Raw genomic sequence first — 54,803 nt, forward strand, 5'->3', positions numbered from 1 at the left:
GGCCCCGATCCCAGTTCGGAGTGCGCGACGGGGCCGCGCTGCAGCAGCCGGACGGCGAGCGCCGCCGTGGCCCGGACGGCCTCGGTGTCGGTCCGCAGCGTGTGCCGCGCGGGCAGCTCGTACAGGGCCCAGCCGGTGGACGCCGCCTCTTCGAGCGCGCGGTCGTAGGTGGTGCCCATGCCGCGCGTCGCGTACTCCAGGCGCCGGTCGCCCGGCCCCGTCCCGGCGCGGAAGCCCGTGAACGGGTAGAACGCCTCGGACACGACGGGCGCCGCGGACGCGGGCAGCCGCCACGACACCGGCAGCCGGTGCACGGGCAGGTCCGGGTTGTGCGCGAGCAGGACGGAGACGGCGCTGCGCAGCGGGTCCCAGGTCAGCCCCGCCCAGCGCTCGACCTCCACCGTGGAGAACGGGTCGAGCTGGCCGGGGTCGCCGACGAAGAGGGCCCGCTCGAAGCGCCCGGCGATGCGCAGCAGCATGTCCGAGCGCATCTGGTACGCCTCGTCGACGATCGCCCACGGCCACGACCCGTCCGAGAGGGTCGCCCACTTCGCGGCGGTCGCGATCACGACGGTGTGCTCGGCGAGGTCGTCGGCCTTCTGCGCGATCCGCACCGCCGGATGCGCCAGCACCCGCTCGGACGGGACGTACCCCGACGCCGACAGCCGCCCCAGCGTGATGCCGGGATGCTTCCCGGCGATCCGCTCGATGAGGTCGTCCACCTGCTCGTTCGTCTGCGCGACGATCATGAGCCGCTCGCCGGCCTCGGCCAGGTGCGCGGCGGCCCGCACCACCAGCGTCGACTTGCCCGCGCCCGGCGGGGAGTCGACCACCACGCCGCGGTGCCCGCCGCCGAGATCGGCCAGGACCGCGTCGACGACTCGTGCGGCCGCCTCCCCGGGAGCGAGCGGCGAAAGGTCCGGTTCGGCCGCCACCGGCGTCAGGTGGCGGCCCGCGTGTTCGGTCACGACCATTCCTCTTCGGCGTCCTCGTCGGTCGGCACGTAGTCGGCGGGCGGCCCGCCGTGCGTCCACGGTGTGTCGTCCCGGTCGGGGAACTTCGCCGCGCCGAACGAGCCCTCTGTGAGCGACGTGAAGCACACCCGGTCGCCCACCTCCGGCACGGCGCCCGCCTCCGGGGTGAGCTTGCGCCCCATCCCGCCGGTCAGCTCCAGCACGACGCCGCCGTCGTCCAGCTCCACGATCCTCCCCTTGAGCGCGGGCCGGGCCGCGTTGCACACGGTCGTCCCCGGGTCCAGGCGCACCGGGTCCAGGGTCTGCACCCGCAGCAGCGGGCGGAGCTTCGGCCGTTTCCCGGTCTCGTCCAGCCGGGTCGGGTCGCATTCGGTGACCGTTCCGCCGAACGCCTGGCCGGCCAGCCGGTGCTCGGCCATCACCAGCGGGTCGTCGAACGCCCGCTGCGCGTCGTAGGCGTCCTGCGCGCGTTCGAGGTCGTGCAGCCGCCGCGCCGCGCGGACGGGCGGGTCGCGGCGCGCCTGGGGATACGCCTCGCCGAACGTCTGGTGGTAGTAGGTGAAGGCGTCCCGGTCGCGCTCCCACCGGCGCGGCACGCTCGCCCCCTCCGGCAGCGCGCGCAGCAGCTCGACGGCCCGCCACATCAGGCCCCACGTCGGGGTGAGCTGGCCCTCGATCGTGCTGCGCAGCCGCTCCTCGGCGCGCGAGCCGGTGCCCGCCCGGTCGTAGGCGGCGATCGCCGGCGCGAGGACCTCGTTGTCGAACGTCGGGTCGGTCGTCGGCCCCGCCGGCGGCCAGAGCACCGGGTCCTCGGCGCGGGCCGCGGCGGCCGGGCCGTCGAGGCCGTCCGGCGGGTCGATCCAGCCCATCAGCGCGGCGAGGTTGCCGTCCTCCAGCGAGCTCTGGCCCGTGGCCCAGTGCAGCCGCAGCAGCTCGGTCACGGCGCCCAGCAGCGACGACCCGGGATGGTCGTGGCGGTCGGCGAACCACGTCAGCCAGCGGCCGAGCACCGGCACCGCCGGGTCCACCGCGTACGGGCCCTCGGTGCTGCGGAACCTCGTCGAGCGGCCCAGCAGCCGCAGGAACGCGACGCCGCCCCGGTTCGGGACGAGCAGCTGCGGCGCGTCCCCGTACCGGATCCTCTCATCGCCGTCCTTGCCGGGCGGCAGCTCCTCCACCGCGCCCCGGCTCGTCTCGATGTGGTTCAGGACGAGCTTGGCGAGGCTCGCCGCGAACGCGAACCGCAGGTCGCGGTTGCGCGGCTGCGGGACGACCAGCAGCGTCGGGTCGTCCGGCGCGCTGCCGGCCAGCACGGCCAGCGGCGCGGCCGCCTCCCCGGCGAGCTTCAGCGGGACGAGGACCAGCGGCGCGTCCGAGACGTGGCAGTGCCGGACGGTCGCGAGGGGCTGCGCGATGCCGGCGGCCACCGCCTGCAACCGCGCGAGCGAGGACAGCGCGCTCATGGACGGATCACGCGGCCCCGTGCAGGGCTTCCGCGCGCAGCCGGGCCGCGGCCCGCAGCTGCGCGGCCGTCTCGGCCAGGTCGTCGGACGGGTGCATCTTCCCGTCCGCCAGGGACAGCGCGGTGCCGACCGTGTCGACCCCGCCGAGGTCGTCGCGGACGGACCGGCCGAGCGCGCCCGTCGCCCCGCACGCGCGCGCCTCGTCCCGGCAGAACAGCGCCATCTCGCACCCCGACATGCATTCCGGCGAGTACCGGGCCTCCACCGCGCGGACCGACGCGTCGAGCGCCTCGCCGGGCCCGAACGTCAGGTCGCCGGGCAGCTCCACCAGGATGTCGTCGATCCGGGTGAGCCGCGCGAGCTGCCGTTCGAGGACGGCGAGCTGCGGCCGCACGTCCAGTGGCGTCGCGGTCGGGCGGTTGGAGAAGTTCTCCGGGCAGACGAGGAAGACGTCGTGCGAGACGCGCGCCGGGTCGTGCCCCAGCTCGGCGACCAGCCGGCGCAGCGCGAGCACGTACACCGCCGACTGCCTCGCCGCCGCGGCGACCTGCTCCGGCTCGGCCTGCCCGTCCACCACGGCGAACGACTTGATCTCGATGACGTGCAGCCGGCCCGCGAACTGGAACGCGATCACGTCCGGCTCCAGGTAGGCCGGGTGCCCGGCGATCTCCAGCCGCAGCAGCGGATGGTCGAACAGCGTCCCCTCGCCGCCCTCCAGCGCGCGGGCGAGCAGCCGCCGGGTGCGCGAGTGCCGCAGCTCCCGGCCCTCGTTGCCCGCGACGACCTCCAGGTCGTCGTAGGAGACCTCGGGGACGTCGAGGCCGAGCCGCTCGCGCAGCAGCGTCAGCAGCTCCGCGCACCCGTCCGCCTTCACCTGCGCCTCGAACACGTTCCCGCGCGTGATCGCGAACTGCGACTGGCCGAACGGCGCGGGGAAGCCCAGCTCCCGCGCCACCGCGTCCTTGTCGACCCCCGCCGCGTCCATCACGCCGCGGCGGGCGCAGCCGGGGTTGGCGGTCAGCGCGGCGATGGTGCGGGCGTCGTGATTGCGCGGGGGTGTTCCGCCGCGCAGCCGGTCCAGGTCCGGCGCGGTCTCGGTCATCGGTCCGTCTCTCCATTGATGGCGGGGTGTCGGCCGCGGCCACGCAGGGACCGCAGCCGGCTGCCGAACAGCCGTTCCGCGTCGTCGAGCCGCTCCCGGGCGCGGGCGGCGGCGGCCTCGCGGCGCCGCCGGTCCGGTTCCCGGTGCACGTCCAGCTCGGCCCGGGCGGCCTCGGCCAGCGCGGACGGCTCGACCGTACCGACCGTACCGGTGACCGCACCGGGAATGTTGGACGCGAAACGCCACAGCAGCCGCTGTACTCCGGGCGGCGGCGTCCCGCGCCCGGCGTGCTCGGCGAGGCGCACCGCCGACGTGAGGAAGTCGGTGCGCGGGCTCAGCGGGCCGACGATCCGCTGCTCCAGCGGCCACGTGCTCACGGTGAGCAGCCCGCGGGCCGGTGCGAGGAGGTCGGCGGTCAGCGCGGCGCACAGGTAGTACGGCCGGGCGTAGGGGGAGGTGCGGAACGAGCGCTCCTCGTCGCGCCGCAGGCTCGTCAGCCGGCTCCCGGGGATCTCGCCGGGGAAGAACGCCGCGTACACCGAGCCGATCAGCTTGGGCGCGGCCGGCACGCCGAGCAGCGTGAGCGCCTGGTGGACCTGCTCCCGGACGGGCAGCAGCCCGCGCTCGCCGCTTTCCGGACGCTCCGCCGCCGGGCCGCCAGAGCCGAGGACCGCGTCGTCCCACGCGCTCTCGGCCCGGCGCAGCTCGGCGCGCAGCGCGCGTGCCCGGTCCCGGTCGCCGGACGCCATGGCCCGGCGCACGTCGGCGCGCAGCTCGGCGATGCGCGCCTCCAGCTCGTCGGGGGTCGGGACGCCGGGGGACCGGGGCATGGCGCAGACAGTACAGGTGCTTCCCGACACTTCCAGTGTTTTCCAGCTTTGGCGTGGCGCGGCCCGGTTCAGCGGGGCTTCCGCCACACGAGCGAGTACCGCCACAGCAGATGCCTGCGGAAGACGGCCCCCGGCAGCACCCGCTGCGCCTCGTCGCGCACCTCGGCCCAGGTCATGGCGGGATCGGCGACCGGGGCGCCCGGCCCGCCGCGGGAGCGGCGCAGGTTCCGGAGGCGGAGGACGTGGTGCGCCGGGAGGCCCACCGCCGAGAACGCCCGGTCCCGCGGCCCCTTGTTGCTGGCGAGGCTGATGACCACGAGCGCGCCGCCCGGCCGCAGCGCGGCGCGCATCGCGGACAGCCCCTTGGTGAAGTCCATGTGGTGGATGGCCGCGATGCTGCAGACGAAGTCGTAGTGCTCCTCGGGCAGGTCGTGCTCCAGCAGGCCGGCCTCCACGATCGACGTTGCGGACGCCCTCGCTCAGCCTCCTGGCCTTGGCGACCATCTCCGCCGACCGGTCGAGCCCGGTGACGTGCGCCGCCCGCGGTGCGAGGCGGCGCGCGAGCAGGCCGTCGCCGCAGCCCACGTCCAGCGCCTCGCCGCAGCCGCGCGGCACGTTGCGCAGGACGACGTCGTGGTAGTGGATGTTGTGGTTCCAGTACTCGTCGGTCATCGGCACCGCCGCCGGGGTTCAGGATCGCTGGTCGCGGCGCAGGGGGTGCGCCTCCGGAACCTCCACGATAACGATCTTGACGCCGTCGGGGTCCTCGATCCACATCTCGACCAGCCCCCACGGCTCCTCGCGCGGTTCCCGCGTGACGCGCGCTCCGGCCGCCGCGAGCCGCTCGTGCTCCGCCCGGACGTCCCGGACCTGCAGCCAGATCATCGGGGACGAACCCGCAGATCCCGCCCCATGCCCTGACACCTCCAGGAACCCCGGGCCGAGGAAGAACACCACGCCAGGGGAGGAGGCCGAACCGAACTCCCGGTAGACGGCGAGGCCCAGCACGTCGCGGTAGAAGCGCTGCGTGCGCGCCGGGTCACCCGGGCGAAGCAGGATGCGGCTGCTCAGAACGTCCATGCCACCATCCTCGCCCGGGTGCCGCTCCGAACGCGGGAGCCGGGACGCCGGTGTCAGCCGGTGAAGCTCGCCCGGTAGGTGGCGGCCATGTCCTCGTCGCCGTGGCCCTGCTCGATCACGCGCCGGAACCGCGCGCCCGCCGCGTCGTTCACATCGACCCGGATGCCCGCGCTCGCGGCGGACTCGTGGATCAGCCGGGTGTTCTTCTCGGCGTTGCGCACGGCGAAGCTCGGCTCGAAGTCGCCGGCGAGCATCGCCTTCATCTTCATCTGCAGGTAGACGCTGTCGAGCGGGCCGCCGGTGAGGACCTCGCCGAGCAGGGCCGGGTCGAGCCCGAGCCCCTCGGCCAGGGCGACGGACTCGGCGACGACCGAGGTCAGCGAGATGGCGTAGCTCACCGCGGCCAGCTTGAGCCGGGTGCCCGCGCCGCTCGCGCCGTCCTCGTCCAGCCACAGGGTCCGGGCGCCGACGGCGCCGAAGACGGGCTCCAGAACCCCGCGCGCCTTCTGCGGCCCGGCGGCCAGGATCACCAGCTTGCCCTGCTCGGCGGGCTGCTTCGTGCCCTGGACGGGAGCGTCCACGAACGTCAGCCCGTGCTCGGCGGCGAACCCGGCCAGGGGCGCCACGTCCGCGACGCCGACCGTCCCCATCTGGGCCCAGACCTGCCCGCCGCGCAGCGCCGGGACGGCGTCGCGCATCACCGACAGCGCCGTCTCGGCGTCGTTCAGCATCGTGATGACGACCCCAGCGTCCCGGACGGCCACGGCGGGGGAGTCCGCGATGGCGGCGCCGTCGGCGGCGAGCGGCTCCGCCCTGTCCCTGGTGCGGTTCCAGGCCGCGACCTGGTGGCCGTTCCGGAGGAGGTTACGGGCCATCGGGGCGCCCATGGTCCCGGTGCCGAGCACGGCGATCTGCGTCATTCTCCGGCTCCTTTTGGACTAATCAATTCAAAACGGTGGGGGCGCCAGCTTGGCACAACAGGCGCACGTCGCGCATCCCGAGGGGGTCCCTACCCCGGCCGCGCCGGAGACTCGCCACGGCCCCGCCACGGCCCCGCGCCGGGCACGACCGGCCGGTCAGCCGTAGGCGGGGCTCTCCTCGAGCACGTCGGCGGGCACCGCGGTATACGGTGCCGCGAACGCGTCGAGGGTGCGTTCGAGCTGGGCGGACCACCAGGGCACGAGGGACGCGGGGCCGCGCTCGGCCGTCCCGTCCTCGCCGAGGTACCGGTGGCGCAGCGGCGCCACGTCGCAGAGCCGCTCCCACCATTCGCGGTGCACCGCCGACTGGATCTGGCCGGCGTCCAGCGGGAACGCCGACCGGTGCCCACGGACGAACGCCTGGACGCGGTCGAGATCGAGGCCGCGCTCGTCCTCGCAGGCGAACAGCCGCGCCGCCGACCGGACGACCTCGCCCGCGACCGGGCCCGTGGTCAGCCCGTCCCAGCCGAGGACGGCGGTGACGTTGCCCGAGCCGCCGTAGCGCAGGTGCCCGGCGTGGAACGAGCCGTGCAGGTGCCCCCACGTGCTGACCTCGATGTCCGGCGGCTGGTGGCCCGCGAACTCGGCGAGCAGGTCGCGGCGTTCGCGCAGACGGCGGACGGTCAGCGCGTCGAAGTCGGTGCCGCCGTCGCCGTCCGGGACGTCCCGCAGCATCTCCTCCACGGCCGCCGCCGCGTCGGCGGCGCGCGGCGTCGGCACGAGCATGCTCTGCTGGACGGGCGCCGTCAGCTCGTCGAGCGCGGCGTGCAGGCGGCCGAGCAGCTCGCCCAGGGCCTCGCACTGGCCGAACGTCAGCTCCAGCCCGCCGCGCCCGCGGCCCCCGACCCACGGGTACAGGACGTAGCCGCGGCCGGCGGCGGTGACCAGCGTCCGGCCGCCGCGCGCCGGCACCGGTGCGAGCACCGGCAGGCCCGCCGCGTCGAGGGCCGCGGTGATGCCGTGCCGGAAAAGCACTCGGCGCCTGTCGGGCTGCTCGTATTCCTTGAGGAAGCAGGCCCCGCCTGACGCGTCGACCCGCCAGCTGCGGGTACCGCGCCCGGAGCCCAGCGCCGTGACTTCGGCGGGTGCGCCGATTCCCCAGCGGTTCAGCAGCCGCGGCGGCGGCTCGGCGCCGCCCTCGCCGACGCCGCTCCCGCGTTCACTGTCAGAGCTGTGTGACGTCGGCACGTCGGCACCTCGGCTGGGTCGGACGGACGGCGGTCGAATGGATGTTCTACGCCGACGCTACACGCCCCGGCCGCGGCGCGAAAGCGGACCGCGCCATACGCGCGGTCCGCGCGGTCCGCCGCCTCAGACGCGTTCCAGGATGACGACGGGGATGTCGCGGCTCGTCTTCTTCTGGTACTCGTCGTACTGGGGCCACGTGGCGACCATCTTCTCCCAGAGCGGCGGCTTCTCCTCGGGCGTCGCCGTGCGCGCCCGGGCCTTGAACTTGTCGCCGCGCACCTGCACCTTCACGTCGGGGTTCTCCTGAAGGTTGAGGTACCACTCCGGGTGCTCGTCCGCGCCGCCCTTGGACGCGACGACCAGGTAGGCGTCGCCCTCCGGCTGGTAGATGAGCGGAGTGGTGTACTCCTTGCCGCTGCGCCGACCCTTGGTGGTGAGAAGGAGGGTGACCGTGCCCTGCCAGTCGTGTCCCTCCTCGCCGTCCGTCGCCTGATAGCGCTCGACGTGCTCCTTGCCGAAAAGCATGCGTACTCCTCGTGTTCGGGCCGAGAGGCGATCACTGTCGTAACCGCCGGACCCGCAACGACCTTCCCGATGGACCGCTTCTCAAATATGCGCCGTCCGGTTCGGCGCGCCGATCACTACTCTGGGCTGGTGGACGACGCGGCAGAGGTGGCGCGGCGGTGCGCCGAGACGATGTACGCCCAGGACAAGGTGGCGCAGGACCTCGCCATGGAGATCGCCGAGGTGGCGCAGGGGCGGGCGCGGCTGCGGATGACGGTCGCGGACACCATGGTGAACGGCCACGGCATCGCGCACGGCGGCTACCTGTTCCTGCTCGCCGATTCCGCGTTCGCCTACGCCTGCAACACCCACGACAGGGTGACGGTCGCCGCGTCCGCCGACGTGGTGTTCGTGGCGAGCGCGCACGCCGGGGACGTCCTGGAGGCGACGGCGGTGGAACGCGTCCGGTACGGCCGGAGCGGCGTCTACGACGTGACCGTCCGCCGCGTCGCGGACGGAGCGGTCATCGCGGAGTTCCGCGGCGGAAGCCGCAGCCGTGACCAGCGCGTCACCGACGGCCCGCCGTGACCCGCACGCGGGTCGGCGGCGTCAGAGGTCGTTCAGGACGTCGGTGAGGTAACGCACGGTGTCGTCCGGGCGCTCGGCGGTGATGCACAGGTTGTTCATGGCGCGCATGTAGGTGTCGACGTCGGTCGGCTTGTCGAGGTAGAGCGCGCTGGTGAGCTGCTCCAGGTACACGACGTCGGACAGGCCGGGCTCGGCGAAGCGCAGGATGGTGAACGGGCCGCCGGCCGCGGCGTGCCCGCCCGCGCCGAACGGCACGATCTGCAGCGTGACGTTGGGCAGCTCGCACACCGCGATCAGGTGCTGGAGCTGGGCCCGCATCACGGCGCGACCGCCGAGGGGGCGGCGCACGACCGCCTCGTCCAGCACGGCCCACAGGGTCGGGGCGCCGGGCGAGGTGAACCGGTGCTGCCGGGTGGTGCGCACCTGGACGCGCCGCTCGACCTCCTCGTCGGACGCGTCCGAGAAGCCGAGGCGGACGACCGCTCGCGCGTAGTCCTCGGTCTGCAGCAGCCCGGGGACGAACTGCAGCTCGTAGGTGCGCAGCAGGGAGGCGGCCTCCTCCAGGCCGAGGTACACCTCGAACCAGCTGGGCAGGACGTCGCCGTACCGGTGCCACCAGCCGGGGGTGTTGGCCTCCTTCGCGAGCTCCAGCAGCGGGGCCCGCTCGTCCGGGTCGGAGACGCCGTACAGGGTCAGCAGGTCGGAGACGTCGCGCTCCTTGAAGCCGACGCGGCCGAGCTCCATGCGGCTGATCTTCGAATGGGAGCCGCGGATCTCGTAGCCCGCCTGCTCGGTGGAGATGCCGCGGGCCTCGCGCAGCCGCCGCAGTTGTGCGCCGAGGAGAATGCGCAGGACGGTGGGACCGCCGCGGCGCGGATAATCGATCAGCCGTCCGGCCGGATCACCCTCGGACGGAGGTGTTGGGGCAGCTGAATCCTGGGCCAAGGGGTCACCAGCCAGTCGACGGGTCTGCGCGGGGGTGGATCGGCACCGCCCCATGTTAGAGGATGCGGACGGGTTTTTGGGAAGTATGAAAAGCCGTTCCCATACGAGCGGCCGAACGGCACCTGACGTGGGAGATCGCGGCGGGCGCGGCCCGTGACCAGTGCTGTCGGTGGCGGAACGGATGCGGAACGTGGCGCCGCCGTCACATGCTCGTTAGACTGGCAGTCATTTCCCTGCCCTCCGGGTCATGGTTGGTGCACGAATTGTCCACCGTTCTCCGGTAAGGGAACCGACCAATCCTGACAGGGCATTTCGCCGGCGGTCGTATGACGCGTGATTGCCGATCGTCCTCCATTATGGTGAATATTCCGGGTCCCCGCCTCCCCGTTGGAGGCCGAGTGACGAAGCTCTCGTCCGGCCCGGGCGTGATCGTGGACGTCCCCGACGTTCGACCATTCAGAAGGGCGGACACAGCCGTCCCGTTTCCGATGGGCGACCATAACCTCGTATCTGGGGGACCACATGAACGCTACCCGTGAGAGACCGGAGATCCGGTTCCTGACCTCGGGCGATGTCTCGGCCCACGAGCGCGCGGCCGCCGAGCGGGCCGTCCGGCAGGCGCTCGCCGCCGCCCGCGGGGTCACCTCGGTTCAGGTCACGCTGAGCGTCGTCGCCGACCGGTCGCTGCCGCGCCCGGCACTGGCCCAGGCGGTCGTCGAGCTGGACGGCCGGCGCGTGCGCGCCCAGGCCGCCGCGCCCCGCATCGACGAGGCCATCGACATGCTCCGCGAGCGCCTGGCGGTCCGGGCGACCTCCCTGCAGGCCGGCTGAGCCCCGGCTTCCCTGATCGAACGGCGGCGCCCCGTGACGGGACGCCGCCGTCGGTGGTTCGAGGGCGTTCAGGCGTCCCGCCGGGCGAGCACGAAAGCGGCGGCCGCGAGCGGCACGAGCGCGTATGCCAGCAGTACCGCGGTCGCCATCCCCGGAGACAGCAGATCCCCGTATATGGAGTTCTCCGCGCTGAGCCCGGACATCTGGCGGGGGAGGGCACCGGGCATGACCGACGCGGCGCGGTCGCTCCAGGGCTGCGGCAGGTGGATGACGAGCAGCGGCAGGACGTGCCAGACGAACACCACCGAGACGAGCGACCCGGCCGTGGACCTCAGCAGCACACCGAGCGCCAGGCCGAGCAGCGCGAAGACCGGCACCACCGTCCCCGAGACGAGAAAGCTGGGCAGCTCGTGCGCGATGGACGCCTTCTGGTCGATGAACTGCCGGTCGCCGACGACGAGCCGCGTCCCGAGGAACGAGCAGACCGTCACCGCCTCGCCGGCGACCAGCGCGACCGCCCCGACGGCCGCGGCCTTGGCCACGAGCAGCGTGCGCCGGGCCGGGATCGCGGTGATGCTGGTCCGGATCATGCCCGTGCGGTACTCGGACGTCACCGACAGCACGCCGAGGATCGCCAGGCACAGCGACGCCACCCACCCGGCCAGCTCCTGGAGGGGGCGCAGCTGGAACTCCGCGCGGCGCTCCGCGGACAGGCCGTCCCAGACGTGCGCCGACTGCAGGGCCAGCAGCAGGACGATCAGGAGGAACCCGAACGTCACCGCCATGATCCAGTAGGTCGGCCGGACGGAGCGCAGCTTCCGCCACTCGGCGGCGACCGCGTTGCCCATCATGCGTCCCTCCGGACGAACGAGAACGCGCCCGCCGCCAGCGCGACCACCACGTAGACCGCCAGGAGCGCCACGGCGGCGGGCGGCGACAGGACCCCGTGGGCGCCGGACGAGCCCGGAGCCCCCGCGATCTGGTTGGACAGGTTGCCCGGCAGCGACGACCAGATCCGCTCGTCCCACGGGGACGGCAGCGGCTGGGCGAGCGCGGGCAGGATGAACAGCACCGCCATCCCCGCCGTGATCGTCCCGGCGGTGGAGCGCAACACCGCGCCGAGGCCGAACGTGATCAGCGTGATCGCCGCCGTCGTCAGCCCCAGCCAGAGGAGATGGGCGGCGACATCGGCCACCGGTCCCTGGAACGTGGCCACCGGCCGGTCGCCCACGATCGCCCTGCCCGCCGCGGCCCCGACGACCAGCGACACCACGGCAGCGGCGAACATGGCCCCCGCCACCACCCCCGCCTTGGCGGCGAACAGAGGCAGCCGGCGCGGCAGCGCGGCCAGGGTCGTCCGGTTCATTCCGGACGAGTACTCCGACGTCAGCGTCAGCGCACCCAGCACCACCGCGCACACCGGCAACGCCACGGCGAGCGGCTGCTCCGCAGGAGCCGACCTCGCCGTCGCCCTCCGCGCGGCCGACAGACCGTCCCAGTAGCTGGCGACGTAGAAGGACCACACGACGCACAGCAACATGAACACGGCGATCGTCCCGGCGATGGCCATGGTGGAGCGGACCGTCCGGAGCTTGTACCACTCCGCCGCGAGCGCGTCGATCACGAGGCCACCGCCCCGAACTCGGCGCTGCCCGCCGTCAACTCCATGTACGCCTCCTCCAGCGACGCGCTGTGCGGCGTCACCCCGTACAGCGGGATCCCGTGCGCCGCGGCCGCGTCGCCGATCGCGGCGACGTCCAGCCCGGCCACCGACAGGGAGCCGTCCGGCACCTGCTCGACCGACCCCCCGGCCCCGGCGAGCACGGCGGTCAGGTCGGCCGGGCGCGGCGAGCGGACGACCACCCCGCGCCGGAACCGGTCCGCCAGCTCCCGCACCGACGTGTCCGCGATCAGCCTGCCGCGCCCGATGATGATCAGCCGGTCGGCCGTCAGCTCCATCTCGCTCATCAGGTGGCTGGAGATCAGCACCGTCCGGCCGCCGGCGGCCAGCACCCGCATCAGCTCGCGGATCCAGCGGACGCCGTCCGGGTCCAGGCCGTTCACCGGCTCGTCGAACATCAGCACGCCCGGGTCGCCGAGCAGCGCCGCGGCGATCCCCAGCCGCTGCCGCATCCCCAGCGAGAACCCCCCGACCCTCTTGCGCGCGACCCCGGCGAGGCCCACCTGCTCCAGGACCTCCGTGACCCGCCGCATCCCGATCCCGTTGCTGCGCGCCAGCCAGCCGAGATGGTCGTACGCCCGCCGCCCCCCGTGTACGGCGCTCGCGTCCAGTAGCGCGCCCACCTCCCGCATCGGGCGGCGCAACGCCGTGTACGGGCCGCCGTTGATCAGCGCCGAACCGGACGTCGCCTTGTCGAGACCCAGGAGGATGCGCATCGTCGTCGACTTCCCCGCCCCGTTCGGGCCGAGGAACCCCGTCACGGTCCCCGGTCTCACGACGAAGGACAGGCCGTCCACCGCGGTCGTCCGGCCGTAACGCTTCGTCAGCTCACGTATTTCGATCATGCGGTCGACGGTCCTACGGAACATCCCCGTCCCACATCGGAACGTGGTCGGGAACCGCGCGTGCGACCGTGCTCCGAGACCCCCGTCCGCGCTCCGACCCTGGTATGACGTCCGCCGGCATGAGGCGTTCGCCCCGCTCTGCCCGCTACCTTCGTGCCGTGGACGAATCCGAGCTGCGCTCCCCGGTCTTCAAGCGGCTCAGCCGGCGCGGCCTCATCGGCCTGGACGCCGGGGCGGCGCTCCTCTACCTGCTGGTGATGCTGACGCTGCCAGCGGGCGGCAGCGGCTCCATGCTCATGGCCGCCGTGCTCATCCCGGCCGCGGGACTGCCGCTCGCACTGCGGCGCGTGTGGCCCGTCCCCGTCTTCGCCGTCACCCTCGCCGCCTCGACCGGCATGCTCGCCGTCGGCCTTCCCTGGGACTCCTACGCCGCCGCCGCGTACGCCCTGTACCCGGTCGCGCTCACCCGGCGCCGCCGCCGCTGGATCCCCACGTCGCTCATCGGCGTCGCCAGCGGCCTGTTCATCCTCGGCGGCGCCATGGTCGGCCCCGCCGGCCGCCACGCCGAGATGGCCGGCCGGCTCCTGCTCGGCCTCGCCGTCCTCGGCGCGTCCTGGACGCTCGGCCGCGTCGTCCGCGAACGCCGTGCCCAGGCCGCCCGCTCGGCCCGCCGCCTCGCCGACCAGGCCGTCTCCGACGAGCGGCTCCGCATCGCCCGCGAACTCCACGACGTCGTGGCGCACAGCATGAGCCTCATCGCCGTCAAGGCGGGCGTGGCCGTCCACGTCGCCGAGGCGCGGCCCGAGGAGGCGCTCGACGCGCTGCGCGTCATCGAGGCCACCAGCCGCTCCTCCCTCGCCGAGATGCGGCACCTCCTCGGAGTCCTGCGCACCGGCGCGGCCGACGCCGAGTTCACCCCCTCCCCGGGGCTCGCCGACCTGACCGGCCTCGCCGACCGCGCCGCGATGGCCGGCGTCCACGTCGACCTGGACGTCGACACCGGCGACCTCCCCGACGGCGTCGCCCTCTCCGCCTACCGCATCGTGCAGGAGGCGATCACCAACGTCGTCAAGCACGCCGCGCCCGCCCGCTGCCGCGTCCGCGTCAAGGCCGACGGCGCCCGGATGCGCATCGACGTCACCGACGACGGGCCCGGCGTCCGCGTCCTGCCGGGCGGGGACGGGCACGGCCTCATCGGCATGCGCGAACGGGTCATGATGTACGGCGGCGACTTCACCGCCGGACCCCGACCCGAAGGCGGCTTCGCCGTGTCGGCCGCCTTCCCGTACGAGAGCTAGGAACACCGTTGGATCTGAGCGTGCTCGTCGCCGACGACCAGGCCCTGCTGCGCGGCAGCTTCCGCGTCCTGATCGACACCGCGCCGGGCCTGCGCACCGTCGGCGAGGCCGGCAACGGCGCCGAGGCGGTCGCGCTGGCCGAGCGCGAACGCCCGGACGTCGTCCTCATGGACGTCCGCATGCCCGAGATGGACGGCATCGAGGCCACCCGCCGGATCTGCGCCGACCTCCCGGACGTCCGCGTCCTGATCCTCACGACCTTCGACCTGGACACCTACGTCTACGCGGCGCTCCGCGCGGGGGCGAGCGGCTTCCTGCTCAAGGACACCCCGCCCGCCGACCTGCTCTCCGCGATCCGCGTCGTCGCGTCCGGCGAGTCGCTCCTCGCCCCCACGGTCACCCGCCGCCTGATCGCCGAGTTCGTCCGCCGCCCCGGCCCCGTCCAGCCGCCCCCGGAGGGCCTGGACTCCCTCACCGACCGCGAACGCGAGGTCCTCGTCCTCATCGCCCGGGGCCTGTCCAACGCCGAACTGGCCGAACACCTGCACCTCAGCCCCGCCACGGTGAAGACGCACATCGGCCACCTGCTGGCCAAAGTCCAGGCCCGCGACCGCGCCCAACTGGTGATCACCGCCTACGAAACCGGCCTGATCCGCCCCCGCTGACCGCCCCGCCGAGAAGCGGCCCCGCACGGCCAGCCGCCAAGTCCACGAGAACGGCGAGCAGTGCCCGGCGATGAACGCGGGCCACCTGCACGCCGCCGGGCGGTATCCGGCCGGACGTGCGGTACCGGCACCCCGCAGCGCCGCCCGGATCGCGCGGTCAGAGGAGGAACGGGGCGAGGCGCTCGTACTGGGCGGCGGCGGAGGGCAGATCCGGGGCGAAGACAGTGACGCCGACATGGTCCGCACCGGCGTCCAGGTGGTCGTGAATCCGCTTGACGATTGCGGTTTCGTCGCCCCAGTTGAAGCAGGCGTCGATGACCTCGTCGGATCCGCCGTCGGCGAGCGCCGCATCCTCGTAGCCGAGGGTCTTCAGGGAGCGGAGGTAGGGCGAACCGGGCATTGCGAGCATCTGGGTGCTCCGCGCGATGCCACGGGCCTTCTCCGGGTCGGTTCCGAGAATGGCCGTCTGCATCACCACGAGCAGTTTGTCCTGGCCGAGCCGTTCCCTTGTGGCCTTGGTGTGCTCGACGGGCATCGCGGCGGGGAGGGCGCCGTCCGCACGGTCCCGGGCCAGCTCCTGCATCTTCGGGCCGAGCGCCGCCACCAGGCGGGGGAACGGTATGTCGGGCACCGGGGCGGCGCTGGCCGACGTATCCATGCCGTCCAGGTACTCGCGCATCTTCGTCAGGGGGCTCGCCCATTTCTGTCCGCTCTGTTCCACGATCGCGCCCATGCTGACGCCGACCCCCAGGGCCAGGCGGCCGGGATAGGCGTCGCCCAGCACCGCGGCCGCGCCCTGCATGGCAGCGGGGTGGCGCGCCCAGAGATTCGCGATGGCCGAACCCACCACGATCCGGTCCGTCGCTGCGAGCATCACGCTCATCTGGCTGAACACCTCACGGCCGCCGATTGCCTCGTTCAGCCAGATCGTCCCGTAACCCGCCTCCTCGACGCGCTTCGCCGCCCGCCGCCAGTCCTCGGCGGGAGCGATGGGCGTCATCAGCACCACGCCGACCTTGCCCAGCCTGCCGCGTGCCTCGTCCACCGCCGTCATCGACTCTCCTATAATCGGAACCTACAACCCGCTTAAGACGTTACCGGAACGATCGCCCCGCTTGTCAAGGAGGCTCTGCTTTGACGGAACGACCCCGGCGCGCCGACGCGCGCCGGAACCGCGAGCGCATCCTCCAGGCCGCCTACGAGGCGTTCGCCTCGGACGGGCGCCTCGTACCGCTCGACGACATCGCCCGGCGCGCCGGTGTCGGAGCGGGCACCGTCTACCGCAACTTCCCCACCAAGGAAGCCCTCTTCGAGGCCGTCGTCACCCATCGGATCGAGCAGATCATCCAGGACGCGCGGACCCTCGCCGATGCGACCGATCCAGCCGAAGCGTTCTATGGATTCCTGATGTGGGTCGTAGAGCGCGCAATGTACAACCACTCCCTCTGTGACGCCTTGGCGACGGACCTTCGGATGCTCGATGCCTGTGGCATGGACGAGCAGTTCACCGCCGCCCTCGACGCCTTGCTGCGCCGAGCGCAGGCCGTCGGCGCGGTGCGCGCTGACGTCGACGTCCGTGAGGTCCGTGCCCTGCTGGGCGGCGCGATGCTGATGGAAAGGCAGCACGACGCCAAAGGCCGCATGACGGCCCTGGCCCTCGACGCCCTCCGCCCCGTAACGAAACGAGACGAAACGCCGCGTAACGAAACTCGCTGCGAAGTCTGCGCAACCCCCCTCACCTCCGCCTCCACAGGCCGTCCCGCCCGCTACTGCAGCGCCTCCTGCCGCCAAAAGGCCCACCGCCGCAGGACAGCCGCCGCAAAACCCGGTTGAGCGACGCGGCCGCCTGTGCGCCATCCCCTCGCCTTCGCCTCTTCGGCCGTCCTGCTCGCTACTGCGGCGCGTCCTGGTGGTCAGAGAGCTCGCTGCCGCAGGATGGCCGCCGGTGTCACTTTGCGAACGGCGCTCTGGTTTCGTGTACGGCGCGCGTGGTGGTCGTGGCTGCTCCGTTGGGCGTTGTCGTGTTCGTTCGGTTGGTGTTGCGGTCCGGGTGGGTGGATGCTCTTATGGATGTCAAGCCGCGAGCTCAAGATCGCTTGGTGCGGTGATGATCTGGTAGAGCTCTCGGGCGATGTAGCGCTTGAGACAGCGGATGATCTCTTTCTTGGACATGCCTTCCTTGGTGCGTCGTTGCATGTAGGCGCGGGTGCGGGGGTCCCAGCGCAGGCGGCACGGCACGACGCGGTACAGGGCTGCGTTGGCGTGCCGGTCGCCGCCGCGGTTGAGGCGGTGCCGGGTGGTGCGCCCCGACGAGGCGGGGATCGGGGCGGCCCCGCAGAGCATCGCGAAGGCCGCCTCTGAGCGGAGTCGGGCGTGGTTGTGCCCGGCGGTGACCAGCAGTTGCCCGGCGACGTCGGTGCCGACGCCGTGGGCGGCCACCAGGTCGGGGTTGATCATGGCGACCAGCGGCTCGAGCAGTTCGTCCAGGTCGCCGATCTCGTCGGACAGCTGCTGGTGGCGGCGGGCCAGGCTACGCAGGGCGATCTTGGCGGCGGTGGCCACCGACGCGGCGTCGGCGCGGTCAGGGCGCAGGTTCGCGCCGGTGGCGATCAGTTCGGTGACGGGCAGGCCGCGCAGCCGCTCGCGCAGGGTGTGGGGGGCGGGGACGATCAGGGCCTTGATCTGCCGCTGGGCGTCGGCGCGCTGGTCGATGGCCGAGCGGCGGGCCACCCGCAGGTTGCGCAGCGCCTCGATCCGGCCGTCCCGCTGCTTGGGGACACCGGTCCGCTCACCGGCCAGCGCGGACTTGGCGGCGGCGATCGCATCGATCGGATCGGACTTGCCCTGGAACCGGCGGGCCTTGCGGTCAGGGCGATCGACCTCGATCACCTCGACGTCCCGGTCACGCAGCAGACGGGCCAGGCCGGCGCCGTAGACGCCGGTGCCCTCCACCCCGACCCGCACCAAGCGCCCGAACCGGCGCATCCACTCCAGCAGGGCGGCGTATCCGGCTGCGGTGGCGGGGAACTGCTCGGTGCCCAGCACCCGGCCCACCAGGTCGATCACCGCGGCGGTGTGGGTGTCCAGATGGGTGTCGACACCACCGGCAACTTCGCCGGGCGTGCCGTCCTGGGGTGTAATGGGAGTCATCGTCGTCCTGTCTTCCGAGCCGGAGGGCGGGCGGCGCACCGGCAGGGCGGTCGGACAAGACAGTGATGGGGCCTCTAGCCAGGCTCTTATGAAGTCACAACGCCCGTGTCCGGTGAGCGCACACGAGCACCTCCCGGCCGGATCGACAGATCCGGTTGAGGACCCTTGGTCAGTCAGTCGGTGGGTCAGACCCCGCCGGGAGGTGCTCACCTACATCCTCACTGTCAGTCGGGGAGGCGTAGGACGAGGCGGCGGGAGAAGCCGCCGCGTTCGGCGGCCTTTACGGCGCGTTGTTTCTCCAGTTCGGCAGGGGTCATCCCGTGGAGGGCGGCGAGCGCGTGGACCACCTCCAGGAGGTCCGCGAGTTCGGCTGGGTCGCCGCTTGCGGCATACTCGCCGGCCTCCTCGTTGAGCTTGGCGCGCAGCAGAGCCGCGTGCTCCTCGGGATTAGCGACGCGTGATTCCGGTGCGCCGCCCGCGTCCCGGATGATTTCCGGTATGCGGTCCCGGACAAGCTTCTCGCTGCGCTGGCCGCTCTTGACGGGATGCGTCGTCCCACCGTGTCGCCGGTCCAGGGATTGCACCCACTTCACAGCGACCGCGGCCGTCTGGACCAGTTCGGTCCGCAGCGCGCCCGGGTCTGATTCGGCCAGCGCCTCGAAGAACTCCTCGGCCAGAATGTGGCGCCAGGTGAGATCCCCATGCGACCAGGCCGCGGCGCAATGCTGCTTCGCCTCCTCTGCGTGCGTGGTGAACTCAGGTCCGGTGCCGTCCGGGAACTCCTGGACGCCCCACATCCGGTCCTGGGCCTCGCGTTCGGCGGCGACATCCTCCAGCACTCGCGCCAGCGCTCCGGGCGCTCGGTCCTTCTCCATGCCGGACGACGTTAGTCGCCCGTCCGGCCTGAGATCGCGTCGTCGGGGTCACAGCTGAGCAGTTCATGCAGGACGGGCGGCAGTTCGTCCCACAGCCACTCGTTCAAGGTGCCCGGGAAGTCGGCGGGCGGGCGTATGCCCAGGCGGTCGGGCGCTACCTCGGTCAACCGCACCGCGATGGGCCCGTCGTCCCACATGGGCTCACGGTTGCCCCAGAACGCGGAGAAGTCGGCGCTCGTCAACATGAGCTGGGGCGGAAGAAGGTGGTCGCCTGGGTGCCTGCCCAAGGGGAGCAGCCGTTGCGCGGTGGTGCGCAGGACGTTGAGCGCGGCGAGGTCGTGCGGGCAGGCGACACCGGCGATCTCCAGTTCGGGCAGGCCGAACCGGCGGAGTCCGCGGGTCGTCAGTGTGACGCATGCACAGCCGTCGATGTCGTCCTCGTCGGCGGTGCAGCGTCCGGCGTTCCGATAGGGCGGCAGGGTGGTGCCGAGCCAGTCGTCGGCGAGGGTGAATTCGTCGAACCGTCCGAAAGGGACGACCTGGACCACGTGCTCTGAGGCGAGGTCGATGGGTACCCCGCAGAGCGCCTCTGAGATTGCCTTGGCGGCGGCCCGGGCGAGATGCGGCCCGGACGGAAGGTCGCCTGCGGGGAGGACGGACGTAACGCCGATATGCCGGGTCGCCTGGCGGATCCTCACGATGTCGTCCTCGTCAACCCCCGTCACGCTCGAGAGATCCCAGGGCGAGTCGGCGGCGGGATGGCAGGACAGCACGAGCCGTGGAGTGCCCAGTCGTTCCGACACAGCGGCGGCGAAAGGGACGGGGAGCCTCCGGCGGATCGCCCCTGGCAGGTCGCCGGGGTCTCTGTCGGTCGCGACGACGAAGCCGGCGGTCGTCTCTTCGGGAACCGTGATGGTGACGCGCAATGGAGCCTCCTCGGGGCGGTGGACCGGCGTGGACCCAGCTTCGATGAGGAGGCCGTGCGGATTGGATAGAACGAGATTCTGTGGATAACGTCAGTTCGTGTCGATCATGACGTGGCCTTGGCGTGCCCGGGTCTCATTATTTGTGGCTGGTTTGGTGGATATCAGGTCCTATGCTCGGGTGGATCGGGTGTTTGGTTCTATGCGCCACCATGTCAGACAACGCCAGATCCATTCCAGAGGGCCGTACCGAGCCCGTCGAAGCCACGCCCAGCTGAACGCCACTTCCATCGCGAACACGCAGACTCCGAGAGAGATCGCCCACCCGTATCTCGGTGCCTCCTCGAAGTCGAGGAGCCGCCCGGCCGCAATGGTCAACAACGTGCCGCCGATGTAACCCGTAAGCGCCATGCGGCCCACGGGGGCCAGATGCCGCAACACCTGCCGGGCGCGCGTGCGAAGCAGTAACAGGACGCCCAGGACGTAGCCGCCGGCGGTCACCACGCCGGCGAGGGCGGTTCGTTGCGGGCCTGCATCCGTTCCACCGGCGACTTGCCACGTGTTCAGGCAGGTCGCGACTGCGAACGTCGCGCTACACGCGATGATCAGATGCGGTACTCGCACTGCGGCTGCGTTCCTTAGCTCATGCCGCTGCACACCGAGCCCGACCAGGAACAGTCCCGGAATGAGCAGACTGCCGCCGCCAGCCATCAGTCCAGCCGCGACGCCGAGGAGTCCCAGTGCGGTGACAGGACGTCCCGGCAGGAATGAGGCGGGAAGCAATACGGCGATGCCGACGACGGCGTAGGTCAGCAAGACTTCGTCGGGCTGTACCAGCCGATGCGCCGCGCCAAAGGGGACGAGAAACCCCAGTCGCGCCAGCATGACCAGCCGCGGATTCCGTGCCTTACCGCGAGCCGCGTCGAGAAAAAGGCCGAAGCTCATTCCGAAAAAGAAGGCGAATATAGGGAAGAACCTCTGATGCAGGAGTGTCTCAAATGCCCAATAGCCTACGCCTGGTTCGCTCTCGCCGGTGGGCATGTCAAGGATGCTGACCGTATTGACTATTGAAATGCCCAGCAGGGCGAAGGCGCGCAGGATGTCAACCTCGGTAATGCGCGACGACTCCCTGCCCTGGTCCTCCCGAACCCCCTCGGGCACCGAACTCTGCGTCGACGTCGGCATCCACCTCCTTCGAAGCCCGAGACTCGCCGCCCGTCCTGATCCCACACCGTCAGCGCACATCTCGGCTAGAGGTAGGTGACCGGCTACCGCAAGACACGAGACATGCCTGTTCACGCGGTCGCGCAGGACACTACCCGGCCAGTCGGCATTCGCTTATGGCTAGGGGACGGCACCGGAGAACCGATTATCCGCCGTGTAGGCGATCACGGAGTAAAGCGTCAGAAGGCGCAGGCCAGGGACTTGATGCCGTGGATGAAGCTCGTCCGCTGCAGGACCGGCGGCGCCGTGGCGTGGACGGTGGGCAGCCTCGTGTAAAGCTCCCGCAGCAGCACCGTGACCTCGCGGCGGGCGAGGTGCGCACCGAGGCAGAAATGCGGTCCCGGTGCTCCGAAGCCCACGTGCGGATTGGGGGAGCGGGTGATGTCGAACGCGTCCGCGTCCTTGAACACGGCCTCGTCCCTGTTCGCCGAGTTGTAGTAGAGGATGACCCGATCGCCGGCGCGGTAGACGTTTCCGCGCAGCTCGTAGTCGCGGGTCAGGGTACGGCGCATCCACGTCACGGGAGTGGCGTAGCGGATGATCTCCTCGACGGCGGCCGGAAGCCGTCCATCTATGTCCGCCAGGAGGATGTCCCTCTGCCGGGGATTATCGGTCAGCAGGTACAGGGCGTGCGACAGGGCGTTGCGCGTCGTCTCGTTCCCGGCCACCACGAGCAATGCGAAGAAGCGGCCGAGGTCGCGGTCGTCAAGGGCTTCGCCGTCGACGTTCGCGTGCGTCAGCGCCGTCACCAGGTCGTCGGCCGGCTTCTCGCGACGCAGCCGGCCGAGATCCGCCATGAGTTCGTGCAGTATCGAGAACTTCTCGACGATGACCTCCACCCGGTTCCTGCCGTCCGGGTCGGTGTAGTCGGGGTCGCCGATGGCCAAGATCGCGGTCGTCGCGTCGATGACATCGTCGTACGCCGATTCGGGGATGCCCATCATGGAGCAGATGATCTGCAACGGCATCGGCATGGAGACATGCCGGACGAAGTCGCACGGGCCGCGCTCGGAGAGCTCGTCCACGATGCGGCGGGCGAGAACGGTCACGTCACCGGTGACCCGCTGGATCAGGCGAGGCGTGAAGGATCGGGACACGATCCGGCGGAGGCGGGCATGCCGCGGATCGTCGATGTTGATCATCGACCCGGCGTAGTCGGCGATCTCCGGCACCGGGTCGACCAGGCTGACGGCGGTGGGGCCGGAGCTGAACACCTGCGGGTTGCGGCTCGCCTCCGCCACCTCCTCGTAGCGGGTCAGGGCGTAGAAACCGGGCTGGTCCGGCACGGGACAGAAGACCGGTCCTTCCGCGGCTCGGAGAGAGGCGAACACCTCGTCCCGTTCGACCTGTGGTTTTGCCCAGAAATCCAAGCTGACGAGACTGCGCTCGACGATGGAGGGCATGGGAGCAGCCGCCTTCCGCTGGGGAGCTTCGCCGACAGGCTAACCCGGCCGTTCACGGATTGCGATCGTGCGCGGACAGATCCATTGACCCGTCCGCCGCGCACGAACGTCCTTTGAACGGCGCCCTCTCGGAGGCGTTGTCTTGGTATCTCCCGGTTAGCGGGCGGACATCTCCACGTAGTGACGCTCGCCCGGACCGACGTACACCTGGCGCGGACGACCAATCTTGGTGGCCGGGTCGTTCATCATCTCGCGCCACTGGGCGATCCACCCGGGCAGCCGGCCGAGCGCGAACAGTACCGTGAACGCGTTCGTGGGGAAGCCCATCGCCTTGTAGATGACGCCCGTGTAGAAGTCCACGTTCGGGTAGAGCTTGCGCTCGATGAAGTACTCGTCGCTCAGGGCGACCTCTTCGAGACGCATGGCCAGGTCCAGCAGCGGGTCCGCCTTGCCCAGCGCGTCCAGGACCTTGCCCGTCGCCTTCTTCACCACTGCCGCGCGCGGATCGTAGTTGCGGTACACGCGGTGCCCGAAGCCCATCAGTTTGACGCCGGGCTCCCTCTTCTTCACGCGCTCGACGAACGAATCGATGTCGTCGCCGTTCTCGTGGATGCGCTCCAGCATCTCAAGCACGGCCTGGTTGGCGCCGCCGTGCAGGGGGCCGAACAGGGCGTCGACGCCCGCGGACACCGCCGAGAACAGGTTCGCCTGGCTGGACCCCACCAGCCGGACGGTGGAGGTCGAGCAGTTCTGCTCGTGGTCGGCGTGCAGGACGAACAGCATGTCCAGGATGCGCGCGATCTCCGGGTCGATCTCGTACGGCTGCGTGGGCAGGCCGAACATCATGCGCAGGAAGTTGTCCACGTACCCGAGGGAATTGTCCGGGTAGAGCAGCGGCTGGCCGTTGGACGTCTTGTACGCGTAGGCGGCGATGGTGGGCAGCTTCGCGATGAGCCGGATGCTCGACTGGTCGACCTGCTCCGGGTCGAACGGGTCGAGGCTGTCCTGGTAGAACGTCGACAGGGCGCTGACCGCGGACGACAGCACGGCCATCGGGTGGGCGCGGCGCGGGAACGCGGAGAAGAACGCGCGGAACTTCTCGTCCAGCAGCGTGTGGTTGCGCACGCTGTCGGTGAACGAGTTCAGATGGTCAGGCGTCGGCAGTTCCCCGTAGATCAGCAGGTAGGCGACCTCAAGGAAGGACGACTTCTCGGCAAGTTCCTCGATGGGGTAGCCGCGATAGCGGAGAATGCCCGCCTCGCCGTCGATGTACGTGATCGCCGACGTGGTGGACGCGGTATTGGTGAATCCCGGATCGAGCGTGACGTGCCCCGTCTCCTTGAGAAGGTTGCCCACGACCAGCCCCGACGGACCCTCGGTCGCCTCGGCGACCTCCAGAGGCAGACGGCCGCCCGCGTGGTCGAGCTCGAAATCCGACATCGCTCACTCCCAACTGCGTCCCACACCTGCGTAGACGTTCCGTCCTTCATCGTATCCACGCGATCATGGCCGCTCATCATGGCCTGTCGCGTTGACGGAACGGCGGCGGGGGTGTTCCGGTGGACGCATGACCGCTCAGAGCGCAGCCGATCTCGTCGCGCGCGCACGCCGGGAGATCGCGGAGGCGGCGACCGCGAACCGCTTCGTTGATCTACTCGAAACGGGCGACTTGCCCCAGGAACGCCTGGTCTGGCTGGCGGGCGAGGAGTTTCGCATCGTCAGCAGCGATCGGCGAAGTTTTCGCCCTCCTCGCAGCGAGATTTCCCGATCCTCCGGCCGGCGACCTCTTCCTCGGACTCGCGCAGGGCGAGGGGCGGGCCCTGACGTTGCTGGACGACTTCGTGACGGCGCTCGGTGAAAGTGAGAAGAATCTCAGCGCCTACGAGCCGAAGCCCTTCGCGCAGGCATACCCGGCCTACCTGGCGCAGAGAGCGGCGTTTGGGACGGCCGGCGAGGTGGCCTTGGCCATGCTCGCCAACCTGGAGGAGTGGGGTGCGTACTGCGCTCGCATCGCTGCTGCGCTTCGTGCCCGCTACGGCTTCACGGACACCACCGCCGGATTCTTCGATTTCTTCGCCGCGTCACCACCCGGCTTTGAGGAACAAGCTCTCGCGGTAATCGCGGAAGGGCTTGCCAAGGGCGACGACCCGGTCGAGGCCGCCCGTGCTGCCCGCCTACTGCACGCCTACGAGACGGCCTTCTGGGACGCGCTCGTCGAGGGGCTGCCCTAACGCGGCGCCTCACAGGGGTGGCTCGCGCAGGGTGGGTAGCTCGGCCGTGATCTCGACCAGTGTGCGCTCTTGGACGTCGATGAGCCCCTCGACGTCGACTGGCGGCCACTCCTCGCCGTAGTGCGCGTCCAGCAACGTGGACAGGGCGATGAGGACCTGCTCCGGCGTGGGACGTTCGCCAGGGTCCTTGACCAGGCAGCGGGTAACGAGCCCGCGCATGGGATCGGGCAGCGCGGTGAGGTCGGGCTCGCCATGGACGATCCGTGCGCGGACCTTGTGATCGCTGCCGAACGGCGCCGCACCGGTCGCCGCGAACACGAGCGTCGACCCGAGGGAGAAGACGTCGCTCGCCTGATGGACGGGATCCCCGAGAGCCTGCTCCGGCGACATGTACGCGGGGGTCCCCAGGATCTCGGTACGCGAGAGCGGCAACGCGTCCAGCGGTCGCGCGATGCCGAAGTCGATGACCCTCGGCCCGTCCGAGGCGAGGAGGACGTTCGACGGTTTCAGGTCACGGTGGACGATACCCGCCCCGTGAATGGCGATCAGCGCCTCCGCGAGCCCGGCCCCCAGTCGGCAGGCGGCCTGCTCCCGGAGCGGGCCCTTCTCCCGGACGACTTTGGAGAGACTCACGCCGCGGATGTACTGTGTCGCCAGCCACGGCTGGTCCGCATCCGGGTCCGCGTCGACGACGGGAGCCGTGTAGAAGCCGCTGACCGACCGTGCGGAGGTCACCTCCCGGCGGAACCGTTCCCGCCATCTCGGATCGTCCAGCAGCTCCGGGCGGATGACCTTCACGGCGACCAGCCGCCTGCTGGGTGACGCGCCGAGGAAGACCTCCCCCATCCCGCCGGACCCGAGCCGGGCGACCACGTGATACGGGCCGATCTTCCGGGGCGGTTCTGACTGCATGGGCACGGCTATCCGATCATGGTGGGCGGGCTCAATCGTGCCATGGCGCGGGTGCTCGCCGGCCCTCACGTCCAGGGGAGCGCACTCCTTTCCGCCCAGTAGCGGTCCGGCGGGAGGCTCAACCCGTCCAGCAACTCCAGATCGCCGCCGTCGAGCGTCACTTTCGTGGCAGCCAGATTGGCCTCCAACTGTGCAGGGCTGACGGCGCCGATGAGAACGGTCCCGGCCCAGGGGCGGCTCAACGCCACGGCCAGGGCCAGGGCATCTGGCCGGACGTCCTTCTTGGACGCGAGCTCTCGCACCTCTCCTGGCGGTTCCACGGCGAGCCTGCCGTTGGCCAGCACCTCCTTGAGCAGCACATGCAGGCCGGCTTCGTGGGCTTCCTGCAGTGCATCCTCGGCCGACGTCTCCAGAATGTTCCACGTCGATTGGACGGTACTGAACAGCTTCTGCCCGGACACTTCCAGTGCCAAAGCCCGCCGGATGGTTTCCGCTTGCCTCGGCCCGGACGTCGAGAAGCCGACACGCACACCTTCGGCGGTCAATTCCGCCATGGCCTCCTGCAGGGCGACGTCCTGGAACAAAGGACTTTCATCGGTCAGGGAATGCACCTGATACACCGACAGGTGCTCCCCGAGAAGATCATGTGTCTCCGCGTACTGGACACGGAAACGGTCGAGGGTGTGCTCCTTGACCTCGTGCACTGGTGTGTCGGCCTTCCAGCCGCCGACGTAGGTGTATCCCCACTTGCTCGACACGGTCATCTCTGCGGGGTCGCGGGCGCTGATCCAGCCTCCTAGGAACTCCTCCGCCCTGCCGTAGGACCGCGCCGCGTCCACCCAGCGGATACCTGCTCCGTACGCGACGTCGAGGACGTTCCAGGTCGCCTCACGCATCTGCTCCACGGTGCGTCCAGGCGGCAGCTCCTGAAGCCTGCCCACGTTGATGTAGGCAGGCCGTCCCAGTGCTGCAAGCCCCAGCCCCAATCGGTGTATCGCCGTCATGCCCCCAGACTCCCACGCCGCCGGGTACCCGGAGCCCACGGCGATTGTCCGAATGATTCGTAAAAGCCCAGAAAGGTCTCGACGTTTTCCACAGAATTGAGTTCTAGTGTTATGGGAGGGCGCCGTCCGACACGCTGAGGACACCAACGTCAGAAAGGCACGGCAATGCCTGAACCGATCGCTCGCGTCAATTACGGCGCCCACCAGTTCGCCACCCACCTCGGCCTCACCCGCTGGCAGCTGCGCGTCGGCCTGGAGCACGAGATCCTGCCCGGCCCCGACCTCGGCGGGGAACGCTGGTCCACCGGCCTCGCCGACCAGGCCCGCGAACGCGTCGAGGAGGTCCTCACGAGATTCGGCAGCGAGCCGCCGGTCGGCTCCGCGCGGGCCGCGGCCAGGCTGGCCGCCCGGGTGGGCCTCGACGTGGAGCGCCGGGACATCGAGGTCCTGGTGGCCCAGGGCGAACTCGACGTCATCAGCAGCTTCCGCGGATTCCCCGTCTACCTGCTCCGCGACCTGGACCGGCTCGACCCCGACTCGGTCCGGCAGGTCGTCCGGGCGAGGAAGGGGCCGCTGACCGACACCGTCGACGCCGCCGGAGCGGTCATGATCCTCGGATGGCCCCGGAGGATCTTCGACCGGATCGCCGCCGAGCGCGACCTGCCGGTCGACCGGCTCGGCCGCTACACGCTGGCCGACATCCAAGCCCTGCAATCGGACGAAATCCTCGCGCACCAGGTCGCCGAAGAGAAACGCCACCTGATTCTGACCCGCACACGCAGGTCCGAGATGCACATCGAGGACGTGATCCGCGCATGGATGCTTCGCTGCTCCGCCTACGTAGACCGCGAAGTCGAACAGCCGCCGGACCTCGCCCCCCTCAACCGAGCCCTCCGAAGCCTGACAAGGATCAGATCCGAAATCGCAAGCCAAGAGGACACCACCCCCTGAACACCATCTCCTCTGGCGAGTAAACGGCGACGATCCAGGCGCCGGCGCAAAGCCCGGAAGACAACCCGCTCTGCGTTCGTAGTGGCGCTGCAGGCGGGCAGCAGGCGACGGACGCGCCGCGGGCAACAGCCGCTCACCCAAGAACACCGCGCGTTCCTCCCGCTGTGCCGGTCTCACGTCGCGACGCCACGCTCTTCACCTGCGGAAACTCGTACACCACTCCGTGGACGCAACCGATGCCGGATGCGGTGCTGGGTTCCTCTGAGGGCGTTGGACCGTATCTGGAGCTCCTCCGCGCAGACCCTCCGATGACCGCCCTCATGGCCCCGTGTCCCCGCCTGACGGCTGCGCTAGGCGCTCGCCGACGGTCCGGTGTTGTTTGGGCCGTCTCAAGTCGTTGCGGTGCTGGCCGGGGCGTTGGGGCCCGGTTGTGCAGCAAGGCCGCCGCGGCGATCGGCTCCGTACGGCCAGCCCGCCACGGTGTCGGTCTGGTGGAACGCCGCTGGCCGTGGGCTCGATTCCGGTGGCGGAGCCGGCGCCTATGAACGCCGGACCGCGGTCGACAGGAGCCGCCAGGCGGCCAGGGGCCTTGCGGTGCTGCCCGGCGCGGGGGCGAGTGGGCGCCCCCCGGTGCGGATGGCGGACGGGCCTGCTCGCCGACCCGCACTTCCGGGCGCGCCGCCCGCTTGTCAGCTGAGCCGCGGTGTCCTGTGTCCTCCTGCCACAGCCGGAGGTGACCGTGCGCAGCGCGCCGAGCGCGACGTCGAGGACAGTCCATGCTCCTGACTGGAACACGCTGCCGCATCGGCCCAACAGAGGCCCCACGGCGCCCGCCTGCACCGAGCACGCCTGCGCCACACGCAGCCCGTCCTTGTGTCCTTCGGAACGATGGCTCGCTGTGCCTTCCGGAGGGAGGCGCGTGGCTCGCGTCGAGTCACGTGCTCGGCTGTCCACGGCGGGCGGCGGCGCTCTCGCAACGTCCGATTTCGGAGGCTGACGAGGACTCGCGTTCGGTTCCCGCAGATCCGCGTACCACCAGCCGCAACCGCACCGTCCCGACCGGCGTGGGCACTGGCCCCTCCACGAACACGTACTGTGACCGGTCACGCGTCCGGAGTCGGCATTACCGACGCGCCGCGGGTGCGTTCGCCCTCAGACTTGCGGTTAATCGGTGCTCGGGCACGTGTTGCGACGGCACGGCCTGGATTTGCCGCCGGCCTGGTGAGTTGCGTGTTGGTCGCCTTCGGTACCGGCATGGCGTCCGCTGGACGCCATCGGTCGGGCAATCGGCCTTTGGTCGGTCGGTAGCGACACTTGTGATGCCGCGTGGCGCGGCAGGCAAGTGCCGCGTGGGTGTTTTGGTTCTCTTTGGCGGGCGGCTGCGTTGCTGGGCTTCGTCGATCGGGATGGGCTTGCGTTCGACGTAGCGGGAGTGGTGTTGCTGTGCGGTGGCGGTTGTCGCGTGTCGCTGTCTATCAGGCGGGTGGTTGGGTTTGGGGCGACCCTCGGCCGCACCTTGGGGAGAGTGGGTCATGGACGGCGGGGAGTCGAACGGCGACGGGTGGGAGGACGCCGGGTCTCCTTGTGCCGTGCCACGGCGGTCAGGAGCCGGTCGCGGGCCTCGGTGCGGGACATCGCCGGAATGCGCTCGGGCAGGGTGGACGCGAGTGCCGCCGGTGCGTCGACCAGGCCGTCGTCGTCGATGGCGGCGCGGTCACCGGTCCAGGGACCGAGCAGGACGGCGGACACGCCGCCCGGGTGCCGGGTGAGGAGCGCTGTGATCCGTTCGGCCTCCTTGGCGCAGTCGGCCACCAGGAGGAGGCGCCGCGCCTGTGTCACCCCGGCCTTCTGGCGGATGGCCAGCTCGGTTTCCAGGTAGGCCAGAGCCGCGTCGAGGTTGCCGGGGATGAACAGGCCCGGCGTGTCCTCATCGAGGAGTTCGTCCTCGGCCAGGCCGAACAAGATCGTGGTGTCGGGACGGGGGATGACGACCAGGGAGTCGTCGCCGTACTCGTCGAGAGCGGTGAGTGCCAGCAGGCGCGCGGCGGAGCCGGCGCTCGGCCCCGACAGGCCTATGGCCGGAACGGCGAACGGGTCGAGGGCGGGCCGGTAGCTGAAGGTCGCCGGCTGTGTCTCCAGGGCCTCGGCCGCCGGGAACGGGGGAAGACCCGCCGTGGCGGCGGCGTAGAGGCGGTGCCGGAACGGGTAACAGATCGCCGCGGCGACAGGGAGGAGCAGCCCGAGTAGGAGAACCGGCTGCAGCGAAGGTGGGCGGGAGCCGGACTCCTCCGCCTCCTCGCGCTTGCGAGGCGGAACGGAGTGCGTGGTGGGCGGAGCGGGGAGGGAGGACGTGCGCGGCGGTTCACTTCGCGGGCGCGTCGGCGATGGCCGCGCGGTCTCCCGACCTTTCGATATCGCCGGTGGGGGAGCGGGCTTCTGAAGCGGGTCAGGCGCAGTTGTCCGGCGCTTGGGCTTCGGCTTTCGCTGATACCGGTCCATCCAACGGGAGAACTCCCGGTCCCGTCCTGTTCGTCTGCGAGATCTCTCGTCGTACATCGCCAGCCAAGCCTCCTCGCATCTGTGCTCGGTGTACCAGTCACGGGTGTTCACGGCGTGACGGCAGACGGGCGGCATGGACATGCGGGGCTTCGGCTCGGCTCGGACCGCCGCCTCCGAAGAGGTCGCTGCGCCCATGGCGATGGCACCGGCCATCGCGGTGCATCCCAGGAGCCCGCAGGTGCAGCGGAACAGCTCGCCGAACGCCTCGGCAAGTCTGGGATGTGCCAGGAAACGGTTCATCTTCGCCCCGGGGGATCGCATCGGTCGCCATGAGAATGCCGATCGTAGCCACTTCGGCTACGGAGCGTTGCATATTGCTCACAGTCGCCGTGAAGATCGCGCGTGGCCTCCGTCACCGTCGTCCTGGCCGGAATATGGGGGTATATGCCGAACTGCCATGAACTGTCGGTGTACGGTGCGACGGCGTGGACGGCTGCGGGGGAGTACGGCCGGAAACCCTTGCGGTTCCTGCTTGTGGGCGTTCTACTCGCAACGCGTAAGGTGTTCCCCGGGAATGGTTCCCGCCCTATCCGCCCACGCTTGACCTGGCTATGGGAGCCCCCGGGATGGCACGTTCGGGTGACGGGGCGGTTTCAGAAGTCTCACTCGGTGTCACCGTCATACTTCGGCCGAAGCGCCCTCGCGCGCGCCGTGTCGCGACCGTTGCCGTGACATCGCATTTGGTGCATATAGGACGGGCATGCCAAGTCGAGTCGGGGACGGCTCCTTGAACCTGCCGCCGAGCCAAATGGGACGGTGAAGCAGGGATGATGCCGAGGAGCACGTTCGGGGGCCATTGCAGGCAGCGGGCGTTTTGCTCCCAGCTCGTGGGTGTTGGACCTTTTGGTGAGCGTGTCCAACCGCAAAAGTGCGCTACGGCTGCCTATAAGGGCGCGGATGTGCGAGTTGTCGATCACCCTCCTGAAGCAGTCCACCTGCCCCGCGGCGTGCAGTTCCTCTTGCGGCAGCCGGTGTGATTTCACATGCCTTCCTGGTGCCACTCGGCCAGGCGGCGCCAGCACGTGATGCCTGACCCAAGGCCCAGCTCTTGGCAGTGGGACGGCTGCTTGGTCGGTGCTGGCGGGACCTCGTGGGCGCCGGTGTTCGGAACCTCCGGTGGATATCGGTGTGCAGCACGAACAAGACTCCGCACAGCACCCCTGCGGTCGTCCATCCGCTTACGCCCCTGGGTGACGCTTGCGGCGTTCGACCTTCGGCGGCAGTCTGCTCCCAACTCGTCCACTCGCCGCGTCGCTGCGAGGTGGCCATGGCCGACACCAGGGACTCCTGCTCGGCCCTGGTGTCGGTGCTCTAGCCGCCACTCGGGAAGGCAGGGCCCGCTGCGCTGTGTGGGGGCTACGCAGCGTTGGCATGGTGCCCCAGCACTGGGACCGGGAGCCGTTGCGGCGTTCCGCTCGCCGGAGCACCCCCGTAACCGGCCTGGCGAACCCTGCCCGCCTCGGCTGATATGTGCGTCTTGGGCATTGCCTGATGGACGTCCGGTCTATCGGTCGAACCCGTCACCCGGCAACGGGAACGGGGCGACCGGATTAGGCGGCGGCGGGGAGGGGGGCGGTGGTGGGGGTGTCGTACATGCCTAGGGGGAGGGTGCCGCTCCAGAGCCAGTCGTTGATCGTGCCGTCGTAGGCGGGTGGTGGGGCGATGATGATCAGGCGTCCGGTCACGGGTGAGAGGTGGACCTGGAAGGGGGTGGGCGGGGTCAGGTGAATGCGGCGGTCGGAGCCCCAGAAGTCGTTGAAGTCGGTCTCCGTCAGGTCGAGGGTGTCGGGGACGGTGCGGGTGCGGGCGGCCGGTCCGGTGGCCAGCCACGACCAGTGGTCGGTCAGGAGGTGGCGGGCGGTGGTTCGCAGCACGTTCAGGGCGGCCAGGTCGTGCGGGCAGGCGACGTCGGTGATCTGGAGTTCGGGGAGGCCGAAGCGGCGCAGGCCGCGGGTCCGCAGGCGTACGCAGGCGCAGCCGTTGACGCCCTCGGGGTCGTGGGAGGGGTCGGCGGCCGTGCAGCGGCCGTTGGCGCGGGACGGCGGCAGGACGTCGCCCAGCCAGTGATCTGCGAGGACGAAGCGCGTCCTCTCGCCGGTGGACGGAGGCAGGATGTGGCCCGTGACGAGGTCGGCGGCGATCCCTCCCGTGGCCTCGGCGAGGGCGTGCGCGGCGGCTCGCGCGACCTGGACGCCGCGGGGCTGGTCGGTGACGGGGGCGAACGCCGTGATGACGGCGAACTCGGCGGCGTCGTTGAAGGCTCGCGCGACGGGGCGGTCCTCGGGGCGGGCCGCCGTGATGAGGCCCGGGTCCCAGCGGAGGGAGCCGAGCTGCTCCCGGGCGACGTGGAGCTGGGACGAGCCGAGCCGCCCGGTGATGTGCGCGTGGTAGGGGCCGTCCGCGATCCGGTGGAGGACGCCGGCGGGGTCGTCCGGCATGCTCTCGGCGGCTACGGCGAACCGTGAGGTCGTGGTGGACGGGACCGGGAACGTGATCGTGGCCATGGGGCCGCTCCTTCCAGAACCGGGACGGGCCTGCCCAGCATCCGCGGCCGCGGAGGGCCCCGGCAGTAGAACCCGATTCTGGGGATAACTCCCGCCCGCAATTCGCCGGACGCGCACGGCAACGTTCGGTAAAATCCCGGTCACCTGGAGTTAAGATCACTGAGAGGCGACGATATGTGCCGACTTTTCGGGATGAGTACCGGCGGGCCGCGGGTCAGGGCGGCCCACTGGCTGCTGGACGCGCCCCGGAGCCTGCGCGCGCAGAGCCATCGGATGCAGCACGGGGCGGGCCTCGGGTGGTTCTCGCTCGGCGGCGAGCCCGTGCGCGACCGGGCGCCGCTCGCCGCCTTCGAGAACGCCGACTTCGATCTGCACGCCCGCAACGTCCCGTCCCATACGTTCGTGTCGCATGTCCGTGACGCCTCGGTGGGCGGGCTGACGGTGCACAACTGCCACCCGTTCGTGATGAACGACCGCCTCTTCGCCCATAACGGCGTCGTCAAGGGCCTGGACACGCTCAAGTCGTGGCTGACGGACGTCGAGCGCGCCCACATCTCCGGGGAGACCGACTCGGAACTGGTGTTCGCCTGCGTGACCGCCGAGATCCGGCGCCGGGGCGACACGACGGCCGGGATCATCGAGGCGGTGCGCCGCATCGCCGCGGAGGTCCCGGTGTTCGCGCTCAACCTCCTGGTCGCCGAGGCGGGACGTCTCTGGGCCCTGCGCTATCCCGAGAGCAACGAGCTGTGGGTCCTGTCGCACCGGCAGGGCGGTGTGAGCGGGGCCGGGGAGGCCGATGTCCCGGCCGTCGTCGTCGCCAGCGAGCCGATGGACGACCAGCCCGGATGGCGCCTCCTGGAGCCCGGTGAGCTGCTGGTCGTGGACGGGCTGGCCGAAACTTCGCTGTTCCCGCTCGACCCTCTCCGGTACCCGCTGCGCCGCTCGGATCTGTCCGTCCGCGAGGCCGCCTCCCAGGCGACCGCCGTGGGAGAGGCGGCGGATCACGGAGTGCCTGGCTCCGTCTCGCCGGCTGTGACGGTGATGGAGCTGCGCGGCCCTGAGGGGGAACCGGTTCCGGTCCGGGCGCCGCTGGAACCGGTGGTCCTGCGGAACGGCCGACCGTCGGCGGTCGGGGACACGTCTGTCTAGCTCCGACACGCCGTTCACCACGGAAAAGACCAGCTTCGGCCGAATTCGCGGTGATTCGCGCGGCATCGACGGTGCATTCGGGGGGAATGTGTACGTTGGGGAGATCAACACTGCTGTGAGCTGCGGGGACGGGCCCCGCTGCCCAGCCTTGGAATCAGGAGGTCCCCGTGGCTCGAACACTGTCGAGGGGCACCCGTGTCACCGGTGCCGAACGCACGCGTCTCGCCGCGGAGCTTGCACCGCGCTACGCGGCCGGCGAGAGCATCCGCGACCTCGCGGCCGAGACCGGCCGCTCGTACGGGTTCATCTACAACGTTCTGAAGGAGGCGGGCGTGCCGCTCCGCGGCCGGGGTGGCAATACCCGGCGCAAGAAGGACTGACTGGCTCCCGAACCCCCAGCGAGACAAGGAAGAACGCAATGACCGGACGTCCCCCTCGCCCCCCGGGGGGACCCCGTGCGCTAGGAACCGCGGAACGCCCCGGTGACCTCGGAGCGTCCGTTCAGGCTGGCGAGGTCGGCGGCCGCTCGTCCGGCGACCCAGCCCTCATAGTTGGAGACCGTGCCCGCCCGCCCTTTGGCGAGAGCCGGGAACATCGTGTCGACGGCCTGATCGACGGCCCGGTCGCGCGCCGCCAGCATGGGAAGCAGATCCTTCCCGCCGGCGCCCGCGGCCGCCCTGTCCGCCGCACCCTCGGCGGCCTCTCTCAGCCGCTCCCCGATCCGGGCCGCATAGGCGTTGAGGAACGCGTGGCGGAACGACCGCGTTCGTGACCGCCCCCGCGCGTCGCGCCGCGAACCCGCGCGGACCATGGCGGACGTCGCCTGTACCAGCAACGACGTGAACAGCATCTCCACGGCCGCCAGATCGGCCGGGAAACCGAGGACCGTGGAGAACCCGAGCTCCCGATGCCAGACCGCACGGCAGCGGTTCGCGTCCGACACCACCGTCAGCAAGACCGCCTTGGGTGCTTCGTAGGGATTGTCCACCGCGATCCGCCGTCCGTCCGGACCGCCCGCATCGCCCGTCTCGGCGGCCAGCAGCGCGTGGTCGATGCTGTGCCGCGCCATCAGTTCCTGGGCGCGCGCGCTGAGCGCCTCGGCTTCTTCGGGGAACTCGGTCGACTCGGCTTTGGCAAGCAACGCCCGGACCCGCCCCAGCGTCCGCTGATCGACCTCCCGCCGGCCCGAGCGCCCACCAGTGGCCTGGGCCCGAGACGCTCCGTCCGTCCCCGGAGGCGGAGTGATGGTCGGGAGCATCGGGAGGTGTTGCAGGAGGTGGACGAGTTCGAGTGCGCACGCGATGTAAGCCGAGCGGTCGACCTCTTCACGGGCGCACCAGGCGCTCGGATGGGCGTCGTCGTCCGGCCACCACACCTCGGCTCCGAGGGCGGCGAGCTGGTCCTGCCAGCGGTCGTCGACGGTGGCGGCGGAGTAGGCGCGCATCTCGCCGGCGATCGCGTCGGTGACCAGGCGGGCGTGCCTGGCCGTGCGCCGGCGGGACGCGAGGCGGACCACGTCGGCCGGCTGCCAGCCGCGCTTCCAGGCGTCGGTGATGCTCTGATCCAGCCGTCGCGCGAGGACGCGGTCCCTGGTGGTCGCCAGGTCGGGACGTGCCGCGAGCTCAGCGACGAGGGCCCGGAAGAGCGGGCCGTCCCCGCGGGCGAGGGCCCGTACCGCCTCGGCGGAAAGATCTTCTGCGAACGTCGCGGAGGAGTCCCCGGACGGGGCCCGGTCACGCCGCCACGCCTTGCGCACTACTCGCTCCCGCCGTCGAGGTCATACGGGCACGACGCATCCTGCCACCCGGGCATGACATGACACGCCGCCACGCGGCCGTGAAGGTGAGAGCCCGCGATGCCTCGGAGCCTGCGGTGGCCGCCCAGGCAGCCGGGAGGGCCCGGTGGGAACGTTCCTATCCGGAGCCGTCGCGATCGCCGCGCATCTCCTCGACGACGACGCTCTGGTAGGCGCGGGACGTGTCCGGGACGTAGCTCAGCCTCGCGAGGGCCTTGCCCTCGTGGTCCCTGATCTCGAAGTGGTAGCCCTCGCCGGCCTCGCCGACGTGGGCGACGGCCTGGTCGTGCCTGAGGCGGCACATCGTGTCGACCTTCTCCAACGCCACCTTCAGGCTCCCCGCGTCGCTGATGAGCCGCGCAGGCTCACTCGTCTCCCAGATCTCGAACATCAGTCGTGTCCTGTCGGCGGTCGGTCGGAAGGAACGGGCGGGGCATTCCTGACGTCTGGGACAGCTTGCGCCCTATTGGTGGATGTTTCAATCAGTGAACATATCGGATTGATCACTATTCGAAGTTGTCCACGCTCACTGCGTGATGTTCCCCTGTCGTGCAGTGACGGCGCTTTCGTCCGCCGTGCAGCGCGAGTCAGGGTCGCGGCACGCAACCGAATGTGGTTCGGAAAGGGGCCGGGGTGGAGTACCGGGTCGTGTCTGCCAGGTCCCGGGCGCGGACGCACGTGACTACTCGGCGCTCCGCGCGATCACCTACGGCGCGTCCCCGATCACTTCGGAGGTGCTGCGCCGCGCCCTGCACACCTTCAACGCGCCGCTCTTCCAGCTCTACGGCATGACGGAGACGACCGGCGCCATCGTCCAGCTCGATCCCGAGGACCACGACCCCGAGGGACCGCGCTCCCACCTGATGCGCTCGGCCGGACGCCCCTACACCTGGGTCGAGATCAAGATCGTCGAGCCGGGCGGCGACGCCGAGCGCGCGACCGGGGAGGTCGGCGAGGTGCTCACGAGGTCCCCGCAGAACACGCCCGGCTACTGGAAGCGCCCGGAGGAGACGGAGCGGCTCCTGGCGGCGGACGGCTGGCTCCGCACGGGCGACGCCGGGTACGTCGACGCCGACGGGTACCTCTTCCTCACCGACCGGATCAAGGACATGATCGTCACGGGTGCGGAGAACGTGTACCCGATCGAGGTCGAGGAGGTGCTCGCCGCCCATCCCGCCATCGCGGACGTCGCGGTGATCGCAGTCCCGGACGAGCGCTGGGGCGAGACCGTCAAGGCCGTCGTGGTGCTCGCGCCCGGGGCGGTGCTGAGCGAGGACGAGGTGCTCGCGTACGCGCGCGAGCGCCTGGCCGGGTTCAAGCGTCCCCGGTCGGTCGACTTCGTGGACGCTCTGCCCCGCAACCCCAGCGGCAAGATCCTCAAGAAGGACCTCCGCGCGCCCTACAGGGAGGGGCTGGGACGGACCATCGCCTGACGGGCCGTCAGGCCTCGATGGCGACGACGGTGTCCTTCGCATCCGGCTCCAGGAAGCGCAGCAGCCCCTCGCCCTCAGCGGTCAACTCGTCGAGGGCCGTTTGGGGGAGGGCTTCGAACGGACGCATCCGCAGGGTCGCGACCTTGCGCTTGTACTCCGTCTCCCAGATGCCCCGGGCCGAGCCGTCCCACAGGAAAACGGCGCGCACGCGCAGGTTCTTGGTCGTGAGCATCGGGCGGTGTTCGTCGGCGATGATGCGCCTGCGGTCGGCGTGCGCGAGCACGAGGCTGTCGAATTCAGGCAGGAACCGGGCCGGCGCCGGGACGTCCTCGGCGGGACGTGGCGCGTCGGGCAGGTCGAACAGCTCCCGGCCCTTGTCGTCGGCGAAGACACGGAGGCGTGGACGCAGCCGCTCCAGGGCTTCACCAGCCGATTGCAGACCGGACCACGCCTGCGCGTCGGCGGCGGAGCCGGGGCCATAGGCGGCCAGGTAACGCAGCATCAGTTCCTCCACCGCGGGCTCCACTGCCGGGACGGATCCCAACCACGAGTCGGCCAAGGTGAACTGGGCCGTGCGAGGGAAGCCCCACCTGTCCTGCGTCGGAACCATGACCAGCGGCACGCAGAGCCGGACGGCGTAGCCGAGCGCCCGGTCATTGACGTCCGGGAAGATCTCCTGCAGCGACGCACGCACCTCGTTGAACGTCAGTGGTGCTTCTTGCATGAGCGAACGTGCGGCCGGGACGACCTTCCCCAGGTCCAACCCTTTGGCGCGATCGCCCAGCACGCGCAATGCACCGTCCAGCATCGGTTGGAGTGCCGTGCGGAACGCCGTGTAGTCGGCCGCGGTCACCAGGTGCAGCGTGGCGCGCATCATCGTGGCGCGCACGATCGACCGGTCGTGGAACGCGGAGTGCAGGTCTGTCGCCTGGAAACCCTCCAAGCGCGTCCAGAGGCCGAGAAACGGTGGCTTGGGCTCCTGTGCCTGCATGCCGCACAGACGTCCCACCGCCTCGGCCACCGGAACCGGCTCTCGCGAGAGCAGCATCTGCCGCGCCAGGGTGGCGCGGTTGAGGGCCTGAACACTCAGGGTTTCGGTCATCCCTCAAGCATGCCGCCGACCATCTCTCTGACGCAGCGTCCGGCCATGCCTGGCGGTCGTCGCGCTCGGCCCTCCGGCCCGGCGCTCCCGAACCGCTGGAGCATGGGCAAGTAGAGATATATCGTGACTAACGAGGCCGGGGAGGCGCGCACCGTGCAGGCCGTCCGCGCCCATCTCGTGCGGGAACGCGGCTGGCCGCGCAGATCCGTGCTGGTCAAGCCGTTCTGGACGCCCGGCAAGCGCGGCATGGAGCGATCCGGAACGATCGACGGGCGCGGGGGTTACGGGGCGATATTTTCTGAAATGCACGTGCATCAGCCCTTGCACCTGCACGCCATCCCTAGCAGGATTGCCCCGGACCCCCGCACGTGAACTCCCCGGAGATCGCGATGACCCACTTGAACGACAGCGACCGACAGGCGCTGCGGCTTGCCCAGGATCTCCGCGAGGAGATGCGGGCGGCACTGCCGCAGCTCCCGTCCCCGCCTTCGGTCTCCCCGTTCGTCGATCAGTCCGGGATGCCCAGCGTCCTGCTGAGGATGGACGCCGACACCGCCCGCGCGCTCATGGCCGTGCTGGCCGAGCGGCGGGCCGATCCGGGCGGTGTGCCCACCGGCGAGATGCGCCGTGCCGACGGCTCCGTGCCGCCCCCCGTCCCCCCGCAGGTGGCCCAGGCCGTCCCGGCGGCGCAGGGCCCCATCGTCGCGGCCGCCGCGCCGTACGGGGAGCCCGCGTACGGTGACGCCGCCTACGGTGACGCCGGTTACGCGGAGTCACCGTACATCCCGCCCCAGCAGGGCGCGTCGGTGTTCACCGGCGGGACCGGTCCGACGCCCCTGGTGCCGTCGGTCTACCCGACCCACTGACGGAACGTCCTTCGGCCCGTGCGGCGCTCGCCGTACGGGCCACGGTCATGCCCGGGAGCCGGCGGCCCGCCGCGCGACGACCGGCCGGACGCGGAGCCCCGGTCACGGGCCGCCTCTTTACCTTGACGCCTGTCGATCTCCCGAACCAGGAAGATCCTTTTCACTCGCTCGGACGCCGGCCGACTGGGCCGCAGCCCCTATGCGAAAGGCGCTTTCGTACCGTCGGCGGCTAAAAGATCTACCTTGACAAAGGTAAAGAAATCGCCCGTTTGGCGAAAGCACGGTAATGCCGTATATAGTCGCTCCCAGGTCCGGGTCAAAGAACCGTTGACCGGGCCCACCGCATAGCCGTCGCTCCCGCCCGCCAGGCGGGATCCCCTGTGCCGAACGCGGCCGTACCATGCACCGGCCGCCTGCCGAGAAGGGCCGCTGAGCCCTCGGTCGGCATTCTCTCCGCTTCATCGAAGCCCGTGGAACACGCACGTCCGAGCACGGACGGGCGCGATCGACCGCGGGCGCGGTCCACCTTGCCTGTGGATCGTTCCAAGCGGGGTCTTCATCGCGGCGGCAGCTCCCGAGTGTCGAGTCTCGGAGCCGGTCCCCTCATGCCCGGAAACAGCGCGTGACCTGCGCGCATGCCAGGGCGGGCCGGCAGCCCTGTACCCCGAACGAAGGATCTTCATGCAGCAGCGAGCGATCAACGTCGTCCTGACCGGCGTGACCGGTACCGCCCTCGCGGGCATGCTCGTGGCCGGCGTGGCAGCGGCCAGCGACGACTCCGCTCCCCAGAAGCAGTTCAAGCCCGAGCGGGCCGTCGCCGCGCAGGAGCACAAGGCGCCCCGGCAGGACGCCCTCAAGGCCCCCGTGAAGGCCCCCGAGAAGAAGCAGCCCGCGGCCAAGGCCCCGGAGAAGCCCGCGGTCGCCAAGGACAGCAACACCGCGAAGAAGGGTCCGAAGGCCCTGCTCAGCGGCACGACGACCTCGTCCTACTTCTGGGACGACGGGTCGGGCGTGCGGGGCGACACCGGTGCCCCCGCGAGCGGCAAGCCCATGCAGAAGGGCATGTTCGCCAGCCCGAGCTGGCCGATGCTCACCAAGGTGCGGGTCACCTACAAGGGCCGCAGCATCACCGGCTTCGTCGGCGACCGCGGTCCCGGCGAGCCGTCGCACCGCGGTGTGATGCTCGACCTCGACACCTACACCTTCCGGTACCTGCTGGACGGCAAGAAGCCGGAGAGCAAGTACAACGCGGGTACCGGCGAGGGGCACCTGAAGGGCGTCAAGTGGGAAGTCCTCTCCTGGGGCTCCGGCGCCGGGAAGAAGGGCAAGCCGCGGCCTTTCGGCTCCTCCTGACCGGAGGCCGAGCGAACCGTTCGTGAAATGGCTCACCGCGCGAATGTGAGCCCGCGCACATAACGGTCGTGAGGTCTCTCACAGACCCGGCACAGGGCTGCCGGTGCATGGAAAAGGGGGATTCCCCGGTATCGAAAAGATCACCGGGGAATCCCCGTTTCTACTCCGCCGGAGCTGCCCCGCGACGCCGCCGTCCGGCTCGCCGCCGTCACCCGGAGGCTGGCCGCGCGAGGGCTCGCGGTCGCCCTCGACGGCGTCACCGTCCCGGGACGGCTGCGCGAGGTGTCCCTGACGGCGCAGGGCAGGGAGATCGTCGGGCTGACGGGGTTGCAGGGCTCGGGGCATCTCGCCGTCCTCGACGCCGTGTGCGGCCGGGCGCGCCCGTCGGCCGGTTCCGTCCGATTGCCGGACGGGAGATCGTCCCGTTCCGCCAGGCACGCCGTCACCAAAGGCGTCGCCTACATCTCGGTGACCGCAAGGGCGGCGGGCTGATGCTCGACAAGACGCTCTGGGAGAACGTCATGTCCGTCAGCTGGCTCGGACAGGTGCGCGGCGGGCCGATGCCCCGCCGCGCACGCCTGGTCGAACGTTCCCGCGGCCATCTGGCGAGGCTGAGGGTCCGCGGGGACGTCCACGACCGCGCCGGCGATCTGTCGGGCGGGAACCAGCAGAAGGTTGTCCTCGCCAAGTGGCTGGACGCGAAAGGTGGTGCTCATCGCCGCCGGCGACCTCGCGGAGCTTGTCGAGCTGTGCGACCGCGTCGTCGTCTTCCAGCACGGCCGGATGGTCACCGTGCTGGACGGCGACCGGCTCACCGAACCGGAACTGAGCCTCGCCATGAACGCGGGCTTCGCCGCCCCCGGCTAGCCGGCCAGCAGGGGGATGACGGGGGCGAACTCCTCCATGACCGAGTCGGAGACCTGGTAGTACGTGAAGCCGAAGCGGTCCCGGCGGGCGAGCATCTGCTCGGCGATGTGCTCGGGCGGGCCGACGAACTGGGACGGCATGCCGAGGACGAGGTCGGCCGACGAGGTGCCCCAGCCTCGGGTGACCGCGACCTTGGCGGCGGCGCGCCGGGGATCGGGACCGAACGTCGGCGCCACGATCATGCTCAGCTCGACGTCCCGCCCGCCGGCCGCCTCCCGGACCCACCCGACCTTGCGGGCGATCGTGTCGGGGAGGCGTTCGGAGATCTCGTCGGAGATGGCGCCCTCGGGGAGAGCGCGCGGAAGGATGCCGACGGTGTCGGCGTGCCGTCCGGCGATGCCGAGCATGCGGCGGCTCCCGGCGCCGACGACGAACGGCGGACGCGCGGCGGGGACCGGGAAGGCGGTCAGGCCGTCGATCCGGTAGTGCTCGCCCGCGAAGGTGGTCTTCTCACCACCGAGGAGGCTCCACAGGATGCGCAGCGACTCCTCCAGCCGCCCGACCCTCACGCCGGCCTGATCGAACGCCATTCCGGCGGCCTCGTACTCCTCGCGCAGCCAGCCCGCTCCGAGGCCCAGCTCGAACCGTCCTCCCGAGAGGTGGGCGAGGGTGGCGGCCTCCTTGGCGAGCATCACCGGGTGCCGGTAGTCGTTGGAGAGCACCATCGTGCCCAGCCGCAGCGTGCTCGTCGCGGACGCGGCGTACGCCAGCGCCACCATCGGCGCGAGCTGCTCGCCGAAGGGTTCGGCGACGAAGTGGTCCCGCAGCGTCAGGACGTCGTATCCGAGATCCTCCGCGCGGCGGGCGGTCTCGGCCAGCTCGGCGCCCGAGCGGATCGACTCGCCCACCACGCCGAAGCGGAAATCTCTGGTCATGCCCTGAGCCTGCCCCGCGACGGGCGGCCTCGCTGGCAGGAATCCGACGTGAGGTTTGGACCGGCGGAACGGGGCGAGCGGCTCGGTCGCCGTCCGTGCGGCGTAAGGGCGTCACCGACTGCCCCGTTCTCACCGTCACCTACCAGGCTGCGTCGCTCCGCCCGGTTTTGCAAGGCGGGGAGGGGTTAGCCGCCGACACGCTGGGACAACAGCTTCCCCGGCCACTCGCCCACGGTGAAGTCCGCGACCGGCTCGAAGCCCTTGCCCCGGTAGTACTCGACGAGCCGGCCGTCGCCGCCGCGGTAGCAGTCGACGCGCAGCAGGGCGGCGCCCTTCGCGCGGGCCTCGTCCTTGGCTTCGGAGATGAGGGCGCCGCCGACACCGTGCCCGGCGAACGCACGATTCGTCACGAGCAGAGTGATGTACAGCTCCGGCTCATCGATCGGGTCGACGTAGTGCGGCGGCCCCGGCGACACGGCCATGACCCCGGCCGGGGTCCCGTCCACCTCCGCCACCCAGATCTCGTCGTCGCGGGCGATGCCCGCGATGCGCTCCACGCGCCGCGGATCCTGCGACCACGGTTCGCTGCCCCACTGCCCCGTGCGGCCGTTCGCGGCGAGCCACTCCACGGCGCCGTCCAGCATCGCCATCATGACGGGCGCGTCGTCAGGCCCGCCCTTTCGGATCTCCATCGCACCTCCTCCCGCATCCTCCCAGTTCTTGATCATCCGTGTGAAACCGGGTCAAGGGGAACGACCGCACCGGCCCGGCGGGGCCGCGCGGAGTGCAGGCGCCCTACGAGTCGATGAAACCGCGGGCACGGTGGAAGAGCCCGAGCGTGATGCCGTGGAGGAGGTCGCCGGTCTCCTTGGGCGCCTTCCCGGCGAACGCGCGGGCGTGGGTCCCTTCCAGGACGATGCCGAGCTTGAAGCACGCGAGCACCGCGTACCAGGTGATGGAGCGCAGGTCGCGTCCGGCGACGGCGTCCGCGCGCTCGGCGTAGACGGCGACCAGCTCGTCCGCGGTGGGCAGCCCGCCGGCCGCGCCGAGGGGGCCGGCCAGCGCCGCGCTCTGGTCGGCGCGGTCGGGCCAGGTCGCGAGCAGCCAGCCGAGGTCCAGCAGCGGGTCGCCGATCGTGCACATCTCCCAGTCGACGATCGCCGCGACCTCGGGCCCGTCGAGGGAGTACATCAGGTTGGCCAGGTGGTAGTCGCCGTGCAGGATCCCGGGACGCCACGTCCTCGGGCGGCGCTCCTCCAGCCACCGGGCCACCTCGTCCAGGCCGGGGATGTCCGGCCCCGGGTAGCCGTCCAGGGCGCTGTAGGAATCGAGTTCGGACATCCAGCGGCCCACCTGCCGCTCCAGGAACCCCTCCGGCCTGCCGAAGTCCTGCAGGCCGGCCGCCTCGTGGTCGACCGCGCCCAGCGCCGCCAGCGCGCGGGCCGCGTTCAACCCCATCTCGTGACGGACGGACGCGTCCGCGGCATGCCGTTCCGGCAAGGTCACCGAGGCGTTGAAGCCCTCGACCACGCTCATCAGGTAGAACACCGCGCCGCCCATGACGGACTCGTCCGGGCAGGCGGCGACCAGGTGCGGCGCGGGGACGTCGGTCGCGTCGAGGGCGGCGAGCACGCGCGCCTCGCGGCGCAGGACGTCGTTCGTCCGCGGGCGCAGGTGGCTCGGGCCGCGCCTGAGCACGTACTCGCGGCCGCCGCGGCGGAACCGGACCAGGGTGTTCTGGGTGCCGCCGGTGAGCACCTCGACGTTCTCGAACGGCCCGCCCGGCAGGTTCCGGCCGTCCATCCACCCGGCGAGGGCGCCGAAGTCCACGAGGGCGCGGTCGATCTGCTCAGGCTGCACGGCGGGTCCCTTCCCGACACTGACCGACCGGAGGGTAACAGTCATGCACTTGCATTACTTACTCAAGTGCATACATTATCGAGGCTCCACGACCCCGGGAGCGCGCCATGGCTTGGGACTTCGAGACCGACCTCGCCTACCAGGAACTCCTCGACTGGGCGGACGCCTTCGTCCGGGACGAGGTCGAGCCCCTCGACCTCGTGCTCGGCGACCCGTACGACAAGACCGATCCCCGCTACAAGCGGCTCGTCCGCCCGCTGCAGGACGAGGTCCGCGACAAGGGCCTGTGGGCGTGCCACCTCGGCCCCGACCTCGGCGGCCAGGGGTACGGCCAGGTGAAGCTGGCGCTGCTGAACGAGATCCTCGGCCGCTCCCGCTGGGCGCCGTCGGTGTTCGGCTGCCAGGCGCCCGACTCCGGAAACGCCGAGATCATCGCCCACTTCGGCACGCCGGGGCAGAAGGAGCGCTACCTGCGTCCCCTCCTGGACGGGGAGATCTCCTCGTCCTACTCGATGACCGAGCCGCACGGGGGAGCCGACCCGACCCTGTTCACCACCCGCGCCACCCGCGACGGGGACGGCTGGGTCATCAACGGGGAGAAGTGGTTCTCCTCCAACGCCCGCCACGCCACGTTCCTCATCGTGATGGCCGTGACGAACCCGGATGTGTCCGCTTACGAGGGCATGTCCATGTTCATCGTGCCGGCCGACGCGCCGGGCCTGACCACCGTCCGGAACGTGGGCGTCGGCGGCGAGCGCGAAGGGTCGCACGGCTACCTGCGCTATGAGAACGTCCGCGTCCCGGCCGAGAACCTCCTCGGCGACGAGGGCGGCGCGTTCGCCATCGCGCAGACCCGGCTCGGCGGCGGGCGCATCCACCACGCCATGCGGACGATCGCGCAGGTCCGCAAGGCGTTCGACATGATGTGCGAGCGCGCGGTGTCCCGGCAGACGCGGTTCGGGCCGCTGGCCAAGATGCAGATGACCCAGGAGAAGATCGCCGACAGCTGGATCGAGATCGAGCAGTTCCGGCTGCTCGTCCTGCGCACCGCCTGGCTCATCGACAAGCACAAGGACTACAAGAAGGTCCGCAAGGACATCGCCGCCGTCAAGGCCGCGATGCCGAAGGTGTACCACGACGTCGTCCAGCGCGCGATGCACCTGCACGGCGCCCTCGGCGTCTCGAACGAGATGCCGTTCGCCGCCATGATGATGGGGGCGGAGGCGATGGGCATCGCCGACGGCCCCACCGAGGTCCACAAGATCACCCTGGCCCGGCAGCTGCTGCGCGGCGTCGAGCCCGTCGAGGGCCTGTGGCCGTCCGGCCACCTGCCCACCCGCCGGGCGGCGGCCCGGGAGCGGTTCGCCGAGGCCCTGGAGCACGCGATCGGCAATGAGTGACACGCGGGAGAGGCTGCTCGACGCCGCCGAGGCGCTCTACGCCGCCCGCGGCGTGGACGCCGTCAGCCTCCGCGAGATCGTGCAGGAGGCCGGCGCCCGCAACGCCACGGCCGTCCAGTACCACTTCGGGGACCGCGCCGGGATCATCCGCGCGATCTTCGCCCGGCACGCGCCCGAGGTGGAGGCCCGCCGGCACGCCCTGCTCGACGCCTACGAGGACGGCGAGCCGGGCGTCCGCCCCCTCGCCGCCGCCCTGGTCCGCCCCATGGCGGCCCGGCTCACCGGCGAGTCGGGCCGCGCCTACCTCCAGATCTGGGCGGACGTCGTCAACCGCCCGAACCCGCTCGTCCCCCTGGCCGTCCTCGACGACACCCCCGGGGCGGACTCCCAGCGGGCGCCCGACAGCCTGTGCCGCTGGCGCACCCTGGTCGAGCCCCTTCTCGAAGAGGACGCGGCCAGGCTGCACCGCCGCTTCACGGCCATCCTGTACGCCTCGATCGAGCTGTCCCGCCGCGCCCGCTCCGGCCCCCGCACCGACGACCGCCTGTTCACCAGCTACCTGATCGACGTCGTCGCCGCGATCCTCGGCGCCCCCGTCTCCGCCGAGACCCGGCGCCTCGCCGCCGAACGCGACGCCGCCCGCCGCTGAGGTCACATTCGTCCAAGACGGACGGTCGCCCTCCCCGCAGACTGGGCATGCCAGAACCAGGGAGGACGACATGACGAGCGAGATCCGCCGCACCTTCTATCCGCTGATCAGGGCCGCCGACCCGGCCCGGACGCTCGAATGGCTGGAGAAGGCGTTCGGCTTCGAGACCGCCGGCGTCCACAAGGACGACCAGGGCACGATCGTCCACGCCGAGATGCGCTACGACACCGGCCTGGTCATGCTCGGGGCCGCCAAGACGCCGCCGGCGGCCGTCTACGTCGCCGTCGACGACCCCGACGCCCACCACGACCGCGCGAAGGCCGCCGGCGCCGAGATCTTCCGCGAGCTCACCGACCAGGACTACGGCTCCCGCGACTACGCCGCCCGCGACCCCGACGGCAACGAGTGGTATTTCGGCACGTACCGCCCCTGAAATTCGGAGGTCGGCACGCCGGGAGCGGTGTTACGGTTCCGGGAGCCGGCCGCGGGACTTCGGTGTGACTTCCGGAACCCGCCCTTCAAGCGATGCTTCGCTGTTCGCGCCCCCCTTCCCCGGCCGGCGCCCGTCCACCCCGGGGGAGTGATGAGCGAGACGTTCGCGGATCTCGTCGCGTGCGAGGACGTGCTGATGTTCGTCAACGCGGCGATCACGTCGACCGGGCAGCGAGAGTTCCACCACCATGCGGGTGAGCAGCGTCTCAGCCTTGAGTTCCTGCACGAGTACATGCTGGAGAACTACCGGGACATGTACGCGGACGTCCTCGCGCTGGACGTCAACGACCACAACGCGGCGATCATCGTGCGGAACCTGCTGGTCCGGGCGGGGGACGTGGACGTCGAGCGGCGGCGCGGGGAAGGACGGCTGATCGCGCGGCGGCTGGAGGAGCTGCCGCCCCAGCGCGTGTACCGGCTCTTCCGCGAGCTGCGGCGGCTCGGGGTGAACAACCGGCGGACGCGCGTCATCATCCGCGACTGGATGGCGGGGCGGCGGGACCCGGAGTTCGACGCCGTCAAGTACCGGGGCGCGGTGAAGGACGCGGCGCGGCACGCGCATCTGCGGCTGCGCGGCGAGCAGCGCAACTTCCTGTTCGCGCCGTTCAGCGTCAAGGCGTTCAAGACGCCGATCTTCGAGCAGTGGCGGCGGGCGCACTACGAGCACGCGGCGATCTACGAGCTGCCGTACACGGTCGCGGAGGGGTTCGCGGTCAAGCACCGGATCCCGCGCGAGGTGTTCCTGGAGCGCATCGAGCCGCGGATGACGCGGCTGGAGCGGCTGCGCCTGCAGTCGAGCGGAGGGGCGGCCGTGCGGACCGATCTGGGAGAGATGCCGCTGACGCGCCTCGCGTCGTACGTGCTCTCCCTGCCGCTGGACGAGCGGTCCGCACGGCGGGCCGAGCTGAGCCGGGCGCTGCGGACCGCCGCCCGGCGGGTGGCGGGCGCCGCGCGCGGCTCCTGGGGCAGGGTCACGGCCGTGCTGGACGACAGCTACTCCTCGCTCGGGTCGGGGCAGAAGCGGCGGCGCCCGCTGGCGGTCGCGCTCGCCGCGCACTACCTGCTGGAGACCCTCGCGAAGGACTACAGGCCGCTGTGGACGTCGGGTCGCACCGACGAGCTGCTGTTGTACCCCTCCGGCCCGACGCCGCTGGGGCAGCGGATCATCGACGCCCTGGAGACGGCCCCCGAGCGGCTCCTCATCATCTCCGACGGCTGGGACAACGCGCCCCCCGGCCTCGCCGCGGACGTCCTGCGGATCTGGCGCACGCGCCTCGACCCCGGCCACCGGCTCGCGCCGGGGCAGCGGGTGATGATCGCGCACCTGAACCCGGTGTACGACGCGGACGACTTCGACGTGCGGCGGCTGTCGCCGGCGGTGCCGACCGCGGGCATCCGGGACGCCGAGGACCTCCCCACGCTGGTCGAGCTCGCCCGGTTCGCCGAGGGACGGGTCGGCCTGGCGGGGCTGCGGGCGCATCTGGACGACCGGGTCGCCCGGTTCCTCGGGGAGCGCGCATGACGATCAGGCTGGACGGGCTGGCGACCAGGCCCGCGCAGGTGTGGGGTTCCGTGCGGCTCGTCCCGCTCGTCCGGGAGGAGCCCGTCCCGCATCTGCGGCTGCACCGGAAGGCGTACGCGGAGCCGGTGTCGGTCGTGGACGTGGGCGACGCCGTGTACGTCTCGTTCGTCCCGCACGCCTTCGTGGCGTCGTGGAGCGACGGCGACCAGACGCAGGCGGCCTCGTACGGGACGCGCCTGCTGGAGCGCGACACCGCGGCGGCCCCGCCGCGAATGCCCGTGCGGTTCACGCGGAGGATGGCGCGCAAGGCCGGCAAGGACCGGCTGCGTTTCCTCCCGCTGCACCTGGCCGTCGAGGGCTACCTGGCGCTGCACTTCGGCGGGCCGGAGATCGCGTGGGAGGAATGGTCGCGCCGGGCGGTCGCGCACGGCCTGTCCCCCCGCAGCGAGGAGGCCTACCTCGGGCGGGAGGTCCGGGGCCTGGAGGACGCGCTCAGGATCTTCGAGATCCATCCCGGGCAGTGCGGCGTGATGGTGTACGTCGCCGACTCCCTGGCGAGCGCGTTCGTCGTCCCGCACCCCGACGACTACCGGGCGCTGCACCCCACGCTGGTCGAGGATCTCTTCGGCGAGCTGGTCTACATGTACGGCCTGCTGGGCGCGCCCGCCGGCGATCTGTCCGCGCCCATCGACTACGCGGGCATCCGCTCGCTGGACGACCTGCGGACGGCGGTGACGCTGCGCCAGGAGGAGTGGGCCGCCTTCCATGACGGGGTCATGGCCGGGCAGCTCTTCGACGAGGAGGGGACGCGGCAGGTGGTGCAGTACCTCCACGGCTTCGAACTCTCCCGGTGGCTGCCCTCGTTCGCGCTGCGCAGGGAGAACCACATCGGCGAGACCATCACCGGCGAGGACGGCCGCATCGCCTACATGAAGACGTTCAGGCTCTCGGAAGCGCAGGTCAAGCGCGGCTACCTGCTCAAGCGGCTGGCGGAGCACGACTGGCGGCTGGGCGCCACGGCCGCCGCCCTGGGCGCCGACAAGGCGGCCCTGGCGCTGCGGCTCGAACGGGCCGGGTTCGGCTATCTGCTGCGCCAGGACGTTCTCGACCACTACCGGGCCAAGCGCGCTACCTGAGCCCCGCGAACAGGTCGTCCTCCGTGCCGGGCGCCTCGACCCGGTCGTAGTGGCGAACGAACGCCTCGGCGGAGAACGCCATCCGCTGCGTCTCCTCCGGCAGCCGCAGCAGGAAGATGTTCTCGGCCTGGCTGGCGTGGGCCAGCAGCGCCTTGCGCTTGGCGTCGAAATGCGCGGCGACGTCCAGGACGCTGGTGATCAGCTCGTCGGGGGTGCCGAAGTCGTCGGGCGGGTCGAAACCGAGGTCGACACCGGCGTCCCGGACGGCCTGGAACATCTGCCTGCTCGCGGACCGGGGGATGGCCGTGTAGTACAGCTTGTCGGGGATGCCGGACCGCTCGGTGGCGGCGACCGCGACGCGGTGGGCCTGGATGTGGTCCGGGTGGCCGTAGCCGCCGTTCTCGTCGTAGGTGACGACGACCTGGGGGCGGTAACGCTCCATCAGCTCGGCGAGCCGCCCGGCCGGCTCGTCCAGCGGGACGTTCGCGAAGGCCGCCGGGTCGTCGTTGGCCGGCCAGCCCGGCATACCGGAGTCGGGGTAGCCGAGCAGCTCCAGGTGGCCGATGTCGAGCAGGCCGGCGGACTCGCGGAGCTCGGCGAGCCGCCGCCGCGCGACCTGCGCGGCGTCGTGCCCCGGCTCGGTGGGCTTCACGCCGCCGGGGCCGTCGCCCTGCTCGCCGTTGGTGCACGTCACAAGAACGGTGCGGACGCCCTCGGCGGCGTAGCGGGCGAGGATCCCGCCCGTGCTCAGCACCTCGTCGTCGGGGTGGGCGTGCACGGCCATCAGCGTGAGTTCTCGCGGCATCCGGGCTCCTCGGTCCTCGGCCGTCCACTATACGGCGGGGGCGGCGAAGCCGATCATGTCTGGGACACCGACTCCGCCGCCGACAGGTCGGCGGTGGTCAGCGGGTGCGCGGGCGTGCCGAAGGGGAAGTGCGAGGACGCCTGCCGCCCGTCCAGCATGAGCAGCTCGCCGGGATCGAGGAGCCGCCAGTCCGGGTCGTCGTCCATGCGCTCGCTCGCGACGATCCAGGCCGCGCACGCCTCCCGGTGGGCCGTGACGTCGATGCGGCCCGGCTCGCGGCCGGAGGACATGTGCCGGGCGGCGCCGGGTTCGGTGAGCTCGGGGGCGAGCACCCACAGCTCGTGGGTGTCGGGGTAACGCAGCGCCCACAGCCGCCCGGACTCGGCCAGCAGGAGGTTCAGCGCGAAGACGGGCAGCTCGGCGGCGATGCGGCCGACGGCCGCGATGAGCCCGGCCCGCGTGTCCCCGTGCCGCCGGATCTGCGCGGTGATGTAGGCGAACACGAGTTCGGAGTCGGTGTGCCCCCGCGCCATCGCCCGCTCCGCGTCCGTGAGCCAGGAGCCGAGGACGTCGAGGCCGCGCACGACCCCGTTGTGGGCGAACAGCCGGTCGTCCATGACGAACGGGTGGGAGTTGCGGACGTCCGGCGCCCCGGTCGAGGCGTACCGGACGTGGGAGACGAAGGTGTGCGAGGCGACGTACCGCGCCTCGGAGTTGAAGTCGGCGTCCCGGAAGGCGGCGATGGGCGCCCGGTCGCGGACCGGCTCCTCGCCCAGCGAGAACCAGCCGAGCCCCGTCCCGTCGGGCATGCGGCGGGACTGGGAGCGGAGACTGTCGGGGGCGTCCAGCAGCCAGAACGTGGCGCGGACGCGGGGCCCGCCGGTGGTCAGTCCGAACAGTCGGCACATGCGGGGTCGATGCCCGCTCGGCGGCGACCTATGACGGCCGCGCCGCGATGACCTTCGACGGGAGGGCCTGGATGCCGTACGGTCCGGTGTATGGGGTCGCCGGTGGTTCTTCTTGATGTCGACGGGGTGCTCAATCCCTTTGAGAGGCCTCATCGCGGGTTCCAGCGGCACCGGTGCTCGCCGAACGGGATGCCGTTCTCGCTGTGGCTGAACCCCGGGCACGGCCAGGCGCTGCTCGACCTCGCCGAGTCCACGGGCGCGGAGCTGGCCTGGGCGAGCTACTGGTGCGACAACGCCAACGAGTGGATCGCCCCGCGGGTCGGGCTGCCGGAGCTGCCCTTCGTGCCGATCCCGCAGTTCCCGGGAATCCGGATGGGCCGCACGCTCGGGGCGTGGAAGGCGCGCCACGTGGCCGAGTGGGCGGAGGGCAGGCCGTTCGTCTGGTTCGAGGACGAGCCGGACGCCACCGACTGCATCGCGGGGGAGCCCGGCGTCGCCGAGCACCTGCTCGTGGAGGTCGACCCGATGACCGGCCTGACCGACGAGCACCTCGGGATCGCCGCGACCTGGCTGCGGGCCCTGTCCGGCTGACGGTCGTCCGGCTGACGCCTGTCCGGCCGGCGGCGGAGACCGGCGGGTCCGCTGGCGCGCCGCGGACCCGCCGGGAGCGGGGGCGTCGCCTCAGCAGGTGCCGAGCAGGCCGGTGAGCGCCGACTTCTCCGCGGAGTCGACCGTGAGGCCGTAGCGGTACTTCACGTCGATCCACGACCTGGCGTACATGCAGTGGAACGAGGCCAGCGGCGGCGTCCACTCGGCCGGGTCCTTGTCCCCCTTGGCCTGGTTGACGTTGTCGGTGACCGCCCACAGTTGCGAGCTGGACAGGTCGTTGGCGAACTCCTGGCGGCGGGACGTCGTCCAGGAGGAGGCCCCCGACCGCCACGCCTCGGCGAGCGGGACCATGTGGTCGATGTCGAGGTCGGACGGCTGGGTCCAGGCGGCCCCGTCGTACGGGCTGGTCCAGGAACCGGACGTCGGATAGCAGTCCGAGCCGGTCCCGACGTTGTCGCCGTCCCGCTTGAGGACGACCTCGCGGGTGTTGCAGCTGTCGCCCTGGTCGATCCAGTGCGGGAACTTGTCCCTGGAGTAGCCGTCGCCGGATCCTTCGGCGGCGACGGTGAGGGCGGCGAGGTGCTGGGACGCGGTGCTTCCGTCTGGCGGGGGCGGCGGAGCGGCGTCGGCGGCGGGGGCGAGCAGGGCCGTCCCGGTGAGGGCGGCGGTGAGTGCGCTGATGCTGAGTGCGCTGGCGGTGATCCCCGTGCGTCTCACGGGAAGCTCCTTTTCGCTCGGGAGCACGAGCCGCCAGTCTCAAATAGTTAGATAAACCGGAAATGTCTATCGTGTTAGCAGAGATCACGATCAGGTAACAGCGACCTGTCCGGGAGGTTGCATTCGTCCAAGACCTCGCCCGAGGCGGCCTCGTAACGTGCGGACGGCAAGGGAAGCGGAACCGAAGGGAGCCGACGATGCCGAGATCACCGCTGATGGACCTGGCCTTCGGATTCATGCCGGCGCAGATCATCCACGCCGCGGCCGAGATCGGGCTGGCGGACGCCTTCACCGACGGCAGGCCGATGTCGAGCACCGAGCTGGCGAAGGAGACCGGTGCGCACGCACCGTCCCTGCACCGCCTGCTCCGCGGGCTCACCGGTCTCGGAGTCGTGGAGCAGCGCGACCGCGACCTGTTCTCGCTGACCGCCGAGGGGCGCCGCCTGCGCGCCGACGCCCCCGACTCGATCCGGTCGCTGATCAGGCTGTTCTGCGGCCCCGAGGTATGGCGGACGTGGGGTGACCTGACCGAGACGCTGCGCACGGGGGAGTACGCCTGGGAACGGGTCACCGGCAGGACGCCCTTCGAGTTCTTCGCATCTGGCGCCGAGCTGTCGGAGACGTTCAACCGGGCCATGGCCGAGCACACTCTCGACGTCGCGCCCGGCGTCATCGACGCCCACGACTTCGGCCGCTACGGGACGGTCGCCGACCTCGGCGGGGGCGACGGGACGCTGCTGGCCGCGATCCTGCGCGCTTATCCCGGCCTGCGGGGCGTCCTGTTCGACCTCCCCGCCGGGCTCGCCGCCGCACCGGGCACCCTGGCCGACGTCGCCGACCGGGCGGAGATCGTCCCGGGCGACTTCTTCGCGTCGGTCCCCGGCGGTGCGGACGCCTACGTCCTCAAGAGCGTCATTCATGACTGGCACGACGCAAAGGCAGCCGCGATCCTGCGGAACGTCCGGGCGGCGATGCGCCCGGACGCCCGGCTGATCCTGCTGGAGCAGATGATGCCGGAGATCGTCGCGCCGGAGTCGGCGGGCATCGTGCGCAACGACCTCAACATGCTGGTGGCGACCGGCGGGCGGGAGCGCACCGAGGCCGAGTACCGGGACCTGCTGGACGGCGCCGGGTTCGCGGTCGTCGCGCTGACCGGTCCGCTGCCTCCCGCGGCCTACCACGTCATCGAGGCCACGCCCGCCTGATGACCTGCGTCAGGGGACGCTTACGGCAGGGATTCCGGGAGCGTGCAGTATAGGAGCGCTGTGAGCAGCCCCCGACGAAGGAGTGTCCGTTGAGTTCTCTCGCCGGCCGTACGGCCCTGGTCACCGGAGGAAGCCGCGGGATCGGCCGGGCCATCGCCCTGGCCCTGGCCGCCGGGGGAGCGCGGGTCGCCATCGCCTACCGCCGCGACGAGGAGGCCGCGCGCAAGACGGTCGGCGACATCGAGGCCGCCGGGGCGCGCGGGCACGCCTTCCGCGCCTCGGTCGACGACCTCGGGCAGTGCCGCGACCTCGCCGCCCGCGTGGAGTCCGAGCTGGGCGCCCTGGACGTCCTCGTGCACAGCGCCGGGATCGCCAGCCGCGGGAACAGCGTGGCCGACACCGATCCCGCCGAGCTGGAGCGGGTCATGCGGGTGCACGCGTTCGGCCCCCACCACCTCAGCCAGGCGCTGCTGCCGCTGCTGCGGCAGGCGGAGCGCAGCGACGTCGTGTTCGTGTCCAGCGTGGCCACCGACCTCATGGGGGCGCACGGCGGCCCCTACGCGATGGGCAAGGCGGCGATGGAGGCGCTCGCCCAGGTCCTCGCCAAGGAGGAGCGCGGCAACGGCATGCACGTCAACATCGTCGCGCCCGGCCTGGTCGACACGGAGATGGGACGGCGGCTGGTCCGCGCCACCGCCGGCATCGAGGACATCCGGCAGGCGGACGCCTCGTCCCCTTACGGCCACGTGTGCACCCCCGAGGAGGTCGCCGACGTGGTGCGGTTCCTCGTCTCCGACGCCGCGTCCTACGTGACCGGGCAGCGCATCGTCGTGGACGGCGGGACGTTCTGACGCTCAGTGGCGCGTCCAGTCGGGCTGGAGGAAGTCGGCGACCCTGACCTGCCGCCCGAGCAGGACGACCTCGCGGAACTGCCACAGCATCGCGCCGGTCGGGGCGTGGACGCGCGAGTGCGGACCCAGCAACATCTGCAGCAGGCGCCCGCCGCCCGGCTGCGGCACCCACTTCGGGGTGTCGTCGGCGGCGAGCTTGCGCAGGCTGGTGTGGTGGACGGAGTGCACCTCGTCCGCGCTCGGAGCTAGGGTGCCCGGATCGTCCAGCGCCACCACGATCGGCGTGATCGCGAAGCCGGAGGCGGCGGGGAAGTCGTCGAGCCTGCCGAGGACGTCGCCGGGTCCGGCGGTCAGCCCGATCTCCTCGTGCAGCTCCCGCAGCGCCGCCGCCTCGGGCGTCTCGCCGTCCTCCAGGCGTCCGCCGGGCAGCCCCCACTGG

57 protein-coding genes and 1 pseudogene (2 of these 58 cut by a window edge) are annotated in these 54,803 nt (G+C 71.2%); 23 read left to right on the forward strand and 35 right to left on the reverse strand.

Going from position 1 to position 54,803, the window contains the following annotated elements; all coding sequences use genetic code 11:
- The 10 genes and pseudogenes from ABGB11_RS31775 to ABGB11_RS31820 form a co-directional block, all read right to left on the reverse strand.
- Window positions 1–968: the 5' portion of an AAA family ATPase gene (locus tag ABGB11_RS31775; RefSeq protein ID WP_347638899.1), read on the reverse strand. It extends 394 nt beyond the left edge of the window; the window shows 968 of its 1,362 coding nt (coding positions 1–968); it begins with the start codon at window positions 966–968; its stop codon lies beyond the left edge, outside the window.
- Complete coding sequence (locus ABGB11_RS31780; RefSeq protein ID WP_347638901.1) at window positions 965–2,437, reverse strand: hypothetical protein; 1,473 nt, start codon at window positions 2,435–2,437, stop codon at window positions 965–967. Before ABGB11_RS31780 ends, ABGB11_RS31775 begins: the two co-directional genes overlap by 4 nt.
- Window positions 2,438–2,444: 7 nt before the next feature.
- Window positions 2,445–3,539, reverse strand: coding sequence for a hypothetical protein (locus ABGB11_RS31785; protein ID WP_347638903.1), 1,095 nt, complete (start codon window positions 3,537–3,539; stop codon window positions 2,445–2,447).
- Window positions 3,536–4,369, reverse strand: a complete 834-nt coding sequence (locus tag ABGB11_RS31790; RefSeq protein ID WP_347639025.1) for a hypothetical protein — start codon at window positions 4,367–4,369, stop codon at window positions 3,536–3,538. Before ABGB11_RS31790 ends, ABGB11_RS31785 begins: the two co-directional genes overlap by 4 nt.
- A 68-nt stretch (window positions 4,370–4,437) precedes the next feature.
- Window positions 4,438–4,824 carry a class I SAM-dependent methyltransferase gene (locus tag ABGB11_RS31795; RefSeq protein WP_347639027.1) on the reverse strand — a complete coding sequence of 129 codons (387 nt, stop codon included), beginning with the start codon at window positions 4,822–4,824 and terminating at the stop codon, window positions 4,438–4,440.
- A gap of 73 nt (window positions 4,825–4,897) precedes the next feature.
- Window positions 4,898–5,041, reverse strand: a pseudogene (locus tag ABGB11_RS31800) (SAM-dependent methyltransferase); the annotation flags it as partial.
- Between the two features lie 18 nt (window positions 5,042–5,059).
- Window positions 5,060–5,449, reverse strand: coding sequence for a VOC family protein (locus tag ABGB11_RS31805; protein ID WP_347638905.1), 390 nt, complete (start codon window positions 5,447–5,449; stop codon window positions 5,060–5,062).
- A gap of 53 nt (window positions 5,450–5,502) precedes the next feature.
- Window positions 5,503–6,369: an NAD(P)-dependent oxidoreductase gene (locus ABGB11_RS31810; RefSeq protein ID WP_347638907.1), complete on the reverse strand. Its 867-nt coding sequence runs from the start codon at window positions 6,367–6,369 to the stop codon at window positions 5,503–5,505.
- Between the two features lie 156 nt (window positions 6,370–6,525).
- The gene (locus ABGB11_RS31815) at window positions 6,526–7,617 is read right to left on the reverse strand and encodes a phosphotransferase (RefSeq protein WP_347638909.1); all 1,092 of its coding nucleotides are present in this window, start codon (window positions 7,615–7,617) and stop codon (window positions 6,526–6,528) included.
- A 123-nt stretch (window positions 7,618–7,740) separates the two neighbouring features.
- Window positions 7,741–8,142, reverse strand: coding sequence for a nitroreductase family deazaflavin-dependent oxidoreductase (locus ABGB11_RS31820; RefSeq protein WP_347638911.1), 402 nt, complete (start codon window positions 8,140–8,142; stop codon window positions 7,741–7,743).
- A 171-nt stretch (window positions 8,143–8,313) separates the two neighbouring features.
- Here ABGB11_RS31820 and paaI point away from each other — a divergent pair, with 171 nt between their 5' ends.
- Complete coding sequence (gene paaI / locus ABGB11_RS31825; protein WP_347639029.1) at window positions 8,314–8,709, forward strand: hydroxyphenylacetyl-CoA thioesterase PaaI; 396 nt, start codon at window positions 8,314–8,316, stop codon at window positions 8,707–8,709.
- 21 nt (window positions 8,710–8,730) lie between these two features.
- On the opposite strand, the gene ABGB11_RS31830 is transcribed toward paaI, so the two are convergent.
- Window positions 8,731–9,597, reverse strand: a complete 867-nt coding sequence (locus ABGB11_RS31830; protein ID WP_347639031.1) for a helix-turn-helix transcriptional regulator — start codon at window positions 9,595–9,597, stop codon at window positions 8,731–8,733.
- A gap of 579 nt (window positions 9,598–10,176) precedes the next feature.
- Between ABGB11_RS31830 and ABGB11_RS31835 the strand changes: the two genes are divergently transcribed.
- Entirely contained in the window at window positions 10,177–10,485 is a 309-nt protein-coding gene (locus ABGB11_RS31835) for a hypothetical protein (RefSeq protein WP_347638913.1), read from the forward strand.
- Between the two features lie 68 nt (window positions 10,486–10,553).
- Here ABGB11_RS31835 and ABGB11_RS31840 read toward each other — a convergent pair whose 3' ends face one another.
- Genes ABGB11_RS31840 through ABGB11_RS31850 form a run of 3 tightly spaced genes read right to left on the reverse strand, consistent with a single transcriptional unit; the run spans window position 10,554 to window position 13,011 of the window.
- Window positions 10,554–11,336, reverse strand: coding sequence for an ABC transporter permease (locus tag ABGB11_RS31840; RefSeq protein WP_347638915.1), 783 nt, complete (start codon window positions 11,334–11,336; stop codon window positions 10,554–10,556).
- Window positions 11,333–12,109, reverse strand: coding sequence for an ABC transporter permease (locus ABGB11_RS31845; RefSeq protein WP_347638917.1), 777 nt, complete (start codon window positions 12,107–12,109; stop codon window positions 11,333–11,335). The genes ABGB11_RS31840 and ABGB11_RS31845 overlap by 4 nt, the downstream gene beginning before the upstream one ends.
- A complete protein-coding gene (locus ABGB11_RS31850; RefSeq protein WP_347638919.1) occupies window positions 12,106–13,011 on the reverse strand; it encodes an ATP-binding cassette domain-containing protein in 906 nt (301 codons plus the stop codon). The genes ABGB11_RS31845 and ABGB11_RS31850 overlap by 4 nt, the downstream gene beginning before the upstream one ends.
- Before the next feature lie 158 nt (window positions 13,012–13,169).
- Here ABGB11_RS31850 and ABGB11_RS31855 point away from each other — a divergent pair, with 158 nt between their 5' ends.
- Window positions 13,170–14,309: a sensor histidine kinase gene (locus ABGB11_RS31855; RefSeq protein WP_347638921.1), complete on the forward strand. Its 1,140-nt coding sequence runs from the start codon at window positions 13,170–13,172 to the stop codon at window positions 14,307–14,309.
- Window positions 14,310–14,317: 8 nt separating this feature from the next.
- Window positions 14,318–14,974: a response regulator transcription factor gene (locus ABGB11_RS31860; protein WP_347638923.1), complete on the forward strand. Its 657-nt coding sequence runs from the start codon at window positions 14,318–14,320 to the stop codon at window positions 14,972–14,974.
- A gap of 157 nt (window positions 14,975–15,131) precedes the next feature.
- On the opposite strand, the gene ABGB11_RS31865 is transcribed toward ABGB11_RS31860, so the two are convergent.
- A complete protein-coding gene (locus ABGB11_RS31865) occupies window positions 15,132–16,028 on the reverse strand; it encodes a TIGR03620 family F420-dependent LLM class oxidoreductase (protein WP_347638925.1) in 897 nt (298 codons plus the stop codon).
- Between the two features lie 80 nt (window positions 16,029–16,108).
- Here ABGB11_RS31865 and ABGB11_RS31870 point away from each other — a divergent pair, with 80 nt between their 5' ends.
- Complete coding sequence (locus ABGB11_RS31870; RefSeq protein WP_347638927.1) at window positions 16,109–16,807, forward strand: TetR/AcrR family transcriptional regulator; 699 nt, start codon at window positions 16,109–16,111, stop codon at window positions 16,805–16,807.
- 240 nt (window positions 16,808–17,047) lie between these two features.
- On the opposite strand, the gene ABGB11_RS31875 is transcribed toward ABGB11_RS31870, so the two are convergent.
- The 6 genes from ABGB11_RS31875 to ABGB11_RS31900 all read right to left on the reverse strand — a co-directional run bounded on the left by ABGB11_RS31875 (window position 17,048) and on the right by ABGB11_RS31900 (window position 23,989).
- On the reverse strand, window positions 17,048–18,124 hold the full coding sequence (locus tag ABGB11_RS31875) for an IS110 family transposase (protein ID WP_347638929.1): 1,077 nt from the start codon (window positions 18,122–18,124) through the stop codon (window positions 17,048–17,050).
- Between the two features lie 224 nt (window positions 18,125–18,348).
- Window positions 18,349–18,999: a nucleoside triphosphate pyrophosphohydrolase gene (locus ABGB11_RS31880; protein WP_347638931.1), complete on the reverse strand. Its 651-nt coding sequence runs from the start codon at window positions 18,997–18,999 to the stop codon at window positions 18,349–18,351.
- Window positions 19,000–19,010: 11 nt separating this feature from the next.
- Window positions 19,011–19,925, reverse strand: coding sequence for a hypothetical protein (locus tag ABGB11_RS31885; RefSeq protein WP_347638933.1), 915 nt, complete (start codon window positions 19,923–19,925; stop codon window positions 19,011–19,013).
- Window positions 19,926–20,093: 168 nt separating this feature from the next.
- Window positions 20,094–21,107 carry a DUF418 domain-containing protein gene (locus ABGB11_RS31890; RefSeq protein ID WP_347638935.1) on the reverse strand — a complete coding sequence of 338 codons (1,014 nt, stop codon included), beginning with the start codon at window positions 21,105–21,107 and terminating at the stop codon, window positions 20,094–20,096.
- A 218-nt stretch (window positions 21,108–21,325) separates the two neighbouring features.
- Window positions 21,326–22,549, reverse strand: a complete 1,224-nt coding sequence (locus ABGB11_RS31895; protein WP_347638937.1) for a cytochrome P450 — start codon at window positions 22,547–22,549, stop codon at window positions 21,326–21,328.
- Window positions 22,550–22,705: 156 nt separating this feature from the next.
- A complete protein-coding gene (locus ABGB11_RS31900; protein WP_347638939.1) occupies window positions 22,706–23,989 on the reverse strand; it encodes a citrate synthase in 1,284 nt (427 codons plus the stop codon).
- Window positions 23,990–24,195: 206 nt separating this feature from the next.
- Between ABGB11_RS31900 and ABGB11_RS31905 the strand changes: the two genes are divergently transcribed.
- Window positions 24,196–24,780: a hypothetical protein gene (locus ABGB11_RS31905; protein ID WP_347638941.1), complete on the forward strand. Its 585-nt coding sequence runs from the start codon at window positions 24,196–24,198 to the stop codon at window positions 24,778–24,780.
- A 9-nt stretch (window positions 24,781–24,789) separates the two neighbouring features.
- Here ABGB11_RS31905 and ABGB11_RS31910 read toward each other — a convergent pair whose 3' ends face one another.
- Window positions 24,790–25,692 carry a serine/threonine-protein kinase gene (locus tag ABGB11_RS31910; protein ID WP_347638943.1) on the reverse strand — a complete coding sequence of 301 codons (903 nt, stop codon included), beginning with the start codon at window positions 25,690–25,692 and terminating at the stop codon, window positions 24,790–24,792.
- A 65-nt stretch (window positions 25,693–25,757) separates the two neighbouring features.
- Entirely contained in the window at window positions 25,758–26,696 is a 939-nt protein-coding gene (locus ABGB11_RS31915; RefSeq protein WP_347638945.1) for an aldo/keto reductase, read from the reverse strand.
- Between the two features lie 165 nt (window positions 26,697–26,861).
- On the opposite strand from ABGB11_RS31915, the gene ABGB11_RS31920 reads away from it, so the two are divergent.
- On the forward strand, window positions 26,862–27,647 hold the full coding sequence (locus ABGB11_RS31920; protein WP_347638947.1) for a hypothetical protein: 786 nt from the start codon (window positions 26,862–26,864) through the stop codon (window positions 27,645–27,647).
- A gap of 1,530 nt (window positions 27,648–29,177) precedes the next feature.
- Here ABGB11_RS31920 and ABGB11_RS31925 read toward each other — a convergent pair.
- Window positions 29,178–30,146: a hypothetical protein gene (locus tag ABGB11_RS31925; protein ID WP_347638949.1), complete on the reverse strand. Its 969-nt coding sequence runs from the start codon at window positions 30,144–30,146 to the stop codon at window positions 29,178–29,180.
- Window positions 30,147–31,756: 1,610 nt separating this feature from the next.
- On the reverse strand, window positions 31,757–32,710 hold the full coding sequence (locus ABGB11_RS31930) for a hypothetical protein (RefSeq protein WP_347638951.1): 954 nt from the start codon (window positions 32,708–32,710) through the stop codon (window positions 31,757–31,759).
- A 174-nt stretch (window positions 32,711–32,884) separates the two neighbouring features.
- Here ABGB11_RS31930 and ABGB11_RS31935 point away from each other — a divergent pair, with 174 nt between their 5' ends.
- Together ABGB11_RS31935 and ABGB11_RS31940 are read left to right on the forward strand one after the other, a co-directional pair.
- Complete coding sequence (locus tag ABGB11_RS31935; RefSeq protein ID WP_347638953.1) at window positions 32,885–33,859, forward strand: class II glutamine amidotransferase; 975 nt, start codon at window positions 32,885–32,887, stop codon at window positions 33,857–33,859.
- Between the two features lie 167 nt (window positions 33,860–34,026).
- Complete coding sequence (locus tag ABGB11_RS31940; RefSeq protein ID WP_021594883.1) at window positions 34,027–34,239, forward strand: helix-turn-helix domain-containing protein; 213 nt, start codon at window positions 34,027–34,029, stop codon at window positions 34,237–34,239.
- An 80-nt stretch (window positions 34,240–34,319) separates the two neighbouring features.
- On the opposite strand, the gene ABGB11_RS31945 is transcribed toward ABGB11_RS31940, so the two are convergent.
- Together ABGB11_RS31945 and ABGB11_RS31950 are read right to left on the reverse strand one after the other, a co-directional pair.
- Complete coding sequence (locus tag ABGB11_RS31945) at window positions 34,320–35,615, reverse strand: DUF2786 domain-containing protein (RefSeq protein ID WP_347638956.1); 1,296 nt, start codon at window positions 35,613–35,615, stop codon at window positions 34,320–34,322.
- A 157-nt stretch (window positions 35,616–35,772) separates the two neighbouring features.
- Complete coding sequence (locus tag ABGB11_RS31950; RefSeq protein ID WP_021594885.1) at window positions 35,773–36,045, reverse strand: hypothetical protein; 273 nt, start codon at window positions 36,043–36,045, stop codon at window positions 35,773–35,775.
- Between the two features lie 145 nt (window positions 36,046–36,190).
- Here ABGB11_RS31950 and ABGB11_RS31955 point away from each other — a divergent pair, with 145 nt between their 5' ends.
- Window positions 36,191–37,087, forward strand: a complete 897-nt coding sequence (locus ABGB11_RS31955) for an AMP-binding protein (RefSeq protein ID WP_347639033.1) — start codon at window positions 36,191–36,193, stop codon at window positions 37,085–37,087.
- Window positions 37,088–37,094: 7 nt separating this feature from the next.
- On the opposite strand, the gene ABGB11_RS31960 is transcribed toward ABGB11_RS31955, so the two are convergent.
- Window positions 37,095–38,189, reverse strand: a complete 1,095-nt coding sequence (locus tag ABGB11_RS31960) for a winged helix DNA-binding domain-containing protein (RefSeq protein ID WP_347638958.1) — start codon at window positions 38,187–38,189, stop codon at window positions 37,095–37,097.
- Window positions 38,190–38,312: 123 nt separating this feature from the next.
- Here ABGB11_RS31960 and ABGB11_RS31965 point away from each other — a divergent pair, with 123 nt between their 5' ends.
- The 5 genes from ABGB11_RS31965 (at window position 38,313) to ABGB11_RS31985 (ending at window position 41,275) form a co-directional block, all read left to right on the forward strand.
- Entirely contained in the window at window positions 38,313–38,561 is a 249-nt protein-coding gene (locus ABGB11_RS31965; RefSeq protein WP_347638960.1) for an SIP domain-containing protein, read from the forward strand.
- 17 nt (window positions 38,562–38,578) lie between these two features.
- Entirely contained in the window at window positions 38,579–39,055 is a 477-nt protein-coding gene (locus tag ABGB11_RS31970) for a hypothetical protein (protein WP_347638962.1), read from the forward strand.
- Window positions 39,056–39,736: 681 nt separating this feature from the next.
- Window positions 39,737–40,408 carry a hypothetical protein gene (locus ABGB11_RS31975; RefSeq protein WP_347638964.1) on the forward strand — a complete coding sequence of 224 codons (672 nt, stop codon included), beginning with the start codon at window positions 39,737–39,739 and terminating at the stop codon, window positions 40,406–40,408.
- A gap of 282 nt (window positions 40,409–40,690) precedes the next feature.
- On the forward strand, window positions 40,691–40,900 hold the full coding sequence (locus ABGB11_RS31980) for a hypothetical protein (protein WP_347638966.1): 210 nt from the start codon (window positions 40,691–40,693) through the stop codon (window positions 40,898–40,900).
- 213 nt (window positions 40,901–41,113) lie between these two features.
- Entirely contained in the window at window positions 41,114–41,275 is a 162-nt protein-coding gene (locus ABGB11_RS31985) for a hypothetical protein (RefSeq protein WP_347638968.1), read from the forward strand.
- On the opposite strand, the gene ABGB11_RS31990 is transcribed toward ABGB11_RS31985, so the two are convergent.
- The 3 genes from ABGB11_RS31990 to ABGB11_RS32000 form a co-directional block, all read right to left on the reverse strand.
- The gene (locus ABGB11_RS31990) at window positions 41,272–42,210 is read right to left on the reverse strand and encodes a TIGR03621 family F420-dependent LLM class oxidoreductase (protein WP_347638970.1); all 939 of its coding nucleotides are present in this window, start codon (window positions 42,208–42,210) and stop codon (window positions 41,272–41,274) included. The two genes, ABGB11_RS31985 and ABGB11_RS31990, sit on opposite strands and share 4 nt — an antisense overlap.
- A 185-nt stretch (window positions 42,211–42,395) precedes the next feature.
- On the reverse strand, window positions 42,396–42,902 hold the full coding sequence (locus ABGB11_RS31995) for a GNAT family N-acetyltransferase (RefSeq protein ID WP_347638972.1): 507 nt from the start codon (window positions 42,900–42,902) through the stop codon (window positions 42,396–42,398).
- A gap of 103 nt (window positions 42,903–43,005) precedes the next feature.
- Entirely contained in the window at window positions 43,006–44,070 is a 1,065-nt protein-coding gene (locus tag ABGB11_RS32000) for a phosphotransferase family protein (protein ID WP_347638974.1), read from the reverse strand.
- A 107-nt stretch (window positions 44,071–44,177) separates the two neighbouring features.
- Here ABGB11_RS32000 and ABGB11_RS32005 point away from each other — a divergent pair, with 107 nt between their 5' ends.
- The 5 genes from ABGB11_RS32005 to ABGB11_RS32025 all read left to right on the forward strand — a co-directional run bounded on the left by ABGB11_RS32005 (window position 44,178) and on the right by ABGB11_RS32025 (window position 49,269).
- Window positions 44,178–45,470 carry an acyl-CoA dehydrogenase family protein gene (locus ABGB11_RS32005; protein ID WP_347638976.1) on the forward strand — a complete coding sequence of 431 codons (1,293 nt, stop codon included), beginning with the start codon at window positions 44,178–44,180 and terminating at the stop codon, window positions 45,468–45,470.
- Complete coding sequence (locus tag ABGB11_RS32010; RefSeq protein WP_347638978.1) at window positions 45,463–46,119, forward strand: helix-turn-helix domain-containing protein; 657 nt, start codon at window positions 45,463–45,465, stop codon at window positions 46,117–46,119. The genes ABGB11_RS32005 and ABGB11_RS32010 overlap by 8 nt, the downstream gene beginning before the upstream one ends.
- A gap of 70 nt (window positions 46,120–46,189) precedes the next feature.
- Window positions 46,190–46,552: a VOC family protein gene (locus ABGB11_RS32015; protein WP_347638980.1), complete on the forward strand. Its 363-nt coding sequence runs from the start codon at window positions 46,190–46,192 to the stop codon at window positions 46,550–46,552.
- A gap of 150 nt (window positions 46,553–46,702) precedes the next feature.
- A complete protein-coding gene (locus tag ABGB11_RS32020; RefSeq protein WP_347638982.1) occupies window positions 46,703–48,133 on the forward strand; it encodes a hypothetical protein in 1,431 nt (476 codons plus the stop codon).
- Window positions 48,130–49,269: a hypothetical protein gene (locus tag ABGB11_RS32025; protein WP_347638984.1), complete on the forward strand. Its 1,140-nt coding sequence runs from the start codon at window positions 48,130–48,132 to the stop codon at window positions 49,267–49,269. Before ABGB11_RS32020 ends, ABGB11_RS32025 begins: the two co-directional genes overlap by 4 nt.
- On the opposite strand, the gene ABGB11_RS32030 is transcribed toward ABGB11_RS32025, so the two are convergent.
- Together ABGB11_RS32030 and ABGB11_RS32035 are read right to left on the reverse strand one after the other, a co-directional pair.
- On the reverse strand, window positions 49,262–50,074 hold the full coding sequence (locus ABGB11_RS32030; protein ID WP_347638986.1) for a PIG-L family deacetylase: 813 nt from the start codon (window positions 50,072–50,074) through the stop codon (window positions 49,262–49,264). The two genes, ABGB11_RS32025 and ABGB11_RS32030, sit on opposite strands and share 8 nt — an antisense overlap.
- 53 nt (window positions 50,075–50,127) lie before the next feature.
- Window positions 50,128–50,982 carry a class II glutamine amidotransferase gene (locus ABGB11_RS32035; protein ID WP_347638988.1) on the reverse strand — a complete coding sequence of 285 codons (855 nt, stop codon included), beginning with the start codon at window positions 50,980–50,982 and terminating at the stop codon, window positions 50,128–50,130.
- Window positions 50,983–51,072: 90 nt separating this feature from the next.
- Between ABGB11_RS32035 and ABGB11_RS32040 the strand changes: the two genes are divergently transcribed.
- Window positions 51,073–51,573 (forward strand): HAD domain-containing protein, encoded by a 501-nt coding sequence (locus ABGB11_RS32040; protein WP_347638990.1) that lies wholly within the window; start codon window positions 51,073–51,075, stop codon window positions 51,571–51,573.
- A gap of 90 nt (window positions 51,574–51,663) precedes the next feature.
- Here the strand turns inward: ABGB11_RS32040 and ABGB11_RS32045 are convergent, their stop codons facing one another.
- Window positions 51,664–52,308 carry an HNH endonuclease family protein gene (locus tag ABGB11_RS32045; RefSeq protein ID WP_347638992.1) on the reverse strand — a complete coding sequence of 215 codons (645 nt, stop codon included), beginning with the start codon at window positions 52,306–52,308 and terminating at the stop codon, window positions 51,664–51,666.
- 197 nt (window positions 52,309–52,505) lie between these two features.
- Between ABGB11_RS32045 and ABGB11_RS32050 the strand changes: the two genes are divergently transcribed.
- Both ABGB11_RS32050 and ABGB11_RS32055 read left to right on the forward strand, forming a co-directional pair.
- Window positions 52,506–53,513: a methyltransferase gene (locus tag ABGB11_RS32050; protein WP_347638994.1), complete on the forward strand. Its 1,008-nt coding sequence runs from the start codon at window positions 52,506–52,508 to the stop codon at window positions 53,511–53,513.
- Between the two features lie 89 nt (window positions 53,514–53,602).
- On the forward strand, window positions 53,603–54,364 hold the full coding sequence (locus ABGB11_RS32055) for an SDR family oxidoreductase (RefSeq protein WP_347638996.1): 762 nt from the start codon (window positions 53,603–53,605) through the stop codon (window positions 54,362–54,364).
- Window positions 54,365–54,367: 3 nt separating this feature from the next.
- Here the strand turns inward: ABGB11_RS32055 and ABGB11_RS32060 are convergent, their stop codons facing one another.
- Window positions 54,368–54,803 carry the 3' portion of a CoA pyrophosphatase gene (locus tag ABGB11_RS32060; protein ID WP_347638998.1) on the reverse strand. It continues 203 nt past the right edge of the window, so only the last 436 of its 639 coding nucleotides appear in the window; its start codon lies off the right edge, out of view — the gene reads right to left on this strand; the stop codon is at window positions 54,368–54,370.

Source organism: Actinomadura sp. B10D3, assembly GCF_039871695.1.
GTDB lineage: Bacteria > Actinomycetota > Actinomycetes > Streptosporangiales > Streptosporangiaceae > Spirillospora > Spirillospora madurae.

What these genes read in the sequence shown, in the direction of transcription:
- ABGB11_RS32005 (WP_347638976.1), top strand. Translation starts at nt 44,178, where the DNA reads ATGGCTTGGGACTTCGAGACCGACCTCGCCTACCAGGAACTCCTCGAC.
- ABGB11_RS31900 (WP_347638939.1), bottom strand. Translation starts at nt 23,989, where the DNA reads ATGTCGGATTTCGAGCTCGACCACGCGGGCGGCCGTCTGCCTCTGGAG.
- ABGB11_RS31995 (WP_347638972.1), bottom strand. Translation starts at nt 42,902, where the DNA reads ATGGAGATCCGAAAGGGCGGGCCTGACGACGCGCCCGTCATGATGGCG.
- ABGB11_RS32010 (WP_347638978.1), top strand. Translation starts at nt 45,463, where the DNA reads ATGAGTGACACGCGGGAGAGGCTGCTCGACGCCGCCGAGGCGCTCTAC.
- ABGB11_RS31935 (WP_347638953.1), top strand. Translation starts at nt 32,885, where the DNA reads ATGTGCCGACTTTTCGGGATGAGTACCGGCGGGCCGCGGGTCAGGGCG.
- ABGB11_RS31840 (WP_347638915.1), bottom strand. Translation starts at nt 11,336, where the DNA reads ATGATGGGCAACGCGGTCGCCGCCGAGTGGCGGAAGCTGCGCTCCGTC.
- ABGB11_RS32030 (WP_347638986.1), bottom strand. Translation starts at nt 50,074, where the DNA reads ATGCCGCGAGAACTCACGCTGATGGCCGTGCACGCCCACCCCGACGAC.
- ABGB11_RS31850 (WP_347638919.1), bottom strand. Translation starts at nt 13,011, where the DNA reads ATGATCGAAATACGTGAGCTGACGAAGCGTTACGGCCGGACGACCGCG.
- ABGB11_RS31930 (WP_347638951.1), bottom strand. Translation starts at nt 32,710, where the DNA reads ATGGCCACGATCACGTTCCCGGTCCCGTCCACCACGACCTCACGGTTC.
- ABGB11_RS31785 (WP_347638903.1), bottom strand. Translation starts at nt 3,539, where the DNA reads ATGACCGAGACCGCGCCGGACCTGGACCGGCTGCGCGGCGGAACACCC.
- ABGB11_RS31895 (WP_347638937.1), bottom strand. Translation starts at nt 22,549, where the DNA reads ATGCCCTCCATCGTCGAGCGCAGTCTCGTCAGCTTGGATTTCTGGGCA.
- ABGB11_RS31990 (WP_347638970.1), bottom strand. Translation starts at nt 42,210, where the DNA reads ATGACCAGAGATTTCCGCTTCGGCGTGGTGGGCGAGTCGATCCGCTCG.
- ABGB11_RS32025 (WP_347638984.1), top strand. Translation starts at nt 48,130, where the DNA reads ATGACGATCAGGCTGGACGGGCTGGCGACCAGGCCCGCGCAGGTGTGG.
- ABGB11_RS32015 (WP_347638980.1), top strand. Translation starts at nt 46,190, where the DNA reads ATGACGAGCGAGATCCGCCGCACCTTCTATCCGCTGATCAGGGCCGCC.
- ABGB11_RS31810 (WP_347638907.1), bottom strand. Translation starts at nt 6,369, where the DNA reads ATGACGCAGATCGCCGTGCTCGGCACCGGGACCATGGGCGCCCCGATG.
- ABGB11_RS31820 (WP_347638911.1), bottom strand. Translation starts at nt 8,142, where the DNA reads ATGCTTTTCGGCAAGGAGCACGTCGAGCGCTATCAGGCGACGGACGGC.
- ABGB11_RS31880 (WP_347638931.1), bottom strand. Translation starts at nt 18,999, where the DNA reads ATGGAGAAGGACCGAGCGCCCGGAGCGCTGGCGCGAGTGCTGGAGGAT.
- ABGB11_RS32035 (WP_347638988.1), bottom strand. Translation starts at nt 50,982, where the DNA reads ATGTGCCGACTGTTCGGACTGACCACCGGCGGGCCCCGCGTCCGCGCC.
- ABGB11_RS31960 (WP_347638958.1), bottom strand. Translation starts at nt 38,189, where the DNA reads ATGACCGAAACCCTGAGTGTTCAGGCCCTCAACCGCGCCACCCTGGCG.
- ABGB11_RS31915 (WP_347638945.1), bottom strand. Translation starts at nt 26,696, where the DNA reads ATGACGGCGATACACCGATTGGGGCTGGGGCTTGCAGCACTGGGACGG.
- ABGB11_RS31950 (WP_021594885.1), bottom strand. Translation starts at nt 36,045, where the DNA reads ATGTTCGAGATCTGGGAGACGAGTGAGCCTGCGCGGCTCATCAGCGAC.
- ABGB11_RS31920 (WP_347638947.1), top strand. Translation starts at nt 26,862, where the DNA reads ATGCCTGAACCGATCGCTCGCGTCAATTACGGCGCCCACCAGTTCGCC.
- ABGB11_RS31890 (WP_347638935.1), bottom strand. Translation starts at nt 21,107, where the DNA reads ATGCCGACGTCGACGCAGAGTTCGGTGCCCGAGGGGGTTCGGGAGGAC.
- ABGB11_RS31910 (WP_347638943.1), bottom strand. Translation starts at nt 25,692, where the DNA reads ATGCAGTCAGAACCGCCCCGGAAGATCGGCCCGTATCACGTGGTCGCC.
- ABGB11_RS32050 (WP_347638994.1), top strand. Translation starts at nt 52,506, where the DNA reads ATGCCGAGATCACCGCTGATGGACCTGGCCTTCGGATTCATGCCGGCG.
- ABGB11_RS32020 (WP_347638982.1), top strand. Translation starts at nt 46,703, where the DNA reads ATGAGCGAGACGTTCGCGGATCTCGTCGCGTGCGAGGACGTGCTGATG.
- ABGB11_RS32040 (WP_347638990.1), top strand. Translation starts at nt 51,073, where the DNA reads ATGGGGTCGCCGGTGGTTCTTCTTGATGTCGACGGGGTGCTCAATCCC.
- ABGB11_RS31790 (WP_347639025.1), bottom strand. Translation starts at nt 4,369, where the DNA reads ATGCCCCGGTCCCCCGGCGTCCCGACCCCCGACGAGCTGGAGGCGCGC.
- paaI (WP_347639029.1), top strand. Translation starts at nt 8,314, where the DNA reads ATGTACGCCCAGGACAAGGTGGCGCAGGACCTCGCCATGGAGATCGCC.
- ABGB11_RS31805 (WP_347638905.1), bottom strand. Translation starts at nt 5,449, where the DNA reads ATGGACGTTCTGAGCAGCCGCATCCTGCTTCGCCCGGGTGACCCGGCG.
- ABGB11_RS31875 (WP_347638929.1), bottom strand. Translation starts at nt 18,124, where the DNA reads ATGACTCCCATTACACCCCAGGACGGCACGCCCGGCGAAGTTGCCGGT.
- ABGB11_RS31970 (WP_347638962.1), top strand. Translation starts at nt 38,579, where the DNA reads ATGACCCACTTGAACGACAGCGACCGACAGGCGCTGCGGCTTGCCCAG.
- ABGB11_RS31780 (WP_347638901.1), bottom strand. Translation starts at nt 2,437, where the DNA reads ATGAGCGCGCTGTCCTCGCTCGCGCGGTTGCAGGCGGTGGCCGCCGGC.
- ABGB11_RS31925 (WP_347638949.1), bottom strand. Translation starts at nt 30,146, where the DNA reads ATGGACCGGTATCAGCGAAAGCCGAAGCCCAAGCGCCGGACAACTGCG.
- ABGB11_RS31865 (WP_347638925.1), bottom strand. Translation starts at nt 16,028, where the DNA reads ATGACGGCGGTGGACGAGGCACGCGGCAGGCTGGGCAAGGTCGGCGTG.
- ABGB11_RS31835 (WP_347638913.1), top strand. Translation starts at nt 10,177, where the DNA reads ATGAACGCTACCCGTGAGAGACCGGAGATCCGGTTCCTGACCTCGGGC.
- ABGB11_RS31955 (WP_347639033.1), top strand. Translation starts at nt 36,191, where the DNA reads ATGTTCCCCTGTCGTGCAGTGACGGCGCTTTCGTCCGCCGTGCAGCGC.
- ABGB11_RS31975 (WP_347638964.1), top strand. Translation starts at nt 39,737, where the DNA reads ATGCAGCAGCGAGCGATCAACGTCGTCCTGACCGGCGTGACCGGTACC.